Origin of the sequence: Sphingopyxis sp. H053 (assembly GCF_001468225.1) — a bacterium.
In the GTDB taxonomy this organism is placed as follows: Bacteria; Pseudomonadota; Alphaproteobacteria; order Sphingomonadales; family Sphingomonadaceae; genus Sphingopyxis.
Map to the genome: position 1 here is coordinate 625,985 of NZ_LNRU01000001.1, position 57,671 is coordinate 683,655.

The 57,671-nt window shown below is 59.8% G+C and carries 52 protein-coding genes and 3 pseudogenes (2 of these 55 running past the window's edge); 22 read left to right on the top strand and 33 right to left on the bottom strand.

What is annotated here, in order from left to right; translation table 11 throughout:
- A protein-coding gene (locus tag ATE70_RS02860) for a bifunctional cytochrome P450/NADPH--P450 reductase (RefSeq protein ID WP_058536421.1) crosses the window boundary here: on the top strand, positions 1–2,925 show its 3' portion. 261 nt of this gene lie to the left of the window's left edge; 2,925 of the gene's 3,186 nt are visible here — the last part of the coding sequence; its start codon lies off the left edge, out of view; the stop codon is at positions 2,923–2,925.
- 204 nt (positions 2,926–3,129) lie between these two features.
- Here the strand turns inward: ATE70_RS02860 and ATE70_RS02865 are convergent, their stop codons facing one another.
- Positions 3,130–3,858 carry a hypothetical protein gene (locus ATE70_RS02865; RefSeq protein ID WP_058536422.1) on the bottom strand — a complete coding sequence of 243 codons (729 nt, stop codon included), beginning with the start codon at positions 3,856–3,858 and terminating at the stop codon, positions 3,130–3,132.
- A gap of 160 nt (positions 3,859–4,018) precedes the next feature.
- Here ATE70_RS02865 and ATE70_RS02870 point away from each other — a divergent pair, with 160 nt between their 5' ends.
- Positions 4,019–4,564 (top strand): TetR/AcrR family transcriptional regulator, encoded by a 546-nt coding sequence (locus tag ATE70_RS02870; protein ID WP_058814526.1) that lies wholly within the window; start codon positions 4,019–4,021, stop codon positions 4,562–4,564.
- Between the two features lie 98 nt (positions 4,565–4,662).
- Here the strand turns inward: ATE70_RS02870 and ATE70_RS02875 are convergent, their stop codons facing one another.
- The 7 genes from ATE70_RS02875 to ATE70_RS02905 all read right to left on the bottom strand — a co-directional run bounded on the left by ATE70_RS02875 (position 4,663) and on the right by ATE70_RS02905 (position 12,672).
- Entirely contained in the window at positions 4,663–5,520 is an 858-nt protein-coding gene (locus tag ATE70_RS02875; protein WP_197411358.1) for a fatty acid desaturase, read from the bottom strand.
- Complete coding sequence (locus ATE70_RS02880; protein ID WP_058536425.1) at positions 5,514–5,708, bottom strand: hypothetical protein; 195 nt, start codon at positions 5,706–5,708, stop codon at positions 5,514–5,516. The genes ATE70_RS02875 and ATE70_RS02880 overlap by 7 nt, the downstream gene beginning before the upstream one ends.
- Positions 5,709–6,039: 331 nt before the next feature.
- Positions 6,040–7,410, bottom strand: a complete 1,371-nt coding sequence (locus ATE70_RS02885) for a TolC family protein (protein ID WP_058536426.1) — start codon at positions 7,408–7,410, stop codon at positions 6,040–6,042.
- On the bottom strand, positions 7,403–10,498 hold the full coding sequence (locus tag ATE70_RS02890) for an efflux RND transporter permease subunit (protein WP_058536427.1): 3,096 nt from the start codon (positions 10,496–10,498) through the stop codon (positions 7,403–7,405). Before ATE70_RS02890 ends, ATE70_RS02885 begins: the two co-directional genes overlap by 8 nt.
- A complete protein-coding gene (locus ATE70_RS02895; protein WP_156419611.1) occupies positions 10,495–11,583 on the bottom strand; it encodes an efflux RND transporter periplasmic adaptor subunit in 1,089 nt (362 codons plus the stop codon). The genes ATE70_RS02890 and ATE70_RS02895 overlap by 4 nt, the downstream gene beginning before the upstream one ends.
- Before the next feature lie 299 nt (positions 11,584–11,882).
- Positions 11,883–12,212, bottom strand: coding sequence for an EthD family reductase (locus tag ATE70_RS02900; RefSeq protein WP_058536429.1), 330 nt, complete (start codon positions 12,210–12,212; stop codon positions 11,883–11,885).
- A gap of 88 nt (positions 12,213–12,300) precedes the next feature.
- Positions 12,301–12,672 carry a hypothetical protein gene (locus tag ATE70_RS02905; RefSeq protein WP_156419610.1) on the bottom strand — a complete coding sequence of 124 codons (372 nt, stop codon included), beginning with the start codon at positions 12,670–12,672 and terminating at the stop codon, positions 12,301–12,303.
- 108 nt (positions 12,673–12,780) lie between these two features.
- Between ATE70_RS02905 and tnpA the strand changes: the two genes are divergently transcribed.
- From tnpA to ATE70_RS02925, 4 genes are read left to right on the top strand one after another with little or no spacing between them, the layout of a single operon-like run.
- Positions 12,781–13,224: an IS66-like element accessory protein TnpA gene (tnpA, locus tag ATE70_RS02910; protein ID WP_156419609.1), complete on the top strand. Its 444-nt coding sequence runs from the start codon at positions 12,781–12,783 to the stop codon at positions 13,222–13,224.
- Complete coding sequence (tnpB, locus tag ATE70_RS02915) at positions 13,221–13,574, top strand: IS66 family insertion sequence element accessory protein TnpB (RefSeq protein ID WP_058536432.1); 354 nt, start codon at positions 13,221–13,223, stop codon at positions 13,572–13,574. Before tnpA ends, tnpB begins: the two co-directional genes overlap by 4 nt.
- Before the next feature lie 51 nt (positions 13,575–13,625).
- Positions 13,626–15,182, top strand: a complete 1,557-nt coding sequence (gene tnpC / locus ATE70_RS02920; RefSeq protein WP_058536524.1) for an IS66 family transposase — start codon at positions 13,626–13,628, stop codon at positions 15,180–15,182.
- Entirely contained in the window at positions 15,179–15,769 is a 591-nt protein-coding gene (locus ATE70_RS02925) for a YecA/YgfB family protein (protein WP_058536433.1), read from the top strand. Before tnpC ends, ATE70_RS02925 begins: the two co-directional genes overlap by 4 nt.
- A gap of 462 nt (positions 15,770–16,231) precedes the next feature.
- Here the strand turns inward: ATE70_RS02925 and ATE70_RS25800 are convergent.
- From ATE70_RS25800 to ATE70_RS02960, 8 genes and pseudogenes are all read right to left on the bottom strand, one after another.
- Positions 16,232–16,528 (bottom strand): annotated as a pseudogene (locus ATE70_RS25800) (saccharopine dehydrogenase NADP-binding domain-containing protein); the annotation flags it as partial.
- Entirely contained in the window at positions 16,525–17,448 is a 924-nt protein-coding gene (locus ATE70_RS02930; protein ID WP_058800989.1) for an alpha/beta hydrolase, read from the bottom strand. The gene ATE70_RS02930 and the pseudogene ATE70_RS25800, both read right to left, overlap by 4 nt.
- A 5-nt stretch (positions 17,449–17,453) precedes the next feature.
- Positions 17,454–18,116, bottom strand: a complete 663-nt coding sequence (locus ATE70_RS02935) for a TetR/AcrR family transcriptional regulator (RefSeq protein ID WP_058536435.1) — start codon at positions 18,114–18,116, stop codon at positions 17,454–17,456.
- Between the two features lie 429 nt (positions 18,117–18,545).
- Positions 18,546–19,424, bottom strand: a complete 879-nt coding sequence (locus tag ATE70_RS02940; RefSeq protein ID WP_058536436.1) for a helix-turn-helix transcriptional regulator — start codon at positions 19,422–19,424, stop codon at positions 18,546–18,548.
- A 59-nt stretch (positions 19,425–19,483) separates the two neighbouring features.
- On the bottom strand, positions 19,484–20,686 hold the full coding sequence (locus tag ATE70_RS02945; protein ID WP_197411360.1) for a CaiB/BaiF CoA transferase family protein: 1,203 nt from the start codon (positions 20,684–20,686) through the stop codon (positions 19,484–19,486).
- Positions 20,683–21,837 (bottom strand): iron-containing alcohol dehydrogenase, encoded by a 1,155-nt coding sequence (locus ATE70_RS02950; RefSeq protein ID WP_058536437.1) that lies wholly within the window; start codon positions 21,835–21,837, stop codon positions 20,683–20,685. Before ATE70_RS02950 ends, ATE70_RS02945 begins: the two co-directional genes overlap by 4 nt.
- Positions 21,838–21,850: 13 nt before the next feature.
- Positions 21,851–23,008 (bottom strand): acyl-CoA dehydrogenase family protein, encoded by a 1,158-nt coding sequence (locus ATE70_RS02955; protein WP_058536438.1) that lies wholly within the window; start codon positions 23,006–23,008, stop codon positions 21,851–21,853.
- An 18-nt stretch (positions 23,009–23,026) separates the two neighbouring features.
- Positions 23,027–23,824, bottom strand: a complete 798-nt coding sequence (locus ATE70_RS02960) for an IclR family transcriptional regulator (RefSeq protein WP_197411361.1) — start codon at positions 23,822–23,824, stop codon at positions 23,027–23,029.
- 156 nt (positions 23,825–23,980) lie between these two features.
- On the opposite strand from ATE70_RS02960, the gene ATE70_RS02965 reads away from it, so the two are divergent.
- Positions 23,981–25,435 carry an NAD-dependent succinate-semialdehyde dehydrogenase gene (locus ATE70_RS02965; RefSeq protein ID WP_082639257.1) on the top strand — a complete coding sequence of 485 codons (1,455 nt, stop codon included), beginning with the start codon at positions 23,981–23,983 and terminating at the stop codon, positions 25,433–25,435.
- Positions 25,436–25,548: 113 nt separating this feature from the next.
- On the opposite strand, the pseudogene ATE70_RS24065 reads toward ATE70_RS02965, so the two are convergent.
- The 4 genes and pseudogenes from ATE70_RS24065 to ATE70_RS02990 all read right to left on the bottom strand — a co-directional run.
- Positions 25,549–26,310: pseudogene (locus ATE70_RS24065) on the bottom strand (transposase); the annotation flags it as partial.
- A gap of 72 nt (positions 26,311–26,382) precedes the next feature.
- Positions 26,383–27,186: an SDR family NAD(P)-dependent oxidoreductase gene (locus ATE70_RS02980; RefSeq protein WP_231732557.1), complete on the bottom strand. Its 804-nt coding sequence runs from the start codon at positions 27,184–27,186 to the stop codon at positions 26,383–26,385.
- 117 nt (positions 27,187–27,303) lie between these two features.
- On the bottom strand, positions 27,304–28,041 hold the full coding sequence (locus ATE70_RS02985; protein ID WP_058536441.1) for an SDR family NAD(P)-dependent oxidoreductase: 738 nt from the start codon (positions 28,039–28,041) through the stop codon (positions 27,304–27,306).
- Between the two features lie 236 nt (positions 28,042–28,277).
- Entirely contained in the window at positions 28,278–29,822 is a 1,545-nt protein-coding gene (locus tag ATE70_RS02990) for a flavin-containing monooxygenase (protein WP_082639256.1), read from the bottom strand.
- A 203-nt stretch (positions 29,823–30,025) separates the two neighbouring features.
- On the opposite strand from ATE70_RS02990, the gene ATE70_RS02995 reads away from it, so the two are divergent.
- Entirely contained in the window at positions 30,026–31,009 is a 984-nt protein-coding gene (locus ATE70_RS02995; protein ID WP_197411362.1) for an AraC family transcriptional regulator, read from the top strand.
- Between the two features lie 194 nt (positions 31,010–31,203).
- Here the strand turns inward: ATE70_RS02995 and ATE70_RS24070 are convergent.
- Positions 31,204–31,592 (bottom strand): annotated as a pseudogene (locus ATE70_RS24070) (transposase); the annotation flags it as partial.
- 274 nt (positions 31,593–31,866) lie between these two features.
- Between ATE70_RS24070 and ATE70_RS03010 the strand changes: the two are divergent.
- The 11 genes from ATE70_RS03010 (at position 31,867) to ATE70_RS24075 (ending at position 43,998) form a co-directional block, all read left to right on the top strand.
- Positions 31,867–32,769 (top strand): alpha/beta hydrolase, encoded by a 903-nt coding sequence (locus tag ATE70_RS03010; RefSeq protein WP_058536443.1) that lies wholly within the window; start codon positions 31,867–31,869, stop codon positions 32,767–32,769.
- A 61-nt stretch (positions 32,770–32,830) separates the two neighbouring features.
- Positions 32,831–34,468, top strand: a complete 1,638-nt coding sequence (locus ATE70_RS03015) for a flavin-containing monooxygenase (RefSeq protein WP_058536444.1) — start codon at positions 32,831–32,833, stop codon at positions 34,466–34,468.
- Positions 34,465–35,700 carry an iron-containing alcohol dehydrogenase gene (locus tag ATE70_RS03020; RefSeq protein ID WP_082639254.1) on the top strand — a complete coding sequence of 412 codons (1,236 nt, stop codon included), beginning with the start codon at positions 34,465–34,467 and terminating at the stop codon, positions 35,698–35,700. Before ATE70_RS03015 ends, ATE70_RS03020 begins: the two co-directional genes overlap by 4 nt.
- A gap of 60 nt (positions 35,701–35,760) precedes the next feature.
- Positions 35,761–36,201 carry an acyl-CoA thioesterase gene (locus ATE70_RS03025; protein ID WP_058536529.1) on the top strand — a complete coding sequence of 147 codons (441 nt, stop codon included), beginning with the start codon at positions 35,761–35,763 and terminating at the stop codon, positions 36,199–36,201.
- A 321-nt stretch (positions 36,202–36,522) separates the two neighbouring features.
- On the top strand, positions 36,523–39,087 hold the full coding sequence (locus ATE70_RS03030) for a TonB-dependent receptor (RefSeq protein ID WP_058536446.1): 2,565 nt from the start codon (positions 36,523–36,525) through the stop codon (positions 39,085–39,087).
- Between the two features lie 154 nt (positions 39,088–39,241).
- Positions 39,242–40,387 carry an NADH:flavin oxidoreductase gene (locus ATE70_RS03035; RefSeq protein ID WP_082639253.1) on the top strand — a complete coding sequence of 382 codons (1,146 nt, stop codon included), beginning with the start codon at positions 39,242–39,244 and terminating at the stop codon, positions 40,385–40,387.
- 66 nt (positions 40,388–40,453) lie between these two features.
- Positions 40,454–41,335 carry an NAD(P)-dependent oxidoreductase gene (locus tag ATE70_RS03040; protein ID WP_156419608.1) on the top strand — a complete coding sequence of 294 codons (882 nt, stop codon included), beginning with the start codon at positions 40,454–40,456 and terminating at the stop codon, positions 41,333–41,335.
- A 653-nt stretch (positions 41,336–41,988) separates the two neighbouring features.
- Entirely contained in the window at positions 41,989–42,459 is a 471-nt protein-coding gene (locus ATE70_RS03045; protein ID WP_058799782.1) for a helix-turn-helix domain-containing protein, read from the top strand.
- Between the two features lie 45 nt (positions 42,460–42,504).
- Positions 42,505–42,894 carry a hypothetical protein gene (locus ATE70_RS03050; RefSeq protein ID WP_156417083.1) on the top strand — a complete coding sequence of 130 codons (390 nt, stop codon included), beginning with the start codon at positions 42,505–42,507 and terminating at the stop codon, positions 42,892–42,894.
- A gap of 33 nt (positions 42,895–42,927) precedes the next feature.
- On the top strand, positions 42,928–43,440 hold the full coding sequence (locus ATE70_RS03055) for a hypothetical protein (protein ID WP_058536450.1): 513 nt from the start codon (positions 42,928–42,930) through the stop codon (positions 43,438–43,440).
- A 144-nt stretch (positions 43,441–43,584) separates the two neighbouring features.
- Positions 43,585–43,998, top strand: coding sequence for a helix-turn-helix domain-containing protein (locus ATE70_RS24075; protein ID WP_197411363.1), 414 nt, complete (start codon positions 43,585–43,587; stop codon positions 43,996–43,998).
- 208 nt (positions 43,999–44,206) lie between these two features.
- Here the strand turns inward: ATE70_RS24075 and ATE70_RS25595 are convergent, their stop codons facing one another.
- From ATE70_RS25595 to ATE70_RS03095, 8 genes are all read right to left on the bottom strand, one after another.
- A complete protein-coding gene (locus ATE70_RS25595) occupies positions 44,207–44,332 on the bottom strand; it encodes a hypothetical protein (protein ID WP_269433256.1) in 126 nt (41 codons plus the stop codon).
- Positions 44,333–44,631: 299 nt separating this feature from the next.
- A complete protein-coding gene (locus ATE70_RS03065) occupies positions 44,632–45,966 on the bottom strand; it encodes a type II toxin-antitoxin system HipA family toxin (protein ID WP_058536452.1) in 1,335 nt (444 codons plus the stop codon).
- 1 nt (position 45,967) lies between these two features.
- The gene (locus tag ATE70_RS03070) at positions 45,968–46,216 is read right to left on the bottom strand and encodes a helix-turn-helix domain-containing protein (RefSeq protein ID WP_058536453.1); all 249 of its coding nucleotides are present in this window, start codon (positions 46,214–46,216) and stop codon (positions 45,968–45,970) included.
- Between the two features lie 255 nt (positions 46,217–46,471).
- Positions 46,472–47,395, bottom strand: a complete 924-nt coding sequence (locus ATE70_RS03075) for a nucleotidyltransferase and HEPN domain-containing protein (RefSeq protein ID WP_058536454.1) — start codon at positions 47,393–47,395, stop codon at positions 46,472–46,474.
- A gap of 19 nt (positions 47,396–47,414) precedes the next feature.
- Entirely contained in the window at positions 47,415–47,867 is a 453-nt protein-coding gene (locus tag ATE70_RS03080) for a type II toxin-antitoxin system VapC family toxin (protein ID WP_058536455.1), read from the bottom strand.
- A complete protein-coding gene (locus ATE70_RS03085) occupies positions 47,864–48,157 on the bottom strand; it encodes a type II toxin-antitoxin system prevent-host-death family antitoxin (protein WP_082639250.1) in 294 nt (97 codons plus the stop codon). Before ATE70_RS03085 ends, ATE70_RS03080 begins: the two co-directional genes overlap by 4 nt.
- Positions 48,158–48,500: 343 nt before the next feature.
- Positions 48,501–49,184, bottom strand: a complete 684-nt coding sequence (locus ATE70_RS03090; protein ID WP_058536457.1) for an RES family NAD+ phosphorylase — start codon at positions 49,182–49,184, stop codon at positions 48,501–48,503.
- Positions 49,177–49,893, bottom strand: coding sequence for a hypothetical protein (locus ATE70_RS03095; protein WP_231732558.1), 717 nt, complete (start codon positions 49,891–49,893; stop codon positions 49,177–49,179). Before ATE70_RS03095 ends, ATE70_RS03090 begins: the two co-directional genes overlap by 8 nt.
- A 187-nt stretch (positions 49,894–50,080) precedes the next feature.
- On the opposite strand from ATE70_RS03095, the gene ATE70_RS03100 reads away from it, so the two are divergent.
- Positions 50,081–50,491, top strand: a complete 411-nt coding sequence (locus ATE70_RS03100; RefSeq protein ID WP_082639248.1) for a hypothetical protein — start codon at positions 50,081–50,083, stop codon at positions 50,489–50,491.
- 10 nt (positions 50,492–50,501) lie between these two features.
- Here ATE70_RS03100 and ATE70_RS03105 read toward each other — a convergent pair whose 3' ends face one another.
- Positions 50,502–54,236 carry a conjugal transfer protein TraG N-terminal domain-containing protein gene (locus tag ATE70_RS03105; protein ID WP_058536459.1) on the bottom strand — a complete coding sequence of 1,245 codons (3,735 nt, stop codon included), beginning with the start codon at positions 54,234–54,236 and terminating at the stop codon, positions 50,502–50,504.
- Between the two features lie 14 nt (positions 54,237–54,250).
- Entirely contained in the window at positions 54,251–55,672 is a 1,422-nt protein-coding gene (locus ATE70_RS03110; RefSeq protein ID WP_058536460.1) for a conjugal transfer protein TraH, read from the bottom strand.
- A gap of 167 nt (positions 55,673–55,839) precedes the next feature.
- On the opposite strand from ATE70_RS03110, the gene ATE70_RS25090 reads away from it, so the two are divergent.
- Together ATE70_RS25090 and ATE70_RS03115 are read left to right on the top strand one after the other, a co-directional pair.
- On the top strand, positions 55,840–56,142 hold the full coding sequence (locus ATE70_RS25090) for an AAA family ATPase (RefSeq protein ID WP_197411364.1): 303 nt from the start codon (positions 55,840–55,842) through the stop codon (positions 56,140–56,142).
- A 39-nt stretch (positions 56,143–56,181) separates the two neighbouring features.
- Positions 56,182–56,961 carry an ATP-binding protein gene (locus tag ATE70_RS03115; protein WP_197411365.1) on the top strand — a complete coding sequence of 260 codons (780 nt, stop codon included), beginning with the start codon at positions 56,182–56,184 and terminating at the stop codon, positions 56,959–56,961.
- A 35-nt stretch (positions 56,962–56,996) separates the two neighbouring features.
- Here the strand turns inward: ATE70_RS03115 and ATE70_RS03120 are convergent, their stop codons facing one another.
- Entirely contained in the window at positions 56,997–57,575 is a 579-nt protein-coding gene (locus ATE70_RS03120; RefSeq protein WP_231732559.1) for a hypothetical protein, read from the bottom strand.
- Positions 57,572–57,671, bottom strand: partial view of a conjugal transfer protein TraF gene (locus ATE70_RS03125; protein ID WP_058536461.1) — the 3' portion only. The gene runs 791 nt beyond the window's last position; only the last 100 of its 891 coding nucleotides appear in the window; its start codon lies off the right edge, out of view — the gene reads right to left on this strand; its stop codon occupies positions 57,572–57,574. Before ATE70_RS03125 ends, ATE70_RS03120 begins: the two co-directional genes overlap by 4 nt.

Here is a 57,671-nt window from a genome sequence, read left to right on the forward strand (position 1 = left end):
GACGGTCTCTTCACCGCATTCAGCGACGAGCCGAACTGGGGCAAGGCGCACCGCATTCTCCTCCCCGCATTCAGTCAAAGCGCGATGCGCGGATATTTCGACATGATCGTCGATGTTTGCGACGAACTGGTCGCCAAATGGGAAAAGCTGGCCGGAACCGATGTACTCGTGGCCGACGACATGACGCGATTGACGCTCGATTCCATCGCGATCGCGGGTTTTGGCCACCGCTTCGACAGCTTTGGCCGCGACGAGCTTGACGACTTTCTCGTCGCGCTGGGCCGCGCGCTCGAAGAGGCGCTAAACATGATTACCCGGCTTCCTATCCAGCAGCGCTTTGCCCAGCGTGCGAGGGCCCGGTATGAAGCGGATATCGCCCAGATGAATTCACTGGTCGACGGCATTATCGCCGACCGACGCCGGCAACCGTCCGACGGCAAGGATCTGCTCAACCTGATGCTCAATGCGGTCGATCCGGAAACGGGGGAGGCGCTCGATGACCTCAACATCCGCTACCAGGTCCTCACGTTCCTGATCGCGGGGCATGAAACGACGTCCGGTATGTTGACTTTCGCCTTCAGCTATCTGCTCCGAAATCCGTCGGTCCTAGCCCAGGCTTATGCCGAGGTTGACCGTGTGTTGCCGGGCGACGCACGGGCCGATTATTCACAGGTCGCGCAGCTTAAGGTGATCGAGCGAATTCTCAAGGAGGCACTCCGGCTGTGGCCCACGGCCCCGGCATTTCAGGTCGCGCCGTTCGACGACGAGATCATTGGCCAAGAGTGGCATTTGCGCAAAGACCGGCCGGTCAACATTTTCACTCCCGGCCTGCACCGCAATCCACTCGCTTGGGCCGAGCCTGAAGAATTCGATATCGATCGCTGGCTTCCGGACGCCGAGGCTGCACGCCATGCCCATGCCTTCAAGCCGTTCGGCAATGGCGAACGGGCCTGTATCGGACGCCAATTTGCCATGGTCGAGGCGAAGATCGCCCTTGCAATGCTGCTGCGCCGGTTCGCGATCAGCGATCCGCACTCCTACAAGCTCCGGATCAAGGAAACATTGTCGATCAAGCCCGATGATTTCCGCATGCGTATCCGGCTTCGCGGAGCGCACGAACGAAATGCACCCGCGACCTTGAATCAGGCGGCGACCGAGGGAACTCTCGCCTCCATCACCGGCACTGGTCAGCGTTTCGTCGTCCTTTATGGTTCGTCACTCGGGACGGCGCGCGATGTTGCGGAAGAAATCGCCGAGCGCGCCGCGGCAGATGGATTTGATGTCTCGGTTCGACCCATGGACGACGCGCTGCAAAGCGGTGACCTGCCCGAAGATAAGCTGATCGTGATCGTCACCGCCACCTATAATGGCCGTGCTCCCGATTCAGCCAAAGAGGTCGAGAAGTCGCTGGACGCAGAGCTTTTCGTCGCGGACGACTGGGCGGGTGCGCGTTTTGCCGTGCTTGGTGTCGGCAATTCGCAGTGGCCGAATTATCAGGCTTTTCCGAAGCGGGTCGATGCGGCGCTCGAAGCCGCAGGTGCGACGAGGCTCGTGCCCCGTGCAGAAGCCGATGGCCAGGCGGATTTCGACGGCGCGGTCGGGACTTTCGTCCGCGACCTGTGGCAAGCGCTCGGAACTGCGAGCGCACCCACCGCTTCCGAGGCACAGCTGGCGCTTCGGCTGGTTGAACCCGGCGATCTTAGAGCGGCAGCGCTGCCCGAGCATGCGCAGCGTCTGGTCGTGGTGTCGAACACTGAACTCGTCCGGCCCGTCGACGGGCTTTGGGATTTCGTGAAAGAACCGCCACGGCCCTCGACACGGTTGATACGACTTCGCCTGCCCGAAGGGCAGACTTATCGCGCAGGAGACCATATCGCGGTCTATGCCCGAAACCGCCCGGATCTTGTCGAACGCGCCCTGACCCGGATGGCGCTCGATCCGGCCTTGCAGGTAGCAGTGGACGGGCAGGGTGGCCGCTTTCGTCATTTGCCGCTCGGCCGCACACTGACCGTTAGGCAGCTGCTTACCGACTTCGTCGAGCTGTCAGACCCGGCGCCAAAACGCGCGCTCGATGTTTTGGGAGGCGCGACACGTTGCCCGAAAACGCGTGCCGAGCTTGCTGTGCTCGCCAATGACTATGATGCCTCGGTGGCGGGAAAACGGCTGACCCTGCTTGATCTCTACGAGAGCCATCCGGCAATCGAGGCCGACCTGGCGCACCTCATCGAGTTGTCGGCCGCGATTGCGCCCCGCTTCTATTCGATTGCTTCAAGCCCCCTGGTTGCGCCTGATGTTGTGGACCTGATCGTCGGCACCACCGCGGCACCTGCTTGGTCGGGGCTGGGGGAGCACCGTGGCTTTGCGTCCGCATATATGGCGAGCGCGGAAGCTGGGGCCGAGGTGTTTGCTTACGTCCGTCAGCCGAACCCGCCGTTCGCGCCGCCGAGTGACCTTGCGGTTCCCATGATCCTCATCGGGCCCGGAACGGGCTTCGCGCCTTTGCGCGGCTTTCTGCAGGAGCGAGAGGCGCAGCGCATGGCGGGCGCGGCTATCGAATCAGTTCATCTATTCTTCGGCTGCCGCCACCCGGATCATGATTGGCTTTGCCGCGGCGAGATGGAGCGCTGGGAGACGACGGGACTCGCCTTCCTGCATCTCGCTTTCTCCGCAGTCGAAAGCCATCCCTGGCGTTTTGTTCAGGATGCCCTCTGGGCTAAGCAGGAGGTCGTCTGGGCGGCCCTCGAAGCTGGAGGGTATATATATTTGTGTGGAGACGGGCAGTTCATGGCACCCGCTGTCCGCGATACACTGATCCGCATCTGGATGCAGCAGGTCTGCGGTGAGCATGCGCAAGGCTCGGCATGGCTTGAGACCCTGATTGCACAAGGGCGTTTCCAGCAGGATGTCTTCGGCTTTGGCAAATAGAGTGGGAGTCTGGCAGGTCCGAAATCGCATCCGCGCCCTTTAGAGGTCGACTATAAATCTGAGCAGATCTCCGGCCGTCTTCGAAGCCCGCAGGCCAGCGCGCCGGGCGTCTCGATGCAGGTCTAAGCCATTGAGGAAACGCGCTGCGTGCGCTGTCTGCAACGTCAACACGCGCGACCCGCGAACGCAATCGCCCGCATGGTCTTAGCGAAGTTCGGCAACAGCAGTTCTGATCCAGTTCGAGAATTCACACGCGAGATGCCATCTATGTCCACTCACGACCGACGGCAGGATGAGGGTAGGAAATTCAACCGTCAGCTTTGCGCGGAAGCCGCTCCCTTCGTCGCGGAACTGGTGACGAACGCCCCCAATCGTCGTGCCATTCGGTGTTCGCGCCACACCCGCGACCTCTGACGGATAATCGGGGTCGGGTGTCGAGCGCAGAGTCGAAAGATCGGCGTAATCGATGAAGAAACGGGCAGCCATTGGCGACCCGCCATTCGTCTCGATCACTTCCTGCCGGCCTGCGGCATCGGTGGCAATAAGGTAATGCTCGGGCGCCGCCGCAACCATGACATCTTCACGGTTCCGATGCGCGAGTTCCTCAAACCAATTAGCGAACGCCGCCGCGGACCCTTCAGGCGACACAATCTCAATCACGCTATATCTGCGACCGCCGCGCGACAGCCACGCGACAAGCCGTGCATATTTATCCGAGACTGCAAGCTCGCGCCGAAGCAGCTTGCGGATGCCGGAATGCCCTAGCTTCAGCTTGCGGGCGCGCAGCTCTGCACGAAGCTCTGCAAGATCCATATGATTGGCCCGGAGGCCCAGTCTGCGGAGCGCCCTGCGAGCGCTATTTTGCTCCCACCTCGAGACTGCATCCTGTGATACGGCCTCGCCGTTGATGAAGACTTCAAGATCGATCGTCATTGGCTTGCCAGTCCCTCTGTCAATGCTATAAAAGCAACTATAGTTGCATTAGGTCCGAGAGGCAACCAATATGATAGCGTCGAGTGAGGCAAAGACAGGAGGGCCGCGTAGCCGACCGGGGGGCCGCTCGACAAAAGTGGTAACGGCGGTCCGCCAGGCTTTGTTCGATTTGCTGGCAGAGCGTGGACTGGACGGCGTCGAGATTCCGGAGATCGCGTTGCGCGCGGGCGTCAACCGGACGACGATATACCGCCGATGGCCTACGAAGGCCGCGCTTCTCCTGGCGCTCATGCTCGAAGAGATGCGGGTGAGGGTGCCAACGCCCAATACAGGTTGTTTCCAAACCGACTTGGAACAGATGTTAAAGGGTATCGCCAGCATATTGGCCGATCCCGCTATCCGCAGCATTTTCTTCTTTTTGTCCTCAAGGGTCGATCCAGAGGCCGCGCGCGTCAAATCCGCATTCTGGGAGCAGCGTTTTGCGGACAGTGGTGAAATCGTCACGCGTGCAGTTATGCGGGGTGAACTTCCCAAGGATGTTTCGCCGCGCGTGATTCTCGAGCTGGCAGCCGCGCCACTTCTGTACCGTATCCTCATTCTCGGGACGTCTGTTGACGATCGAACCATCCGACAAATGGCAGCTTGGGTCGCACGCCAGGATGTGAAGGGCTTCCCGCCGTTGCAAGCGGCCGACCTTCGCGGTTAGGTTGAGCCCCGCGGGGTGCGAAGAACGTGCGCAATGCCGACGAGCAGGTGCGGTCGGTTACAGTGCGACAAGGCGACGGGTCAAGCAAGCGAAGGATGTTACAATCCGCCTAGATCGCAGCCGCGCTCCTCCAATATCGGGCGAAGCGCGCGAAAGGCGGCCGGATGCCGATTGAGCGGAATCGTCGGATAGAGGTGGTGAATGATGTGATACTGCATGCCCGATGAGCCGATATTGCCAAAGAAGCTGCGGAAGGCACGCGTGTCCTTGTAGCGCCCGCGACCATCCATCGGCCGATGCGGCGCCCAGCTGAGGTAGAAGTTGATATAGACCAAGCCGATTTTCAGCGGCAGCCACCAAAGCAGCAGCGCCTCAAGCGCATGTCCGCTCCATGCCAACGCGGCGAGGATTGAATATTGTCCGACCTTCGCTACCATCGCGTGAAGCGTGGCGGTCTTGGCGGCGGACGTCCCGAGCCTCTGCAATGCCATGCCGTAGCGGTCGTGGCGTGGCTGCCCTTTTACAAGCGCTCTGCCGATTGCGGCCCAGCCGCTGTTTGCAGCCATCGGAATGTCAGGATCGAGCAGCGGGTCGTTCGTGTGCCGATGATGTTCGAAATGGGTCACCCTGAGAACAGTAAGGGGGGCGAACATGGGAATCAGCGCGTACCAGCCGATAAACTCGTTGAACCAGTGCCAGCGCGATCCTTCCGGCACGATGATGTGATGCTGGGCTTCGTGCGATGGCAGATAGGCTGCGGTCATGTTGATCGTTGCGATCAGAAATCCCGCCCATAGGGGCAGGGCGCCCGTCATGACCAGCGGCCACAACGCGAGCCACAGGCTTGTGTTGACTAGGGGCCAGATCACCATGATCCAGGGAAAACCGCCGATGAATTGTTCGGCGATCGCCTTTTCGCGAGCCCTCAGGCCCGGTGTATTTGTTTCCGTCACCATAGCCATGTCCTCCGCTGACGCGCGATCACACCCAATATGATGCCGATAAGAAGCCCAAACTGGATGGAGCTGAGGCCGGCCGGTGCATCGAGACCGCCCGCCGTGATAGCAGCAGCGATGACGGGCGCCAGAAACCCGATCCCAAACAGGATCGGTCCAAGGCTGAAGAGAAAGCCGACGATCCGCATTCGTTACTCCTTCATCGCGCTAACGCTGCTATTCGGCGCGTCTGAATATCTCATCATGTCGCGCGCGCAATCAGCGGCTGATCCAATAGGTCATTCGCTCGATTGAGGCCACTCCGGCGAACACCTTCTTCCAGCGCTTGGACACCGAAAGCCTGCACCGGCCCCAAGGCACCTGTTCCGGTAATCCCCCCTGCGGCTTGGATCGAAGCCCACGCTAGAAAGTTCGCGGTGAAGCTGAAACCATCGACTCCCGTGAGGGTAGTTGTTTGCAAAAGTTCATCGCTATCGGACCAGCCCCGTGCAATGACGCTGGTTGAGCCGGGTGAAAGGTCTACTGGCTTGATGCAGGCCCCACAAAGTCGGCCTCAACCAATTGCAGCGTCGCCGGTGTGATAGTACCGACTGCGGTCGCCAGCGCTAGGCGCGCATATTCATATTCGATCAGCGCATCGTTGAGGTTGCGCTCGATCTCCAGGGTTTGCGCTTGTGCGGCCAAAACATCGCTTTGCGTACGGACCCCGACTTCTCGTCCGGTAATTGCGGCTTTTTCCTGAAGCCTGGCAGATGAAAGCGCCGTGCGCAGTGCTGCGATCTGCTGGAGGGCGCTGGATTGCGCCAACCAGGCTTCCTGCACCTGAAGGCGCACATCGCGCCGAGCAGCATCGACCTGATAGCCAACACCCCGCGCTTCCGCCTGGGACTGCCGCCGCTGCGCCTCCAACCCGCCGCCGGTGTAGAGCGGAGCTTTCAATTGCAGCCCAACCATGAACCCACCAACGCGATCGGGCGTCGAAATCACGCCCAACAGCGGCGGCTGATTCCCACCGCGCCAAAATTCACCTGCTGCGCCGATCGCGGAGACCCTGACCTGATTGCGCCACCGATATTGGTCGGCCCCGGCCCCGGCGGCGTCCAGTCGATACTGTCCGGCTAGAATTGCGGGCGATTGCGCTTCGGCTTCTTGTTGAAGGTCGCCGAGCGCTCGGTCTGGCGGCACAGGCTGCAAATCGGACCGAACGCGCCACAAATCGTCTGCTGAAACTCCAGTAAGCTCTGCGAACCGCGCGCCGACGATCTCCCGTTGCGCACGCGCCCCGACGATCTGCGCGGCTAAGCTGTCGGCTCGCGTCTGGGCTTCACGGACATCGGTGATCTTGGCACGTCCAGCATCGAACCGGGCCTGCGCGGCTCGCTGTTCATATCGCGCGGATTGCTCCTGCGCTATCAGACTCGTCAATGCGTTGTCGGCTTTCAGCACGTCGAAATAAGCGCGACTAACGCGGAGCGCGAGCTGCTGGCGACTCGCTTCATATTGCACCTGCCCAGCCCTCGTGCCGGCGCGCAACTGCCGTCGTTGCGCCCCAGCCTTGCCGTCGATCAGCGGTTGTTCCGCCTGTAGTAATACACTGCCGCTGACGCCATCGACGGAGCTAGGAATGTTCACGCCGGTCACTGCGGCGTTGGAAGAGATCCGGCTGTACCCGCCGTTGGCTTGCGCTTCTACTTTCGGCCGGAACAGGGATTTGGCCAACGCATCATTCTCGTCGGATGCTTCGCGGCTGGCCTTCGCCGCTGCAAGATCTGGGTCGTGGTCCAGCGCCGCCTGAAAGGCGCCAGAAAGGCTCTGGGCTGCCGCCGAGCCAGGCAAGACAACGAAGCCCATCAGCGCAAATGCGGGCCAGGCGCTCCACCGATCACGCATGGGCGTTCTCCGTTTCGATCTTTGGCCCTTTGGCCCCGTAAGCGGCGGCATAGACAGCGGGCAGGAAAATGAGGGTGAGCAGGGTCGCGACCATCAACCCGCCCATGATCGACCAGGCCATCGGTCCCCAGAAAATGGAACGGGTCAGCGGGATCATCGCGAGGATGGCGGCAAGTGCCGTCAGCATGATCGGGCGAACGCGATGTGCGGCGGCCTCGACAATGGCATCGCGCAGGTCGGCCCCGGCGGCCTCAAGCGCGTCGATTTGCGAAACGAGAATGACCGAGTTTCGAATAACCATGCCGAACAACGCGAGACCGCCGAGCATCGCGACGAAGCCAAACGGAATCCGAAAAATGCTCAGGATCAGAGCAACGCCGATCAGCGCGAGCGGCCCGGTTATCAGGACCAGCCACATCTTCTTGATGCTTTGCAGCTGCAGAACGAGCAGAAAGAGGATCAATATCATCGCCACGGGTAGTTGGGACAGAACCGAGCTTTGCGATGAGGCACTCTCCTCGATCGTTCCTCCCAATGTCAGGCTCGCATTGCCTGGCAAACTGGCCCGAATTTTGTCGAGATCGCCTGCCATTTTCTGCGCGACGTCCGCAGGTTGAGCGCCCGCGACATCGGCCTGCAACGTAATTGTCGGCATGCTCGAACGACGATTGAGTTCGGCTTGCTCAAAGGACGGTAGCAGCCGCGCAACCTGGGTTAGCGGCACAGTGCGGCCGGACGCCGTCGGTATGTTGATCTGCGACAGTCGGTCGAGCCGTTTGCGCGTCGCTTCTTCGGAGCGGGCGATCACGTCCAGCGCCTTGTCGCCGTCACGGTAGCGCGTCATCGGAGCGCCTTCGAGCGCTCCTTCAAGCGCATTGTTGATAACCAGCGACGTAATGCCCAGCGCGCGCGCTTTGTCTTGATCGACCTCCACCCGGACCGTTTTCAGGAAATCGCCGTAATCCTTGTTGATGTCCCGCAATTGGGGCTCCGCGCGCATCAGCGTTTCCAGCCGATCCGCTGCGGGAGCGATGTCCGCAAAGTCTGTACCTGTCAGGCGAATCTTGAAAGGCTGGCCGACCGGTGGCCCTAGTTCGAGCGGACTCACTCTTCCTCTTACTTCAGGAAAGCGATTGGCGAGGAGATCCTCAACGACGCCTTGCACGCGCTCGCGCTCTTCCTCACCCTTGGTCTGAATGACCAGTTGGGCGAGTGCGAGACTTGGTGTCTGGATGTCGAATGAGAGGTAGAAGCGCGGGGTGCCGCCACCGACATAGGTTGTAATCGAGTTGATGTCCTTGTTTGCAGCAAGGAGCCGCTCCATCCTCTGGCTCACCTCCATCGTTTGCGCGAACGACGTATTTTGCGAGGGACGCAGGTCGACGATGAGTTCGGATCGGTCGGACGTCGGGAAGAATTGCTTCGGCACCGCGAGCGCGAATAGGCCGAGAGCGAGCACAAACATCGCAACGGTCACAAGAAGAACCAGGACGCGATGATCGAGCGCCCAGGACACGATGTCTCTGAATCTCTGGTAGAATGGGCTGTCGTAGGATTCGTGACCGTGCCCGTTTTGCTTATCATTGCCCGCGGTCGATAGACCTTGCTCGGGTAGGATGCGGTTGGCGATAAACGGGGTAACCAGGACGGCGACGATCCACGAAAATCCAAGTGAAATCGCAACCACCTGAAATATGGCACGGGAATACTCGCCTGCGGACGACGGTGCCATTTCGATCGGAAGAAAGCCCAACATGGTGATGATCGTCCCGATCAACATTGGCTGCGCCGTCACCACGTAGGCTGACACCACTGCCTTGGTCCGCTCCCAGCCTTCGTGGAGATGCGCGTCGATCTGTTCCACGACGATGATCGCATCATCCACCAGCAGACCCAGCGCGATGATCAGTGCGCCGAGCGACACGCGGTGCAGGGGGATTCCGATTGCCAACATCGCCGTAAAGGTCAGCGCGAGGACTACCGGGATCGAGAAGGCGACAACGAGCCCCGGTCGCCAACCAAGCGAGACCAAGCTGACCGCGAGCACGATCGCGACCGCTTCGAACAATGATTTCGTGAATTCGCCGATCGAATGTTTGACAACTTCGGGTTGGTTGGAAACCGTACCGAGATCGACGCCAAGCGGCAATTCCGACTTGAAGGCATCGATTAGCGCGTCGCTATCTTTGCCCAAGCGCGTGATGTTGCCGCCTTTGCGCAACGACACCATCACACCAACCGCATCGTGGCCGTTGAAACGCATCCGAAATGTCGGAGGATCGGCAAGCGTTCGCCGAACATTCGCTAAATCGCCTAGCCGCAGGCTTTGTCCGTTGGACGCGATCCCGATCTTGCGAATTGCATCCACGCTGTCGAAGGTCCCTGTTACGTTGATGCGAACGCGTTCGGCCCCGGCATCGACGACGCCGGCGGAACTGACCGTATTCGTGTCCCTGATCGCAGCAACGATTGTTCGCGGATCGATCCCAAGCGTGGCGATTTTGGCAACGCTATATTCGACATAAATCCGCTCTTCCGGTGCGCCCTCCAATTCGATGCGGCCGATGTCGGGCAATTGACGAAACCGGTCGCGGAGCTTTTCGGCAAAATCGTTCAGCTGCGGCAAAGTGTATCCGCTGCCGGTCAGAGCGTAGATATTGCCATAGGTGTCCCCGAAATCGTCATTGAATTGCGGCCCCTGTAGTCCCGATGGAAGCTGGTTCGCGACGTCCGACACCCGCTGCCGAACCTTGGTCCACACCGCCGGCACGTCGCTTCCCGCGACCGATTCTCGCAGCTTGACGTTGATGATCATCCGGCCGGGCTGGACGTTGGTTTTCATGTAGTCGACTTCGGGCAGCGAGAAGATCGCCCGTTCGATCGGCTCGGCGGCTTGATCGGCCATTTCTTTGGCACTCGCGCCGGGCCACGCCGCTGAAACCAGCATGTTCTTGATCGTGAAATCGGGGTCTTCCTGGCGACCGAGCGACATATAGGAATAAACGCCGACTATCGCCGCCAGCGCGATCAGGAAGCGCATCACCGAGGGATGTTCGAGCGCCCAGGAAGAAAGATTGGGACCTCTCACTGATCGGCTTTCGCGGTGCTGGGCAATATTCTGACCTTCTGCCCTGCCTTCAACAGATGCGCGCCTGCACTCGCAATGCGATCGCCGGGTCGCAAGCCAGTGGTAATCAGGACGAAATTGTCCTGGACCGAGCTAATTTCCACCCGACGCGGGCGCACAATTGCCGGTGTCCCCGATACGATCCAGACCACGCTGACACCCTGGTCGCGCGTCACGGCGGCAAGAGGCACCCGATATCTGGGCGCGCTGGCACTCTGTTCGGCGAGCACCTCGGCCGTATTCCCGATTGCAACAGCGCCCGAAGGGGCAGTAAAGGCGATCCGAGCCTCGAACGTCCTCGTCTGCGGGCTAGCTGCGGCGGCAATGGTTCGGATATATCCAGGGTACGTCACACCGGGCGAGGCCCAGCTCCGAACGCTGAGGCTGGAGGAGCGGAACCGCTCCACTTCGCCTTCTGGGATAGCGACGGATACCTCAATGGAACCCGGCTCTTCGACTGTGACAATGGGCTGTCCGGCAGCGACGACCTCTCCGACATCGCCACTGACCGCCGTCACCACGCCGGCCCGCTCGGCACGCAAAACGGTATAGGACAATTGTTGTTGAACGCTGGTCTGCGTTTCCTGTGTCGACCGGAGTTGCGCCTGCGCACCGGCGGTCGCGGCTCTTGTCTGATCGAATTCGGCGGGCGAGATAAAGCCTTCCGCGAGCAGTGCGCGCGCTCTTGCAAGATCGGCGATCTGCGCATTCGCGCGGGTGGCGGCAGCGGCGGATTGTGCTTGCGCGCTCCGCACGTTGACCTCAACATCGCGCGGATCGAGCCGCGCCAGGATTTGTCCCTGGGAAACTCTCTGCCCGATTTCGACGGAGCGCGCGGTAATCATTCCGGAAAGACGGAAACCGTAACTTCCGGAGTAGCGCGAAACCACGGGTCCAGAGTAAATTGCCGATGTATCGGCCGATCCGGGCGCGACGACCATCGTTTCCACGCCGCGTGGCACCTCGATAGATGCCTCGTTCCCACCACAGCCAGCAACCAGCAGGATCGGCAGCCATATCAGGCATCGGCCTGTGCTATTTCTCACGCTGCACCCCCTTTTCCTTCACGCCGCAGACGGCTCCGCCGACGATCCGCATGCGTTACTCCTTCACCGGCTACCGCTACTAATCAGCGCGTTGGATGAACGCCTATCACGTCGCGCTTGCAATTCGACACCGAAAGCTTGCGCCGAACCAAAGGCCCCCGTTCCGGCAATCCCCCCCGGCGGGTTGAATCGAAGCCCAGGCCAAAAAAATGCGCTTCACCCGCTCCTCGAACCAAAGCATCAGCGCTGAGTGGGCTGATGACGCAGCCACGCTTGGACTGGCTCTGTTTTATGGGGGATTACTTTCCCTGACTGATTAAAACTTCGCTCATCTGAATAATTGCTTCTACATTGGTGTAGTTAGGAATATCCCCCTGAAGTTCACTGGCATGGGGGAGAAAGGCTTCCATAAACGCTTCGCTCGTGGAAAAAAGGAAGTGGCACATGGCGATATATGTTGGTGCCGAGTCCGGCGCCACTCCGGCAACGCCACGCTCCACCGATACACCACCAAAGCCGGGATGCGCTCCCAGCAACTGAATGGCCCGCGGCATGTGGATTTCGGTGTAATACGTGAAGTCGAAGTTGGCCCCGCTTTGGTGCGGGTACAGGATGCTGATTTTGACCATGCCAATCTCTCTGTTTGACGAATTGAATAACAGCCGCCTTTCTGCAAATGCAAGAAGATGGCCCTGAGTAATTTTATGAATCAGCCAGTTAGTTAACCAGCACCAGACCGCTTTCCCGAACCCCTTCTTCCAGCGCCTCGACACCGAAAGCTTGCACCGGTCCCAAGGCACCTGTTCCGGTAATCCCCCCGGCGGCTTGGATCGAAGCCCACGCCAAAAAGTTCGCGGTGAAGCTGAAACCATCTACTCCCGTAAGGATAGTTGTGTGTAGAAGTTCGTCGCTGTCGGACCAGGCCCGTGCAATCACGCTCGTTGATCCTGCGGCACGCGCCTCGTCGCTGGGGCCGCCGGAAGATCCGTTCGCCTTGCGCTCCATTGCGCCGCGTATGGCGCCCGCCACGGCGGGGATACGCATGCCGGCGTTGAGCGTTGCCGAGACGTACGGCACCACTGCTGACATAGCCCCATAGAGACCCAGGCCGTTAGCGATGCGAGCACCCCACCTCGACGCTGTCGATCTGATCGCCAAGATGGCGGCTGGTGATTTGGCTTGGGGATTGATGTGGCTTTGGACGAAGAGATGCACGGTGCTGATAGTGCTTTGGACCATGCGGCGCATGGTGCGAGCACGGATTTATCCTGTGCGCCGCACGGTGCGAATGTGACTTCGTACGGTGAGACGGTCATTGGACCGCGCCGGACGAACCGGAAGTGGAGTCCGCAGCAGAAGGCAAGGATCACGGCGGAAAGCTTTGAACCTGGCGCGAACATCACCGCGGTTGCCCGCCGCTATGATGTGGGAGTGGGGCTTTTGCATTACTGGCGGCGGCGGGTGCGTGATCGTGGCGGGCTGGAGAAGATCTCGTTTGTTCCCCTTGCTGTAGAGGATCGCGCCCCGACACCGACGCGATCGGAACTCGAGATCGAGCTGGGCGGTGCGCGTGTTCATGTGCGCGGCCATGTCGATCAGGCCATGCTACGGACGGTGTTCGACGCCCTGCGTCCCCAGTGATCGGTTATCACAGTGACCTGAAGGTCGTGCTTGTGACCGGTCCGATCGACTTCCGCGCCGGGATCAACAGCCTGGCGTCGCTTGTCTTCAATGCCATGGGCAGAAATCCTTATGACGGCCAAGTGTTCGTGTTCAGGTCGAAGCGCGCCGACCGGCTGAAACTGCTCCATTTTGACGGATCGGGCATGATCTTGCTGACGAAATGGCTCGAGGCGGGAAAGTTTGCGTGGCCGCCTGTCCAGGACGGCGTGATCAAGCTGACGAGCGCGCAGATGACCTTGTTGCTGGGCGGCATGGACTGGCGCAGGCTGGAGGAAAACCCGGTTAAAAAACCGCTGATGGCGGGCTAGAAAATGGCGATTTTACTGGGCTTTTGAGGGCTTCTACGCTAGAGAATGGCGGTGAAAAGCCGCCCTGAAAACCTGCCCGAAACGCTCGCGGCGATGACGGTGAAGGTCGCCGAACTGGAGGCTCAACTCGCGGCTGCCAACAAGCTCGTGGCGGCTTACAAGGCCATGCTCTTTGGCTCGAGTTCGGAAAAGGCACGGGCAATCCTCGGCGACCAGGGCCGGCTTGACCTGGGGGATCTGAGCGAGGTCCCGCCCACCCCGGTTGCGGCCAATGATGATCCGGCGCCGGCGCGCTCGCGGCCGGGGCCGCAGCGCAATATCGGTGCGCTGCCCAAGCATCTGCCGCGTGTGACAGAAGTGATCGAGCCAGACAGCCTGCAGTGTCCCTGTTGCGATGCCGGCCTGCACCGGATCGGCGAGGATGTCAGCGAGGCGATCGATATCGTGCCGGCTATCCTGCGCGTCATTGCCACTGTTCGGCCCAAATATGCCTGCCGCGCGTGTGACGGAGGGATTATCCAGGCCCGCGCGCCGCGGCGCATGATCGAGGGCGGAATGGCAACCACGTCGTTCATCGCGTGGATCGTCAGCCAGCGCTTTGCCTGGTATCTGCCGATCTACCGGCAAACCCAGATGCTGGCAGGTCACGGCCTCACGCTCGACCGCTCGACGCCGGTGCGCTGGGTCCAGCGTGCAGCCTGGTGGCTCGAGGGACTTTACGACCGGCAGCTGGCGTTCATCCACCGTCAGGGCCGGATCCATGTTGACGAGACCCGGATGCCGGTGATCGATCCGGGACGCGGCAAGGTCCGCTTTGATCAGTTCTGGGCCCATGGTATCGATGATCGGGGGTGGAATGGGCCCGCACCGCCTGCTGTCTGCTATGTTCATGATCGCTCTCGCGGCCACCGCACGATATCCGAGCAACTTGGGCGCTATCAAGGCGTGCTGCAGGTCGATGGCTATAGTGCCTACAAGAAGCTCGAGGATCCTGGACGCAAGGGAGGGACAATCGTGCTTGCCTTTTGCCTTGCTCATCTGCGGCGACGTTTTGTCGATCTGCACAAGAGCACGCAGTCGCCCATTACCGCGCAGATCATTGCGCTGCTCGGTCGGGTCTACCGGATCGAGGCGGATATCCGCGGCACGAGTGCCGAACATCGTCTGGCGGTCCGGCAGGAAAAGACCAGGCCGATCATGGACGAACTCAAGCTGCTGCTCGATGATACGCTCGAGCGGATATCGACCAAGGCCGATCTGGCCGAACATATCCGCTATGCCCAGGGTCACTGGCGCGGGCTGATCCGGTTCCTTGATGATGGCCGCATCGAGGTCGACAACAACATGATCGAGCGCCAGATGCGCCCGATTGGAATCAGCAGGCGCAACTCGTTGTTCGCCGGCAACGAAGGCGGCGCAAAGAGCTGGGCGATACTGGCATCCCTGCTTCAGACAGCAAAACTAAACGGTCTTGATCCGTTCACCTGGCTCAATGACGTGCTGACGCGGATCGTGTCGGGCGCGGTGAAGAACAATGAACTTGATCAGTTGTTCGCCTGGAACTGGGCGCCGGGACAACAAGCGGCTCAGCTGGAAATCGCTGCATGAGTCTTCTCGATGAAATCGCGCTGTCGGACGACGCGCTCGAGGCGTGGCTGGCCGTGAAGGTCAATCGCCGTCCGCTGGTGCGGACGATGTCGGCGCTCGAAGGCTTTGTGACGGCGGCGGTCACTTGCCCGGTGTATATCGATCCGCAACACTGGATCTGTCCGGCCATGGGCCTGCCTCTCGATGTGCTGCACAACGGCACCGACGTCGAGCAGGCCGTGTTCGCCTCGGTCGCCCGGGTCCATAACCATGTCAACGAAATGCTGGTGCACGACTTTGCGCCGCGGTTCGCCACCAAGGCCAATGGCAATATCGATCCGCGGCCCTGGTGCCACGGGTTCTATGCCGCCATGCAGCTCAACAAGAAGGACTGGAAGCCGTTGCTCGACCTGGGCAACGTCAACCATGGGTTGCTGCTTCCTATCCTGATCTACTGCGTCGACAAGAAAGGAAACCCGGTCCTCGGAAAACCCCGTCCAGGACCGGAAACCGCGCACTTCATCGAGCATGAGGCCTATCTGGATATCGCGCTCGTCATCCCGGCGCTCAAAGAGCTGAATAACGAATCCCGCTACGGCAACTCTTAAAAACCTCCGCACGTCAACGTGGGGTGGTCGCATCGCTAACCCCAGGCCCACCTCGATATCGCGTAGGTGCGGGAACTGCTCCGGCAAGGTGAGGTGCTCGGTGCCGCCTGCGCTGAGGATCCAGCGCGGTCGACCCGAGGTATCCCTTACGCGCCGGGCGCGGGCGGCGGTCCGTTCGGTTATCAGGCGCCCTTGGCGGAAGGCGAATGACGGGGCGATGATCGCGGCGGCTGCACTCGCCTCCGCGCCGCCACTTTCCGCGCTGGTGCCATTCAGCAGGTAAGCGATTTCGACCCTTGTCGCGGCGCTGCCAGCTTGGCTGAGCGCCAGGGTGGCCGCGAGGTTGCCCGGCACCCAGTCGAAACCGTAAGCGGTCATCAGCGCTGATGAACGCAGGCGCGCCTGTGGTCCATAATGCTCGAACACCTTACGGATGAAGGCGGGCTCGCCCGTCGAATCGAGGTAGGTTGCTCCCGCGTCGATGGCTGCCTCCACCGCCGCATCCCCCCAGTGCAGAAAGGGGCCGACCGTAGAAATGAGGACGTCACCATGCCCGATGGCGGCGCGGATCGAAGCGGGGTCCGCGATATCGGCGATGTGGGTTTCGAGTCCGCCCAGAGCGTCGGCCAGCGCCGCCAGCTTGTCGCGGGACCGTCCCGCCAGAACCGGCCGTGCGCCGCGTTCGACGAGCGCGCGCGCCACCAATGTTCCTGTGTAGCCGGTTGCACCGAAAACAACGATCCGCGCTGGTCCGCTCATTGCGATTGCCCGGTCGACGTAGATGTGCCCGTGGGCACATGCCGGGCCAGGAAATCCAGCTCTCTGGCGAGCACGTCGCGGAACGGCGCTCCATCATAAATGTCGAAGTGCCCGTACGGCACGACCTGAATATCGCCGCGAGGCGCCCGCCGTACATGGCTCAGTGAAGACTTAACGGGGATCAGCCGGTCACCCTCGCACAGAATGAACAGGGCCGGGCAGCTTATGTCCGGTGTCGACAAACCAGGCCGATACCCGATGATGGAAAACATGATACGCGCCGCAACTTGGGTCTCGCTCTGAACACCCTCGGGGATCATGGCGTTGAAGTCGGCCTGATTCGCCAACACCAGAGACTTGCTGCCGCGTGGCCCGCCGATATCGACGAGAACCGGCGGCGCGCCGCGCCGGCGCGCGATCACATCGCGTATCGCCGGCCCGAGAAGTCGGAGGCCGCGAACCGTATCCGTCAGACGCGATGAGGCCACGCCATCCAGAAAAGGGCATTGGGCGATGATGGCCGCAATTCTCGTATCTTCGGAGCCCAGACGGGTTACGTGGCCGCCGCCGAAAGAGGTGCCGAACAGGACGATGCGGTCCGGATCGAATTCGGCGCGGGAGCGGGCATAAACGATAGCCGCACGCCAGTCCTCGAGCAATTGTTCGGGATCGACGACCTGCCGCGGCGAGCCATCGCTGTCGCCGAAACCCCGGTAGTCGAACACGAGGCAACCATACCCGGCCGCACAAAAGGCTCGGGCAAAATTGTCGAGACGCCACGATCGCACACCGCCGAGACCATGTCCGAGGACAATCGCGGGAACGGGCTCCCCGGCAAAATTGTCGGGAAGGTAGAGCCAGGCAGCGCATTTCACGCCGCGTACGTAAAAATTCACATCGATCCGAGCCGACGCTGTCATGTTCGTCATCCTTTGGGTTGCGGGGAAACGGTGGTGGACCCGAACAATGCGGAGAACCACATCTCGGTCAGGTCTGTGGCCAGCGCTGCGAACGCAGCCACGTCACCGCCGGATTTCGCCAGATTGTAAAGATTGCGTTCCTGTCCCCAAGCGAGCAGATGAGCCTGGCGACGTAGCGTCTCGGCGTCCCGAGAAATCTGTTCCAGGTCAAGTCGGTGGAGGAACAACTCTACACTGCCAATAACGGCGCGGCGCCACATGTCCTCCACAACGAACAGGCGAGAGCCTAGTTCGACGGCGGCGCAGAGTATCTCACGGTGGGACAGCCAAGCCGCGACAATATGTCCGACACCCTCTCTGATCCTTGCGCGCGTATCGGCACCCTCGCGGGCATTGGCCAGTTCCAGGTTCGACCGGATTTCCGCCAATACTTCTTCGATTAGCGTCGCCAGCAATGCATCCTTGGAAGCAAAGTAGAAATAGAAGCTCGGCCGGGAGACATGGGCGCTGGCCACCAGCTCTGATATGGACATCGTATCGAAGGTCCGCGCTTTGAGCGCCGCCCTTGCTGCGGCGAGGATCGCGCGCTCGCGCTCATCGCCGCTACGCGGTTGCTCAACGCGCCGTTGAGCGCGCCGGGAAGGCGCCGCTGCGCTATGACTGACCATATTATACCATCGCTGCTCTGAAATTTATAATTGACATGTGTCGACCACTAATCAACACATGTCAATTAAATTATGGGGACATCACAGAGTCTGCCGTCGATGGCCTTCAGGAGAATTTGACGCTCGGATGTAGCAGTACATGTGCAAAGACAGATCGGCGGGTCGGAGGCTGCGAATGGCGCGGTATTGGGGTGAGCTTCAAACACTCGGAGTTTTGAGGGACTGATCGACGAAGCGGCGCAACGTCGGCCGACGTTCATCAATGTAAACAGCCGCCCAGTTCCGGTCGCAGGCGGTCGAGCGCGGGCGGATTCCGGTCGTTCAGGGCGTGTATTGAGCTGGCGGACCGTCGGCATCGCGTGTACATCGCGAGCGCTAGGACGACTTGGAGTACAGCTTCCTTCGGCTCGACCAATCAAGTGGCAGCCATTAAACGCAACGGCGGTATTCGGCCGGGGTTACACCCAGCGCTTTGCGGAACGTTCTGTTGAGATGGCTTTGGTCGGAAAAGCCGCAATCGGCCGCCACCACTTTCAGCGGGATGTTTCTCAAGAGTAGCAATGACTTCGCCCGTTCAATTCGACGCTGAACCACAAAGGCATGCGGCGTGACGCCGAACTCCAATTTGAACTTGCGAGAAAAGTGAAACGGACTCAATCCCGCGGTAGACGCCAGATCCTCAAGGTGGATACCATCCGCCAATGTTTCCTCGATGTATTCGGAAACTGCCTTTCTGAGGCCTGACCCCAAGGCTCCCCCATGGGCTTCCTTGATCTCAATATCGGCGTAGTTTCTGATTATGTGAACGGCGAGCTGCGTTCGTAGCGCGTCAATCAGCAGGGTTTCTCCAACTCCAGCACCCCGATATTCCCGCTCGAGCATCGCGAGACATGAAGGTATCACAGTATCATTGCTGCGGATGCGGTCATCAATCTCTATGGCCGCGAGATTCCGATCAAAGATTTGCGCTGCGGCGTCGACGATGACGTCATGGCTAAGGTAGATATGCTGTACGGTGATAGCGTCGTCCCACTGCCATGTCGATTGCGCGCCTCGCGTAAGGAGCGAGACGGCCCCGGGACCAAGTCTCTCGGCTTGCCAGGGGCCGCCGCAACGTCGGCGCATGAAAGTGTCCGCTTCTTGATAGACCACGATCATGTAGTCCCGCATGGGCGGGATTTCGACTTCAAGGCCACTATATCGATACCCCATCAAGGTAATGCCGCGCCAGCCCATCGCGGAGCTGTCGACCGTCTTGCGCCCCGGAATCCATTCCTTGATGTGTTCAGGTGGAATTAGGTCAGTCATCGCTCACTCCCCCAACTCGGCGCTCTCGTTGATTTGTGGCGCGCAAGCTGGCCTTTGTTCTAGTCGCCGTCAGCTCCCTCGGTACAAAACACTATCGCCTGATTTTCCAGTTCCGCAATCTGGGCCTCACTGTATCCCGATTCAAGCAATATGTGCCGGCTGTGCTGCCCGAAGCCGGGCGGTGCAGAGTGGACCGATCCTGGCGTCCTGCCGAACTTTGCAGCTATTCCCGTGCCCCGATAGCCTTCCGCATCGATCACCATGTTGCGGTGGATCGTATGGGGATGCGCCAGTGCGTCGCTGACGTTTCGCACGACGCCTGCCGGCACCCCGGCGATCAGGAGGGTTCGTTCGAGGTCTTCCGCCTCGAATTGAGTAAGGCATTGTGCCAGAATTTCGCCAAGTTGCTCTCGATGCGCAATCCTGTCCGCATTGTCGACGAAGCGCACGTCCCGGGCAATGTCTGGGCGTTCGAGCACTGCGCAAAGCTTTGCGAACTGACTATTGTTGCCAACCGCGAGATAGATCTTTCCGGTTCTCGTCTCAAACATGTCATAGGGTACGATGTTCGGATGACCGTTGCCAGTCGCCACGGGTGTGTTGCCCGACATCAAGCTATTCGCCGCCTGCGGATGGAGCATGCTGATAGCACAATCGTAAAGAGGAACTTCGATCTGTTGACCAAGCCCCGACCGGCCTCGTTCGATTATGGCGGCAAGGATGGCGTTGCAGGCGATGAGGCCTGTTCCGATATCAACGATAGGCGTTCCCATCCGGACTGGTCCATGTTGGGGGTCGCCATTGATGCTCATCAAGCCAGTCATTGCCTGAACTACTGCATCATATCCTGGGAATCCGCCTAACGGGCCGTCGGCACCGAAGCCTGTAACATGGCACATAACAAGGCGCGGGAAGCGCCCTTCAAGCACTTCGGTGTAGCCCAATCCCCACTTCTCCAGAGCACCGCTCTTGAAGTTGTGGACGAGCACGTCTGCTTCTTCCAACAGCTTCAATACGATGTCCCGTCCTTCCGGTTTGCCCACATCGATTGAGATCGAGCGCTTGTTGCGATTGGCGCCAGAAAAATATGCGCTGACGCCGTTCTTGAAGGGAGGCCCCCACGCTCGTGTTTCGTCACCTTGCGGCGGCTCGATCTTTATGACTTCGGCGCCGTAGTCGGCGAGAACCTGCGTGCAGTATGGCCCGCCAAGGACGCGGCTGAGGTCAACGACACGAATGCCTGTAAGCGGGCCGCCAATCATAGGACTTCCTCGTATAGCGAGACCACATCGGCAAACGACATGTCGCGCGGATTGTTTGCTTGCAGGCGGGTAAGTCCGGTCGTCACCTCGCTCGCCATCATCTGGACGGCTTCGGCAGAAATGCCCAGCTGCGAAAGTCGCGTTTCCAAGCCGCTTGAAACAAACATCGACTCGATCGCCAGGACCAGACCGTTGGCCGCCTCAAAATCGTCGGAGAAGGTCTTCCCGGGCAAAAGCACACGGGCAAGTCGCGCGTATTCAGCCTTGGCCGAAGGGAGGTTGAACCGCAATACCGGTGCTGCAACCAAGGCGTTGCCATGGCCGTGCGGTACCTGGAAATGGCTGCTCAACGGGTAGGAAAGGGCGTGGATCGAGCCAACGCTGGCGTTGATGAACGCCATGCCCGCCAAAGTAGCCCCCAGCAACACAGCTTCGCGCGCGGCCAGATCCGAAGGAGCGTCAAGTACGCGCGGCAGATTTTGTCCGAGAAGCGCGAGCGCCTTGTCCGCCAGCCCGTCCGATACCGGGTTCTTGCGGGTCCGACTGGTCGCAGCCTCGATAGCGTGCACCATCGCGTCAAGGGCAGTTGCTGCAGTAATCTTGCGGGGCATCCCTACGGTAAGCTCTGCATCAAGCAATGCAACATCCGGGAGCAATTGCGGTGCATAAACCGCCATCTTCTCGTGATTTTCGCTGGTCAGGACCGAAACCCATGTGACTTCCGAGCCAGTGCCCGCCGTTGTGGGGACCTGAATCAATGGCAGCCGCTGGCCGACTGCCTTATCGGTTCCGATCATGTCATCGACCGACTGGCCAGTCGCCGCTGCCAGGGCAACGACTTTCGCAGTATCGAGGGAGCTTCCACCGCCCAAGCCCACAATGGCATCGGCGTGAAACGACCGGGCGCATTCCACGGCATCGTTGACTACGGTTATTGGCGGATCCGCTGCTACGCGATCGAACGTCGATGTAACGATTCCGACGTCGGCAAGGGCGGAAACGGCTTGTTCGGCAAATCCGCAAGCAACAATTCCAGGGTCGGTGACAAGCAAAACGCGACTGCCGCCAAGGCCACGCATAAGTGCTCCAATTTGAGAGAGCGATCCCGCTTCGCAGATAACGCGGGGACAGGAACGGAAGTCGAGGCTCATTTCAGGTCTCCGGTCAGGCGGCGTCACGGATCATGTTCCGTGCGATGATGAGTTGCTGAATTTGTGTCGTGCCTTCGTAAATTCGAAACAGGCGCACATCCCGGTAGAACCGCTCCACCGAATATTCGGACATATAGCCTGCGCCGCCATGAATCTGGACTGCGCGATCGGCGACCCGGCCAACCATCTCGCTGGCGTACATCTTGCAACATGCTGCTTCGGTAGACACGTCTTGACCGCAGTCACGTCGACGTGCGGTCTCTTCAATCATGCAACGGGCGGCGAATGCTTCGGCCTTGCTGTCGGCTAACATCGCTTGAATAAGCTGCTTTTCCGCAAGCGCCTCACCGAATTGCCTGCGCTCCATGGCATAACTCAGGCTGTCCCGGATTAGCCGCTCGGCGGCGCCGACGCATACGGCAGAAATATGCAGACGACCGCGGTCGAGTACTTTCATCGCCGTCCTGAATCCCTGATTTTCGCGCTCAGGACCCCCAATGATTGAGGATTCGTGCACTCTTACATCCTGGAAAATCACATCGCAGGTGTGCGTCCCTCTCTGGCCCATCTTGCGGTCACGAGCGCCGAATGTGATGCCGGCTGTATCGCCATCCACGAGGAAGGCTGTAACCCCCGAAGAGTTTGTCGATCCCGGCTTGGTGCGTGCGAAAACTGTGAACAGTCCTGCGTGCGGCGCGTTTGTTATGAAACGTTTTGTCCCATTTATGATGTAATGATCGCCATCGCGCTTGGCCGAAGTCGAAAGCGAACCGGCGTCAGAGCCCGCATCGGGTTCGGTTAAGGCAAATGAAGAAATCAGTTCTCCCGTAGCCAGCCGAGGCAAGTAGCGCTCCCGTTGCTCGGGCGTGCCGTCGATGATGATTCCTTGCGAGCCAATACCATTGTTCGTCCCGATGAGTGACCGGAACGCCGGCGAGGCCTGGCCAAGTACAAATGCAGCTTTTACCTCTTCGGCCATGGTCAGGCCGAGGCCGCCATATTCCTGAGGTATCGACATGCCGAATAGGCCCATGATCCTGATTTCCTCGGCGAGGGCCGGTGGAATTGCATCGTTTTCGGCCACCTCGGCTTCGCACGGGATGAGACGCTCGCGGACAAAGCGATCCAGCGTGTCGAGGAACTGTGAGAGTGTATCGTCGTCCAAAGGCATCAAAAGGTTTCCAAAAGCTCAGGGCGAAATTGCGCTGATGTTGCGGACAAGATCTTTCAGCCGAGCGCCAATGTCGGTTTCGATCCAATCGCGTGAAAGGTGAGACGCTGCGCCCCCGCAGTTGAAGGCTAGAACGGGGGAACCGTCCGAGGGGATGAAGGGCACCGCGACGGAGTTCACATCCGTCTTCCATTCGCCAATCGAAAGACAATATCCGTGTTTGGCGTAGGATTCGAAAGCATCATATATCCCCCGCTCGATCGCGGGCCAGCTCTGGCCTTCGTGTTCTTGAATTTCTTGAAGGATTTCAGATCTGCGATCTTCGGAGATACCCGCCAGGTAAGCACGACCAATTGCTGTTGTCGCCAGCTTGATATGCGCCCCCACTTCGATCGCGAGTGTAACCGGATTTGGACCGCGGCAGCGTTCCAGGTAAACCATTGTCAGGCGATCTCTGCCCGCAAGCGCAACGGGCATTCCCGAATAGTTCGCCAACTCCTGCATATATGGCTTGGCCAACTGCAAGGTCGGCATTCCAGCCAGGCACGAATATCCCAGAGAAAGAACCGGCGGAGCGAGGCTGTATCGGGCCGTTTCTGGATTGAAGCTCAGGTAGCCAAGACGATGGAGCGTGTACGTCAGCCTGGAGATGGTCGACTTGCTCAAGCCGGTCCGGGCGGCAAAGTCACCGTTGCCTAAGGCCTCACCCTCCTTTCGGAAAGCGCGCAAAACTTCGAGTCCACGTCCCAACGCGACCACGAAATCGCGATCTGTATCACCGACTTTTGAAGGCTCCTTGCGCGGTCGCACCGCCATACTCCTCTCGCTCCGGTCGCTGCCGGCTTGAAATGCTTCTAAGCAGGGAGTAATGCTCCTGTCAAGTTTGCGGAATATATTTCCGCATAGCGGAATAAGTTGTTTGAGATGCTGGTGCCGTAAGGACGCTGGCACTCGGGACCGGAGAGGATCGTTATGACGCAACATGAATATGCAGACATCGGATTGTTCATTGCAGGCGCCTGGATCAGTCCAGGAGAGCGCGAAGCACAGCCAGTCATCAATCCGGCCACCGCCGAGCAGATTGGCCTGATGGCAATGGCGACATTGGATGATCTTGAGGCGTCGGTTCGATGCGCCCAGGCGGCTTTTGATGATTGGAAGCAACGGTCGCCGCTCGATCGGAGCGCCATCTTGCGGCGGTTCGCGAACCTGCTTCGTCAGAACGAAGAGTCAATTGCTACGGCCATTACCCTCGATGAAGGGAAGCCGTTGGCCGAAGCGCGCGTTGAAGTACGGGCCTCGGCCGATCATGTCGATTGGCATGCGGAGGAAGGGCGCCGCATCTATGGCCGTGTGATTCCTTCGCGCTCACCCGCTGTACAACAGCTGGTCCTGCGCGAACCAGTGGGGGTATGCTTGGCGATTACGCCCTGGAATTTTCCACTGAGTCAGGCGGTGCGTAAGGTCGCGGCGGCGTTAGCTTGCGGTTGCACGATGATTCTGAAAGGTCCTGCAGAAGCTCCGTCCGCATGTTTGGCCATAGCCCGTTACCTCCAAGAAGCTGGACTGCCCGATGGGTGCCTCAATCTTGTGTGGGGCAATGCGGCGATGATTTCAGAAACGTTGGTGGCCCATCCTGACGTCCGCAAAATTACTTTCACCGGATCGGTTGAAGTCGGCAAGAATCTTGCTGAACTCGCGGGTCGCCACATGAAGCGCACAACAATGGAACTTGGCGGTCATGCGCCGGTCCTGGTTTTCGACGATGCCGACGCAGAGGGCGCTGCCCTGGCACTGGCCGGCAACAAGCTGCGAAACGCTGGACAGGTCTGTATTTCACCGACCAGGTTCTTCGTGCAAGCAGGCGTCCACCAACGCTTTGTCGACGCGTTGGTTGACGCCTTCGCGAATGTCAAGGTAGGCGATGGGCTCGAGGCGGATGTTCAAATGGGACCGCTGTGCCACGCAAGGCGGATTACGGAAATGGAGCGGCTTGTCGAGGACGCGCGCGCTGGCGGAGCCGCAGTCCTGACTGGCGGCGCACGACAAGGAAATGCGGGATATTTCTTCGCACCGACCATCGTTGATACTATGGATGATCGCATCGCGCTGATGCGGGATGAACCATTCGGGCCGATTGCCGTTGTTTCGCGCTTTGGCGATATCAGCGACGCGATCGATCGGGCAAACGCATTGCCATTCGGCCTGGCTTCCTATGTTTTCACTGGTTCGCTGGAACGGGCCGACCGCGCCGCCGCCGCCCTCCAGGCCGGCATGGTCAGCATCAATCACTTTGGACTGGCATTACCTGAAACCCCGTTCGGAGGGGTCCGTGACAGCGGCTACGGCACGGAAGGCGGTAGCGAGACCTTTGATGGCTACGTCAACACGAAATTTGTTTCGCGGTTTGCGGGAGTTTACGCATGAGCGATGTGTGTTTGCGTCGGCGGGGCAAGCGTCTTGCCCCCTTGAGGATCGTGTCCCACGGGGTGGTGTAGCCGGGGTCGGTCCCGGCATTTTCCTGCGTCAGTCTGAGTCGATCATATGCCTGGCACCGCCAACAGCATCATGATGGGATTGTCGCTGAGTGGGGCCATCGTTCCAAGTGTCATGTATCGGGCGCGCTGGATGGCCCATTCGTCGGATTGTTCCATGAGGATGGCGCCGACAAGGCAGTTGATCGCGGCTTCGTTCGGGAAGATGCCGACGACGCCGGTCCTGCGCTTGATTTCGCCGTTGAGCCTCTCGATGGGATTCGTGCCGTGCAGCTTGGCGCGGTGCTCCCGTGGGTAGGTCATGTAGGTAAGCACGTCAGGTTCGGCGTCGTCCGTCAAGGCCCCAACTTGGCCGCCGTCGCGTTGATGCCTTCTTGGGCATCGGAGATGACCAGCTTCACGCCGCGCTGGCCTAGGCAGGCCAGCTTGCGCAGTAAGGCCATCCAGAAAGGTTCGGCTTCGGATGCGCCGATGTCCATGCCCAGCATCTCGCGGAGGCCGTCGCTATTGACGCCGACCGCGACGATCACGGCGACCGAGACGATCACGGCGACCGCGACGATCACGGCGACCGAGACGATCCCTCCGTTCTGGCGGACCTTCACGTAGGTGGCGTAGATTCACAGGTATGTCCAGTCACCCTCGATTGGGCGATCAAGGAAAGTGGTGACCCGCTCATCGATTTCCTCGCACGGGCGGCTCACTTGGGCCCTTGGAGATGCCATCCGTGCCAAGCGCCTTGACTAGGTCATCGACCGAGCGTGTCGAGATGCCCTGGATATAGGCCTCCTGGATCACCGTCGTCAGCTGGAACTTGCCAAAAGCGGACGGCACTGTGCAAGTTCGAGCACTCATCTAGAATCGAGCAGCGTCGATTTGTCAGATTGCTAGAAAGCCACCATCTACGGGCAGCGAAATACCCGTGATGAAGGACGCTGCGTCACTAGCGAGAAAAGCTGCGGCGTGGGCGATGTCTTCGGCTTCGCCAAGTCTCGAAAAGGGCGTCCAAGCGCGAAAGCGTGCGTATACTTCTTCGTCGTCTAGGGCTCCCCTCGTCATGGCAGTTCGGATTGCACCCGGCATGATGGCGTTGACGTTGATCGAATGCGGTGCGAAATCGATGGCAAGCTGGCGCGTGAGCGCGGTTACCGCACCTTTTGATGCGCAATAGGCCGGTTCCAGATTCGCGCCCGCCATCGCCGCCACGGACGCGATGTTGATGATCCGTCCTCGACACCCGTCCGCCCGGGGCTCTTGCTTCACCATCTGTGTCAATGCAAATTTGCATCCGAACCAAACCCCACGCGCGTTCACGTTCATGGTGAGGTCGTAATCGGCTTGGGTCTGACCGATAATCGTCTCCAGCTTGGTGAATATGCCCGCATTGTTCACGAGGATGTCCAGCCGGCCGAATGCCGACACGGCATGGGCCACCGCTGCTTCTACGTCCTCACCGCGACCGACATCGCAGGCGATGAAGTCTGCCCGACCGCCGCGGCTTGCGATGAGATCGTCCGTATCGATTTCCAGATCGGCCTCGAACCCGTCGGGGTTCGCCGACTTGCGGACGTCGGTACAGACAACGCTTGCCCCCCGCGCTGCTAGTTGCAGCGCCGTCGCCCGCCCCATGCCTGAGCCCGCGCCGGTGACCAGCGCGACCCGGCCCTCCAAATCCGTCATCATCGTTCTCCTGATTCAAAAAAGTGACACGCCGCATCGCATCGATTCAGAACAGTGACGATCGCGGAAAACCGTGCGCCGTATCGAACAATGTGTCGGCCAAGCGGAGACGCGCGCTCCTCACAGGCGTCCGCCGCCATCTATGGCGACTTCTGCGCCCATTACGAAGGATGCGGCGTCGGAGGCCAGAAACACAATTAGTTCAGCCACCTCTTCTGCGGTACCAAACCTTCCCGCAGGAGTCATCTCCGCGTACAGCGCCTTCAGTTCGGGCGGAGTGTCGGCGAGCATTGCGGTATCGATCACGCCAGGGCACACGGTATTGATTCTGATGCCATCGCGCGCGAGTTCGCTGGCTAGGCACCCTCCCATACCGCGAAGCGCCCATTTGCTGGTGGCATAAGCGACCTGCTGCGGCAGATTGCGGAGCCCCGCGACCGATGCCGTGTTGACGATGGCGCCGCGGCCGACACCGCGCATGATGGGCGTAACGGCTTTGATCCCCAGGAAGGGGCCAAGCACGTTCACCCGGAAATGGCGCTCCATGAGCGCGGCGTCTGTAGTATCGAGCGGTTGGGAATTATAGTAGCCGGCATTGTTGACGAGGACATCGACGGTGCCGAACCGCGTGACCGCCTGTTGCACGGCGTCCGCCCATTGCTTTTCGTCCGAAACGTCCAGCTGGGCGAAATCCGCTTGAGCGCCAAGCGACGCGGCGACCTCTTGAAGCGGCTCGGCTTGCACGTCGGTCAAGAGCACACTCGCACCCTCCCGCACGAAGGCCCTGGCGGCTGCGGTGCCCTGACCGCGCGCTGCGCCGGTAATAATGGCGACCCGGTTGCTCAGTCGTGCGGTCATACTCTTTCTCTCCTCATTTTTTCTCTCCTCATTTTGAACAACGGCGTCATCGGACCTGTCTCGCCCCCCAGACGCTCATCGACCCGCAAATCGCCGTCATCTTCTGCGATACGTCCAGACCGACATAATGGATCATGATATCCTCCGATGGTCGAACCACCGGGCCAAACGCCCGGACCGCGGCACTACCAGCGACTCAGTCACTCGCCGCGATTACCGGATGTCCGCAGATGACCCTAGGTAGCGCTTGCCAGCTCAAGGGCTGCGGCCTGTTGCGCGGCTTCAAAAACCAGCGGCTCTTTCGAGAAATCCAGCGCTTCGAAATCCGCGCGATCGGCCCAATAATCCTGCGAATGGCGCCAGGGATCATGGTCACCGCTTCGCGGCAGGATATCAGCTGCGCGGATGGTATATCCCGGCGCAAATTCCTCTGTCGCCATATAGGGCAGAAGGTTCATGCCCTTGTCTTCTTCCCTCAATTTCGGGACAACGGTCGCATAGTGGCGATCATGCATCAGGTTCAGCAATTTGCCCATCAGATCAGCCACCAGTTCGGCCCGCAAAGTATAGGCGGCGGAACGGAAGTATCCCGCCACCCATACAAAATTGGGTGTTTCGGTAAACATCAGGCCGCGATAGGTAACAGTATCGGACATCGGCAACGGCTCCCCGTCCTTGACGATTTCCATATCGCCAAAGACATTGAGGTTGAACCCGGTAGCCGTAACGATCAAATCGGCTTCGATCTCTTCACCCGATTTTAGGCGCACCCCATTTTCGGTGAATTGTTCGATCTCGCCGGTCGTGATGCTTGCCTTTCCGCTGGTGAAAGCGCCGAAATAATCATTGTCGGGGATCATGCAGACGCGCTGGCGCCACGGCTTATATTTTGGAATGAAATCGTCCGGGATTGTTCCACCCAGTGCCTCACGAACGCTGCCCAGCATTTCCTCGGTCGCCACGTCCGGATTGTCGAGGCTGTGGCGTACCCAGTCATTATGCTCTTTCAGTAATTGCTGGCGGACGATTTCATGAATCCATTCCCTCGGAATATCGAGCTGCCGTAACTGTGTCGCCAGTGGATATTCATTTGGCGAGGGAAAATAGTAAGAGGGCGAGCGTTGGATCTGCACGATTCGCTCGGCTTTTTCGGCCAATGCGGGAATGATCGTCGCGGCGGTCGCGCCAGAACCAATGACGATGACCCGCTTTCCGGAATAATCATAATTCTGGGGCCAGCGTTGCGGGTGCAATATGTCACCTTTGAAATGGTCGATACCCGGCCATTGGGGAGAATGCCCCTCGCGATGGCGATAGTAGCCCTGACACATCCACAGGAAGTTTGCAGTATAAATGGCGGTCGTTTCGCCACCGATTTCTACCGTTACAATCCAGTGTGCGTCAGCACTGGACCATTCGGCCCGTAGGACTTTGTGACCGTAGCGGATGCGATCCTGCAGATCATGTTCGCTGATCGTCTCGCGCATATATTCGAGGATCGGCTCACCGCGGGCAATTGGCGCGCCTTCCCACGGTTTGAAACTATAGCCATAAGTGAACAGGTCGCTGTCCGATCTTACGCCTGGGAATTTGTTGGATAGCCATGTTCCACCATGCGACTCCATCGCTTCGAGTACGGCAAAGCTGGCCCACGGGCATTCCTGCTGGAGACGAACCGCCGAGCATAAGCCGGATATGCCCGCGCCGATTATGAGGACATCGAAGTTCGCCGCAACTGGTTGCGCCCCGGTAAATATGTTCGCATTGGCAGTCTCGTTCATTTGTCTCTCTCCTGTCGCCGTCAGAGGGTAGCATCTGACGATCCCGTGGTCGGGCTTCTCTTTTTTAAGATGCTGGCACGCGAGGGTTTGCCCAGTTGGTCAGCAAACAAAGCGTAACGGTGTGAAGCTGATTTTGGCCAGTTGCTGACCGGCCAAAAAAGTGGCATTTTGAGCCAATGCAAGATTCATTGTTCCAACTCCCGATGACAATGGGCTATTTACGGCTTCTTCACCGGGTTTATGGCACGGGGGATCACGATATTCTGGCAGGTGCGGACCTGGTACCTGAGGATCTGGCCGATCCGGTCCGCGAAATCAGCTTGTTTCAGCAAGCGCGCGTGATCGACAATCTAACGGCCATGTATGGCCCCGGCATCGTGTTCTCAAAGCCAGAAATCTGGAATGTTTCTATCCACGGCGCGGTTGCGATAGCCGTGATATCGGCGGCAACCGTTGGCGAAGGCATAAAATTGCTTCCGCGTTACGGCCCAGCACGTACGCCGTTTCAGCGCGGCGTCATCCGGGAGGGGCGAGACCATTATACGCTGGACTGGGAGGTGACGGTCCCCCTTACACAGACGCAATGGCTGCCGATGATGGAAGTCAATTTTCTGGCCATTCGTTCGATGATGCAATCGGCTCTAGGAGGCGATATCGACGGGCTAGAGTTTTCGTTTTCGGTCCCTATTCCGACTTATGCCGAACGCGCCCGTGCCGCGCTCGGGCCCGGCGTGGAATATGAAGCGGGGGTTAATCGCGTCCGATTTCCCCGTTCTTGGTGGAGCATGCGGCCCGTCACAGCCGATCCGATATTGCACCGCGGCGCAATCAACGAACTGGAGCTGACGCTACGCAGGCGGCGGGAAAATTCTGCGCTTCTAAAAGGCAGGGTCGAGCATCTCTTGCAATCAATGCCCGACGGGCGCTTGGGCGCAGATGCGGTTGCACGCAGCCTAGGAATTTCGCGCCGTACGATGGCGCGGCGGCTTTCAGAGGCCGGGACAAATTTCCGCAGCCTGCTTGACGATGAGTTGAAAGAACGCGCCGTTCATTTTCGTTCGGCACGGTTGAGGCGGGACGAAATTGCAGTTCGGCTTGGCTACGAAGACGCCGCCAGCTTCAATCGCGCCTGGCGCCGATGGTTCCCCAAGGACCGCGAAACGCAGCGACCGGCGATAAGGGTTTAACGCCGCGGAAACGTAGGCTCAGCAGGTATGAGTGTCATTCTTTCCGGCGTCTTTCAATTCAGGGACTCCATTTTGCATGTAATGCCGGTAATGCCTTGGTGCCTGCCCCATCGTGTGATGAAAGGCAGTGCTGAACGCTGCCTCTGAAGAATATCCCGACGCATAGCCGATGCTGCTCACATTATCCGAAGTCCGACAAGGGCGGTGACCCGCTCGTCGATTTCCTCGCACAGGTGGCTCAGTTGGCTCTTGGCGATGCCATCCATGCCAAGCGCCTTGACTAGGTCATCGACCGAGCGCGTCGAGATGCTCTGGATATAGGTCTCCTGGATCACCGCCGTCAGTGCCCGCTCGGCCATCCGGCGCGATTCCGGAAAGCGCGGAAAGTAGCTGGCTTTGCGCAAGCGGGGATGCGCAGATCGACAGTCCCGGCGCGGTTCTGCTAGCCCCGCTCACGGCCGGTCAGGCTGCCGACCTCCATCGCCATCAACCGCTCGGCGGCAAACGAAATCATGTCGCGCAGAATGTCAGCGTCAGGCGCCTTCTCGGCCAGCGAGCGCAGGTGCATCATCGAATCGGTCATCGTGGTTCCTTCCGTCAGGCTCCAGCGTTGCATCCCAAACCTATCCGGAAATCACGGTGACCACCTCAATCCCCAGCTGCATCACCTCGTGGGACAGATCCCCTTGAGCGAATTTGGGCGGTAGCAATAAACGACAACGGAACGCGCAGGGAAATTCAAGACGTCCCCATAAGCACAACCTACGTCTCCTCCTGATCACGCCTCACATCTGTCTGCCTCACGCGACGGGCAGCGGTGGAGTACGGCGTTCGCAAGAATCTGGATGGAGAGGAAAATGGCGGAAAATCGGGAGGCAGATTTCCTGCGCGAGCTGTACGAGGATTGGAGCAACCGAATGGTCGCTGATCCTGAAATGTCCATCGCAGGGCTCCGCAGTATGTTCGACGAGTGGGGCAAGCCGGCACGCGAGCCGGAAGGGGTAAGCTACAAGTCAGATGAAATTGGCGGTGTTCCAGGCATCTGGGCATTCCCGCGAGATGCAGATCTCTCTCGAGTCATACTCTACACCCACGGCGGAGGTTTCGCGGTCGGTTCAGCGGATAGCCATCGCAAGCTTGTGGGGCATCTTGCGAAAGCTCTGGGCGTATCAGCTTTCATCCTGGACTATCGACGATCGCCTGAATTTCCATTTCCGTCCCAGATCGAGGATGCGGTTGCGTCATATTTGGGCTTGATCGAAAGAGGCATAGAGCCCCGGCACATAACAAGTGCGGGTGACAGCGCCGGCGGCAATCTTGCCATTGCCATGGTTCTTCAACTTCGAGAACTTGGCGAGCAGCTTCCTGGAAGCCTCATCGCGTTTTCGCCCTGGCTGGACATGGCGTTGCGTGGCGCCACGCTGGAGACAAACGCCGCAACGGATGCTCTCGTTGGCAGGCCGATACTGGAAGGTATGATCGCCATGTTTCTTGGCGACGCGACCAGTCCGCTAAATCCGCTGGCGAACCCGCTCGAGAACAGCTTTCAGCAATTCCCTCCACTGTACGTCAATGCGGGCGGCGCCGAGACATTGCTAAGCGACGCCGAAGCCTTGTGCGAAAAGGCGCGGAGCGAAGGCGTTTCAGTCGCCTTCTCGGTCGTCCCTGGCATGCAGCATGTCTTTCCAGCCCTCGCAGGTCGAGCCGCTGAAGCTGACGAGGAACTGCTCAAGATCGCCGCTTGGTATCACTCACTTTGACACGCGCGAAAATCCATTTCGCAGCAACGGTTTGTGCGGGAACCCCGCTCTGGAGAAAATAATGATCAGCAATGTAACCGCGACAAAAACCCATGGTGCCGATTTCGACGCGATTGTCATCGGCGGAGGCTTTGGAGGACTCTATGCGGTCCATAAGCTTCGCAATGAGCAGGGTCTTCACGTGAAGGCCTATGACAATGCGAGCGACGTCGGGGGAACCTGGCACTGGAATCGTTACCCCGGAGCCCTTTCCGATACGGAGAGCTTTTGTTACCGCTTTTCGTTTGACAAGGAACTTCTTGATCAAGGCAGCTGGCAGTCTCGATACCTTACGCAGCCCGAGATTCTCGAATATCTGAACGGCGTCGCTGACCGCTTTGATCTGCGCAGCAGCTATCAATTCAATACGAAAATCGTGTCAACCCGCTTCGACGAGGCCACCGGCTTGTGGCACGTTTTGACAGATAAGGGGGAGTCGGCATCGGCGAAGTATCTGATCACCGGCCTGGGGCTGCTTTCGGCAATAAACAAGCCACGATTCGCCGGCATCGATGAATATCGCGGCGAAGTTTACCATACTGGCGCTTGGCCAGAAGGCGCCGATCTGAGCGGAAAGCGTGTCGGCATTATAGGAACCGGCTCTACAGGCGTTCAGGTCATCATCGCGCTTGCGCCCATTGTGCAGCATCTGGCCGTGTTTCAACGATCGGCCCAATATGTGGTTCCTATTGGAAACTGGCCCGAAGACACCGAGACGATCGACAATTATAAGGCCAACTATGACGAAATCTGGAAACAGATTAAGCGTTCACAGGTTGCCTTTGGCTTCGCCGAGAGCACAACGTCAGGACTAGATGTCTCCGAAGCCGAACGAGACCGGGTATTCGAAGAAGCCTGGCAGCGAGGTGGCGGCTTCCGCTTCATGTTCGAGACATTCACCGATGTCGCAACCAGTCATGACGTAAACACGTCCGCTGCCAACTTCATCAAGCGGAAAATTGCCAGAATTGTGAAGGATCCGGACATTGCCCGGAAACTGATGCCTAGCGATCTTTATGCCAAACGCCCCCTGTGCGCAACGGACTACTACGGAGTCTACAATCGGAAGAACGTGTCGCTGGTAGACGTCAAGGAAGATCCGATCACCGAGTTCACGGCAAATGGCGTTCGCCTAGCCAGTGGTATCGAGCACGAACTGGACGTCGTGATTTTCGCCACGGGATTCGATGCGGTCGACGGGAACTATACGAAGATCGATATTCACGGGCGCGGCGGTGTAACCATTCGCGAAAAATGGGCCGATGGTCCCTTGGGGTATCTCGGAATGATGGAAGCCGACTTCCCGAACATGTTCATGATCCTCGGCCCGAATGGCCCATTCACAAACCTTCCGCCGAGTCTCGAAAGCCAGGTTGACTGGATTGCCGACGCCATTGCCACCATGGAAGCCGACGGCCGCTCCACGATCGAGCCGACACAGGCCGCCGAAGACGAGTGGGTAGAGACGTGCCGGACAATTGCAAATATGACACTCTTCCCGAAAGCTGAATCGTGGATTTTCGGAGCCAATATTCCGGGCAAGAAAAACGCCGTAATGTTCTATCTCGGCGGCCTTGGAAATTACCGCGATGCACTTCAGGCGGTGCGCGAGTCAGGATATGACTCAATGATTTTCGATCGCGAAGCAATTTTGACGTGAGTTCTGCGACGCGACCGCTCGATGGATCGCTCGCCGCGCCAGCTCGCGGCGCGGCAGAAACGAGATTTGGGAGTCGCGAGACGCCGCTTGTTTTTCGTTCAGTGCCGACCCTCCATGTCGAATGGGGCGTCCATCGCCGCTTGGGACAATTCTTCGCTGAGTGTTTTGCCGAGCGCCGCATCCTGATCGTTACGGACCATCATCTGCGCGCCGCTGGTATCCTGGATCCTGCTTTGGAATCGCTCGAAGGAGCCGGCTTCGCAATAACGGTTTTTGACGGCGTTGTTGCCGACCCACCCGAATCCGTGCTCGCCAACGCTGTCCAGCTGGCGCGTGAGGCGGGCACGGATATCGTTCTTGGCCTGGGTGGCGGTTCATCGATGGATATTGCCAAGCTGGTTGCGGTCCTTGCTGTCTCAGAGCAAAATTTGTCCGAACTCTACGGCATAGATCGCGTAAGGGGCAAACGAGTGCCTCTGGTGCAAATGCCGACTACCGCCGGCACAGGGTCCGAGGCAACGAACATATCAATCCTGACCACGGGGGAATCTTCGAAATCGGGAATTATAGCGCAGCAGCTATACGCCGATCGGGTCATACTTGATGCGGAACTTGCCTGCGGTATGCCGCCGCTCCTCACTGCGGCAACAGGCATCGACGCGATCGTGCATGCCATCGAGGCATATACGAGCCAGAACCGCAAGAACCCCATGTCCGATATGTTTGCTCGCGAAGCCCTCCGGCTCATGACGGGCAACTTGATCACCGCTTGTCGCGTTGGTCATGACAGGAACGCGCGAGAAGCCATGATGCTTGGTGCAAATCTTGCGGGGCAGGCGTTTGCGAACGCGCCGGTCGCGGCGGTCCACGCGCTTGCTTATCCGCTCGGAGGACATTTTCACATCGCACATGGGCTGTCCAACGCACTCATGCTGATGCCGGTACTTCGATTCAATATGGTAACAGCGTCGCCGCTGTACGCCGAACTTGGCGACGCGGTCCTGGGCCCCACGGTAGCACCGACTGTCGAGAGAGCTGAGGCGTTTGTGTCCTTCATTGGCCAGCTGCTGGTCGATTCCGGTTGCCCATTGAGGCTTCGGGACGTGGAAGTTCCTGAAGAGAGCCTGCCTTCGCTCGCCAGAGATGCGATGCTGCAGACCCGGCTTCTCGTCAACAATCCGAGAGCCATGACGGAACAAGACGCCCTGTCGCTATATCGAGAAGCCTACTGAGGCTACCGAGTTTTCTCCCGAATGGTATTCCCGTTGAAGCGTCTTGCCCAAGGAGGCAGATTGGAAAAATCGGAGCTCTTGCCCCGCGATGTTTACCCGCAGTGGGTGAAGATTCAGACACAATGGGCGGACAATGACATCTATGGCCATGTAAACAACGCCGTGCACTACAGATGGTTTGACACTGCGATCAACAGCTGGCTGATCCGTAGTGGCCTGCTTCGCCTAAGTGGAGGCAAGCTGATCGGCCTGGTTGTCGAAACGGGATGCAGATACGCAGAAGCAGTCTGCTATCCGGAAGCCGTCGATCTCGGGTTTGGCGTAAGCCATTTGGGGCGAACAAGCGTGACGTATCGCGTTGGCATTTTCCGCGAGCTGAGCGTCCTTGCTGCCGCGGAAGGGCATTTCACCCATGTCATGGTAGATCGTAAGAGCCGCCGACCAGTCGTCTTGCCCGCGCGATGGCGAAAAGTCCTTGCGGCGCAGATGATCGAAACTTGATATCGCATGATGCTCGATCGTCGCTGATCGTGAGCTGACCGAGCGCCTCGGCCGTGGCTCTGCAAAGCGCCACGCTTTCCTAAAATCATCAGTGCGGCCCGGCAGGAATTTATAGCTGCTCTTGCGGCCGGAATGGCCGCGAATTCCTAGGCAATCCCGGTTGCCACCTCGCAGGATTGTTCAACCCATGCGAGCAAGGATTTTCAAGACTGCCGCCCCTCGATGGGCTCTACGCCTTGACGACAAACTAAGTCGGCATTCGCCTTTCCGCAAGCAGCGGGAGACGCGTGAAGAGCCGAACTTTGCAATCGAGGGAGAGAGATGATGAACCTGAAGGCAATTTCGCAGCTTCTATGTGGTTGCGCTTGGGGCATTGCGCTGTTGCCCGGGCAAGTGAACGCCCAGGCGGTGGCGAGCAGCGCCGGCGACGTGATCGATCAAGCTTCAGAAGAAGGCCATGGCGACGAGATCATCGTTACCGCACGGCAGAAGAACGAATCCCTGAAGGATGTTCCTGCGTCGGTCTATGTGCTCTCGACCGACACAATCGAAAATACCAAAGCTCGCGTAGCAGTCGATTTCGTGAGCTTGACTTCGGGTGTCACCATTCAAACCGCCACAACCGATCCATCGGACGTGTCCATCAACATCAGAGGTCTGAACAGTCCGCGCGACGCGGAAAACAACATTGCGCTGGTGGTCGATGGCGTTCTCAAGACGAGCATTGCTTCAACTAATGAGCCTCAGGGTGCGCTGGCACAGGTCGAAATTCTCAAGGGGCCACAGGGCGCTATCTACGGTCGGAACGCGTCGGCCGGCGCTATCGTCATTACGACAAAGAAGCCGACGCCGGATCTGTCTGGTCAGATCAAGGGCCGTGTCGCCAACGACAACACATATCTCGTCTCCGGGCTGCTAAGTGGCCCTGTCACAGATGGTGTCGGATTCGTGCTGAACGGCGAATGGACCAAGTCGGACGGATATTATCGCAACACCTTCGTAGGGTCGGATCTGCATCAGAGTGTGTACGGCTATCGCGGCAATCCGGCTTCAGTGGACAGCTATAACAAATTGAACATCTTTGGGCGCATCCTGCTTGAGCCCTCGGATGACACCGAAATCGATCTCAAGGCCAATTACGGAAGAAGCCACGGCGGCGCACTGAGTTTCAACGCAGTCTTCCAGATCCCAACGCTCGCGCAAGCGTTCAATGACCCGATTTTCAACGCGCCGGTGAGCAAGCACAAGTTCATATTCACGGACGACACCGAGGCTAAGCACTGGCAAAAAACATATGGGGCGTCGATGAGAATTCGGCAGGACCTGGATTTCGGCACATTGATCGGAGTCGTGGCCTACAACAACAACAGGAATGAATATATTGCTGGAGGAACGAGCGGGGCGTTCGGTTTTTTCAACAACGAGCCCACCTGCATCCGCACCAGGCCAGCCACGGCAGGAGTAGTCAACCAGGCGCCATTTACACAGTATAATGCTGCGTTCGGTTTCGCCATGCCCTACTCACCTTCCACCTGCGACGGTATCCAGGGCAATCGTCGTACGCAGAAAGATGTGGTTTCGGAAATCCGGCTCACTGGCGGCGAAGGCACCTCGTTGAACTGGCAACTGGGAGGTAGCTACATCTACATCGATCGACGGGTTTGCGTAAACCTTACTCTCGACACGGGCCAGGGCGGGACGCGTCAGTGCTTCACGACGGACCCGCGATTCCCGACGGAGAATCTCACCGATGACAATTACCGGACCAATGTCTATGCCGTGTTTGCCGCAGCCGACTGGGACGCGACTGACAAACTTCGGCTGGGCGTCGCACTGCGCTACGATATCGAAGCGCGCGACCGCATCAATAATGTTCCGGTAAATGCCCGCACGCGCTGGGTTGGCAATCCGCGTACGGGATATCCGATTGGTACGGCGACCACGCCGTCGAACTATTTCCTCAATCCAGGGCTCGACCCGGCCTATAACCCGTCGGGCGTGATTGCCCCGATTTCGGAAACGTTCAAGCAACTTCAACCGAAGATCACGATCACCTACAAGCCCAACAATGACCTCACGATTTTCGGAAACTGGGGCATGGGATTCAAGGCCGGTGGCTTCAATCCGGCCGGCACCGAGGCAATCATCAATGGCTACTTCAATCCGCCGCCGCCGACAGGCATCAGTGCCGGAATCTCGGTTCCCGATCTCATCAAAAAGGAAACCAACAGCGCATTCGAACTTGGCGTTAAGGGGCGTGTTTTCGATGCGGTGAACTTCGAAGTGGCCGGTTTTCTCACCAACGTGAAAAACATGCAATTCTTTGAATTCTTCGTCGGCGACTTCGGTTTGCTGCGGAGCACCTCCAATATCGACAAGGTGCAGATCTACGGTATCGACGCTTCAATCGACTATAAGATATCGCCCGTCTTCAAGGTTTTCGTGAACGGAAACTACACCGAGAGCGAAATCAAAGCCAATAGCGGCCGTCCTTATACCGTCGGCAACAAATCTCCTGCGACGCCCGATTTCACGATCAACGGCGGCGTGCAGATGAATGCCCCGGTTTCCGACCGGGTCAATCTGGTTAGCCGAATCGATTTCAGAGTTGTCGGTCCAACCCCGTTCCATACCGTTCAACGGAATACGACACCGACCATCTTCGGGTTGCCGGCAACCTATGACAACTCGACGCGGGATACATTTGCGACCGTGAATGCAAGACTCGGTGTGGATGTTGGCAACTTCTCGATTTCTGCGTTCGCTACCAACCTGTTTAACAAGCACTATGTCGAGGACGTGGTGATCGCTCCGGAGTTCGGAGGCGACTTCATTGCAGGTGGCGCGCTCCGCCGGTTCGGCGTCGACGTCTCCTATAAGTTCTAGCTCGTTGGCCCGGTCCGGGATTCCCAAGCATCATTGCTGAGGATCCCGGGTCGCTAAATGCTCGGGAAGACCTGCAGACAGCCAGCGTCTTGCCCCTCCGGCACCGGTACCAACCGCGATTGGTAAGGCAATATGTCGTTGAAGGAATGGATCGATGGTGTCGCTATTTGAACCGTTGACGCTGCCGCGTGGCCCCGCGATGAAAAACCGTTTTCTTCTCGCCCCGATGACCAATCAGCAGGCACGTGACGATGGCACTCTGACGGACGACGAGTTGAACTGGTTGCTCATGCGCGCAACGGGTGACTTCAGCCTGGTCATGACCTGTTGCTCGCATGTGCATCTGAAAGGGCAGGGCTTTCCCGGCGAACTTGGCGTCTACTCTGATGCCTTGATTCCCGGCTTGGAGCGGCTCGCAGGTGCCCTCCGCGGAGCGGGGGCCATATCAAGCATGCAGCTCTATCATGGCGGAATTCGCACGATTACTCCGGATCGCGCGGGACCATCCGCCGCCCCGGAAGATCATGCACGCGCGATGACGGTCGCAGAAGTGCGCGCGACAATTGAGGATTTCATAGTCGCGGCCGAGCGCGCAAAACGCGCCGGCTTCGATGGCGTGGAACTTCACGGAGCCCATGGTTACCTGATCAGTGCGTTCCTGAGCAGCGTCTATAACAGGCGTGAGGATCATTACGGCGGCAGCCCTGAGAAACGACGTCGGTTCCTGCTTGAGATTGTCGATGGAATTCGCGCGAGCTGCGGCGAGGATTTCCAGATCGGCGTTCGAGTTTCGCCGGAGCGTTTCGGCCAGGATGTCGGTGAAACCTCCGAACTGGCCCAGCAGTTGATCGACGAAGGAAAAATCGACTATCTTGATATATCGCTTTGGGACGTGTTCAAAGATCCGGTCGATCCCAAATATCAAGGACGCTCATTGATGTCCTATTTCACGGAGCTGGATCTGAAGGGTGTCAGGCTTGGTTTCGCGGGTAAGATAAATTCGCATGCCGACGCGACACGCTGCCTTGAGCAAGGGGCGGATTTCGTCGTCATTGGACGCGCGGCGATCGCTCATCATAACCTGCCCAAGCTGTTCAGGGCGAATCCACACTTCATCCCCCAGAAGTTCCCCGTAACTGCCGACTACCTGCGCACTCAAGGCCTCGGAGAAAGCTTCATCGCATATCTTGCAACTTGGCCAGATATGGTGATCAACTACTTTGTACCGCCCGAGATTCCGCGGTTCGACGTCGAAGAATTCTTCAAGACCGGAAGGAGCGTCAAGCTCGCGGCCGGCTAATCGGCGTCGTTGTAAACGCTGGCGCCGCCACCATTGGCAGTTCAGATAGCCGGATGGAGACAAGAATTGGAGCGGATAGGGTGGATCGGCGCCGGAAAGATGGGCTCACCGATGAGCTTTCGCCTGGCGAGACAAGGCTATGCGGTAACGGTGTTCGACCCATCGCCTGCCGAAATTGAGCCTCTGATCGCCGAAGGCGGGCGGAGGGCGTCGAGCTTGGCGGAATTGGCTGAAGCGAGCGACCTGATATTTCTCACCATTCCCAACGACCAGGCGCTCGAGCAGATCATCTTCGGCGAAAACGGGATTCTCCCCGCGTTGGATGAATCGAAGCTGCTCATCGAAATGAGCACATTGTCGCCCGCCGTGTCAGCGAAGGTGGCGTCCGCGCTCGCCGCCGCTGGCGCGCGCTATCTGCGCGCGCCCGTTTCCGGCAGCACCGTCATGGCAAAGGATGGGAAGCTCACTGTGCTCGCGTCGGGCAATAGGGACGACTACGCCGCCGTGCTGCCGCTTCTGTCTTGCCTTTCGGCGCGCCAGTTTCTTGTCGGAACAGCGGAGGAAGCCCGCTACCTGAAACTTGTCCTCAACCTGATGTTGGCAGGCACCGCAGCATTGGTCGGCGAAGCGCTGACTTTTGGCGAAAAGGGCGGTCTCTCTGTCGAGGCTATGCTCGATGTCATCTGCGAAAGCGTGGTGGCATCGCCGGTTCTCGACTACAAGCGCGACATGCTTATTCGGCGTGATTTTACTCCCGCGTTTACGGTGTCACAGATGATCAACGACGTTGATCTCGCGCTGGATTCGGCCAAGGTCGACCACGTCCCGATGGCGCTCAGTGCGCTCGTCCGTCAGCAATATGAAGTGGCCCGCGCACAAGGGCATGGCGCGAGAGACTTTTTCATGCTGCTCGAACAATGCGAGCGTGATGCTGGCTTGGCCAGGTAAACGACCACGAACTCCTCCGTCTGATCGACTTCCTCGTCGAAACTCGGTCGCCGATGCCGCGCCTGCTGCCATCCGGCCGGCGATCTCATGCCTGGCTTTCGGGACTATGCCGGCGAAGTTAAATCGCTGCTCGCCAGAGCCGTGGGGATAGGGGAAAGCGGCGAGGCGGAGGCCCATTTACGCGACCTCCTGCCACGCCGCGCTGCGGCGCGATTTGCGCGAGGAACAGAGCCTTAGAACGCTAGGGACTCCCGATGACATGCTTGCGCTTGCATGCCGACCCTACCGATCCGGAAGTGGTCAATATGGCATCGTCTGGGTTGAGGCACGGGGAATGCCGGTGGCCTCGAGCTTCCTTATTTTTCTTGGCACTTTTGCCGGCTCCCCCGATGCAGGGCGGAGCCAGGCCGGGCAATTGATGGCCAAACTCCAGTCGGCGTCGGCTGAATATGGCACGACCTGCATCTCGCCGCGAGACGGACGTCGTGGATGGCTAGGCTAGGGCGTCACCGAGGCTAGCCGTTCACCCCGAAATTTTGACATCGGAAAGAGAGTGCTAGTTGGAATCGGCAGGAAAACCTACAATGCTTACAGTCCAGTGGATTGATTTGATCTTGTATTGAGTCATTCGTTTGTGCGTCCGGAGTCATTCCATGACCATCGATCAACTCACGCCCCGTGAGAAGGAATGCCTGAGGCTTCTTCTAAAACCCATGCGTGCCAAGGAAGTGGCCCGGGTTACTGGCTTATCGGTCAACACTGTCAACGAGCATCTGAAATCCGCGCGGCGCAAGCTGGGGACGACCGACAGCTGGAGCGCAGCCCAGTTGCTTCGCGCCCTCGAGGACCCCACCACTAATTCGGATACCAAAGAATGGGGATCGTCCCCCATGGCGGTTCCTGTCCAGAACAGCGCCACCGACACGTCGGCGTTTGAGCCGGTGATGGTGGAGCGATCGAGCCTGTTTCCTTTCGCAACGAAAGGAAGACCATGGAACGATCTGAGTTTTGGATGGCGTCTTGCATGGCCGCTTCTCCTTTTTGGCGTTATCGCCATCGGAGCGGGAGCAATCATGGCCGTGGCATCGGAACTCTCGCAGCTGACCATCGCCCTCACACGCTGACATCGGATTGACGCATGGCGACGGCCTGGGGCCGCGAGGAGTTATATGTCGATGTCATTTATGGAAAAACGTCAGGTTCAAATGCAGCGCCACGAAGTCGCGGGAGAAATTGTGTCGCGACTGAAGACCTTCGAAATGGATCTTGGCCGCGCCCTTTCAAGCGGTTCCGCGCTTGTCGGCTTGCTGCCGGAGGCGCGGTCGCGAGCCAACGTCTCCGATATCGTTGGCGTGGAGGTGATCAGCGATTTTGTCGCGTCCATCTCGCTCGTCAATCAGGCTATGGGCAAGGCAACAAGCGGACACTTGAACCTCGACGAAATACGCCGCGATCTGCGGATTCCTGAAACGCTTGGCGGCGACAAGATTCCGCTCCCGTCGTGGAGCGCCGTGCAGTCGGCAGCAAGTCCTGAAGAGCCGGATGCGATTGCCGGTTGACCGGGAGCCCCGTAATGCTGACCGTACGCCCTGATGATCAGGATATTGATTTTCAACGCCCTTTACATTGTCTCCAGCCTCTTCGCGCTAATCCGCGGAGGAGCGCCGGAGAGGATAGGGGCCGTCATCCTGATCGTCGACTTTCAACTCAGTGCCTGGGTCGTGGAGCCGATGCAAAGCCGCTTCGCCGGTGTGGAATGGCCTATGTTCGCCATCGACTCCGCTGCCTTCGTTGCGCTCTATCTCTTGTCGCTGGTAACAACCCGGTACTGGCCCGCGTGGATGGCAGGAACGCAGGCCTGCGTGGCATTGTCGCACCTGGCGGGATTGCGCTTGGAGATCATTCCCTGGGCCTATGGTACCGTCGTCGCGGTTTGGGCCTATGCCATGCTGATCATGCTTGTGGTTGCGACCTGCCGCCACCGGCAGCGCTTGCGCCGCTATGGCGCCGACCCCGCCTGGGTTTGGCAACTTTCCGCTTCCTATCGGTCCGGTGCGCCGCATGAGGGGCCGGTCGAGGTCGCGTTGGGCTGCGCCGCAAACTGAAGAAACGCCGCGGCGACCACCGACCGTTCGCCGCGAACGCCGTTGCCTGGAATCTCCTGCCGGATCGGCGGCGCTAAGGCCCCTCTAATGTCAGCATTCGACAGGTCCCCCATTTTGCGATCGTCACCGACCGGCCCGTTGTCGTTGAACGCCGCGCACGAAGAGTTTGTAGTTTCCCATTTCGGCGCTCGGCAGCGACCGTCTAAAGGCGCAAAGACCGCGCGCCTTGCTGTGTGGCAAGTGCGCAAAGCCATGAAGCTGATGGCGGACCATATGGCTGACCCGATCGATCTCGGCGAGGTTGCAAGAAGTTGCCGCGTTTCTCGCGGCTATTTCATTGACGCATTCAATGCATCCACCGGACTGACACCGCATCAATGGCTCATCCGCTCACGCCTTCATCGCGCTCAGGAACTGCTCGGGTCGACGGATCTTCCGCTCGCCCAGATTGCACTTGCTTGCGGCTTTTGCGACCAGAGCCATTTCAACCGCACGTTCGCGCGCCGGACGGGAGAAACGCCGGGTCGTTGGCGACGGATTGCGAGGCGGGCGATATAGGGCTGTGCAAACCATATGCACGAGCTGGCCGAGTATCCCGATCCGGCCGGACAGCCACGTCAATTCTTACTCGCTGATCCTGTAATGTATCGAGTAGCTCGTATTTGCCGATGCCATCGCCCTGATGCAGGGCAGGCCGAAGGACCGATCAGGCCTTTAGTGCAATCAATAATTCAAGCCCGGAGCATGCTGACAGAATGGCGCCCGGCTATTCGCGTGCTGCAGGAAGCTCCGCGGTCGCTTCGCCCTTGAGTCCGCGTTCGACAAGGCCAGCAAGAAACTCGGCGAAGGGTGCGATAATCTGCTTGCTGCTCGCCGCCTCGAGGGACGCCATATATTCCTTGCGCCGTTCGACGGGAATGACGGTCCAGGGATACCGGTCAGACTGGGAGCCGGGACAACCCATGGACTGTCAAAGGCGTCATAACCTGATAAGCCGATCGGGACCCGGTTCGCGGACTCCATCAGGGCCAGCAGTCCCTACCGACTGCATCAACAGGTCGGACAGACGACTGCAACCGACCAGAACGCCGAACATCAATTTATGCTTGCAACGCGGGAGCCATCCACAGACGACAGACCACATTCGGCCGTGCCCGGTCGTTGCCGGCAGTGAAATGCGGCCGTTGCCAACTACTGATGCACATATTCAAGGCGCGACAGGCGCGCCCCGATCGCGCCAGCGACACTTTCATGGATATGGGTTGCAAAATCCTTGGGCATGCGGGCGAGGGCCCGTTCGGCGGCGCTTGGCGCCTTCGCAAGAATATCGTCGATCATTGCCCTTATCTGGGTTTTGCCGAACCCCGCTTCGCGCGCGGTTTCGACAAAATGCCGGCCCCAGATGTCGAGAATCTTGTATTTGCGGTTGGTGCCGACCGACATCGCGAGCTTGTAGCGGTTGTTCGGAATCTGCTTCTTGTCGAACGCCGGTTGCGCCGACAGCACGTCGTAAAAAGGGGTGAGGGCAAAGCCGCCGCCAGGGCGTAGATAGATGCTGAAATTCTTGCCGTGCCCGTCGGTCGCGCCGATCAGCCAGAATATGATCTGGCTTTTGAAGAAATCGGCGCGGTCCTTCGCTGGCTCGTCGCTCGCGGCAAGCAGTTTCAAAATGTCGACCGCACTCGGCCCGTTCTGATGGCCGATGACGGTCGACTGATATTTGCGGGTCGGCGGGATACCGAGCGCCTGACAGCAATCTTCCTGCGGAATGCGCAGCAGGTCCTTGTCGCCGCGCCATTGGCGATCGAAACGTTCGACGACGAGCACGCGGCGCTTGCCGAAGGTTGTGATGCGCGTCTGGGCAACGGAGAGGCCGAACTGTTCGAGAAGCGTCAGGCAATAATGCTCGTTGTCGACGCTTGCGGCCATGTCGATGACGCCGGTCGAGGTCGGTATCTCGCCGATCTGAGGCTTAAGGATATGCGTGGTCGGGGTGATGCCGATCGGCTTCATCCATCTTCTCTCGAAATGAAGCAGCGCGGTCTTTTCCTGCGCACCAGCTACCGAAATCCGGAACTCGTGCTCGGGATCGATACCGAGCGGCACGCCGCTAAGATTTGCGAGCATTTTCTCGATCGATTTGTCGCTGATCGGCTTGCCGTGGATGGTGCGATCTCCGTCGCCTTCGTGGTGCGGCAGGAATTGCATCGCGCCAACGCAGTCGCGGCCGATCTGTTCAAGCAGGCTGTAGGCGTCGGTTCCTGCGGCGCTGGTGCGCTCGGCAACTCGCCTCCGGATATTGGGATTATCGGGAAGGAGATTGTCGAACACGGCGACCACGGGCGCGCCGCGGTAGATGGCGCGGCGCAACGGAAGCGAGAGCGAAATCGCGAAGCGATGCTCCCATGCAAGCCAGCTTTCATCGTAACGGAAGCTGATCGCGCCGCTCGTTTCTTTTTCCAGCTGACCCGCAAGACGCCCGTTTATCAGGATGTCGAGCGGGATGTGCGTCTTCTCGCGCGCCATGTCAGAAGATGTCGCCGATATTCTGGTTTCCCTTGGTGCGGGCGCTGATTGCTATGTTGAGATCGAGTGCGGCGAGCACGAGGAGAAGCGTGTCGAGCTTCGTGCCGTCGCTGCCCTGCTCGATACTCGATATGGTTTTCTGATGCTTGCCGATCATCTCGGCAAGCTGCTGCTGCGAGATGCCCTTGCGGGCGCGGGCGTCCTGAATATAGGCGCCTAGCTGCGTAGCGGTTCGTACCATCTGATTCATGCCGTGCCTCCGGGCGTCGATATACCCTTTAAGGTATAAAAACGCAATATACCCTGCAGGGTATAATCCTTCATTACACCCTGCAGGGTATATTGTGCAGCCGGAAGCGGAAATTGGAGCTAGAACGGAAGGGCCACTGCAGAGTATACCAGGGTCAGCGTCGTTCCAATGATAGCGAGAATGGACGGTGGTGCTCGGATCGAGTCGCGCAAAGGGAACCGCTTTGAGCGGCTCAGGTAGGAGGGGGGCGAGCGACTATTCCGATGAAGTGGAGGCGCGAAGCTCCTCGATACGCGCCGTGCAAACCATATGAACGAGTTGCCCGAGGGCCTCGATCTGCTTGGAGAGCCAGGTCAATTCCTCCTCGCTGATCTTGTAGTGTTTTGAGTAGCGCGCTTTCACATAGGCATCCTTCAGCTTCTCGAACCGTGCGCGTTCCTTTTGCGTATCGCGCGGCCAGGCGTCGAACAGGCGCGGGGAGGCGCGCTCGGCTTGCGTGCGGAGAAAGTTGAGATTGTGGACGTGAGGTGTGTAGAAGGTGAGGACGAGGAGGACGCAATGGTACAACTGCTCGGTGGCTTGATGTAGCGAAAACGCAGCGTGCCGATGCTCATTCTGCGAAATGTAGAAAAGAGCTCCTTTTTGAGAGGCTACAGCCAGCGAGAACCATTCTTCAAAATACTCTTCTGCCAATGCAAGCGCCTGACCAGACGCTTTCGGTTTCGGTTTGTGAAGTTCGCTCTCGTCAGCCTGATAGAGGGCGATGCCATCGCGCGCGACGTCCATGAAGAAATACCGGCCATGCGCGAGGCCATCGTTCACTTCTTGGAGGCTGTGGACGATAAAATTGACGGGCGTCTTCAGGGTCTGCGTGATCGCGCGCTCACGGTTGAGCCGTTCCTCCGCGCGTTCCCAATAGGCGACCCGGTCGGTGAGCTCCTTCTGGTTGACGATCACGAGAAGGTCGAAATCCGATTGATAGCCCTTCGCCGTATGCGGCTCGTCGACCCAACCGCCGCGCGCATAGGAGCCGTAGAGAATGACTTTGAGAATGCGGCCGAGCCGGCGGTTGCCAGTCGCCTGGCCATTGGCATCGCCGAATTCCTCGAACAGAATCTGGACGACACGCTCAAGCTCGCGCTGTTTTGCGGGAGGGAGATTATCGAGGTCGGTTTTCACGTCATAAATCTCGTCAGCATCATGTCAGCGGGAAGAGGGAAGGGTCGTCTTCCCAAGGGTTGAAGATGACCGCGCCACTGTGCCGGATATCCTTCGCGTTCCGCGTCACCAAGATCAGGTGATGCTCTACAGCGGTCGCGGCAAGCATCGTATCGATCACAGACGGGGCATGCCCGGTCTGCCGCTTCACTTCGCCCGATATCGCGCCCCAGCGGTATATCACCGCGTCATCGACCGAAAGGATGCGATCGGCGAACCGCGTCGCCAAGGCGTCCCGGGCGACGGCATAGCGTGACCGATCGGGATGGTCCGGTTCGAGCTTGTGGATGCCCTTATCGATCTCCGCGAGCGTCAGGACACTGACGAACATGCGTTGCTCGTGCTGCGTCGACGCCCAGGACTTGACCGATGGCGCGCCACTGGGGCTTGCGAGCGCTGAAACAATATGAGTGTCGAGCAGCCACCCGATCACAACGCAAAATCTCGTCCACGGTCAATCTCGCGCTCCAGATTGAGTCCATCGAGATGAAGCCCTTCTAGGAAGGGCACCAAGGAGAGCTGTTCGGGATTATCAGGCAGGAGCCGGTTGAGCTCAGCCACGCTCATTACTACGACCGCTTCGCGCCCGCGCACCGTAACGCGTTGGGGACCTTCGCTCTCGGCGAGCCGAACAACCTCGCTGAATCGTGCCTTGGCATCCTCCAGCTTCCAGCTCCGCATTCGAACGCCGGGTGCGCCACGAGCAATCTTGCGGGCAACCATACTCACACCTCTTCTGACTAGCTAGTCAGATATAGCGACACCTCGATCGAACGGCAATAGCGGATACAGTATTCGAAGGAGGAGTTGAGGAGGGCAGCACGGCTCGGCTCCATCAGGCGATGCCCGATCGTTTGGATAGCTGCGTATTCAATGGCGTTCCATAAGAGATGCCGCAGATCTTGCGGCAATTTTCATGGGTTGTGAGAGAGGAGGGGGAGGTCTTGTTTGGGGTCGATCCGCCGTCATGATACGAGCCAACCGAGGATGTTCGCTATGGAACAGGAAACACAAGTGCAGGCCGCTCTGGAGGAATCTCCACCCGAATGGCATCACATGATCCTGGTCATCGCCCCGTCAATTTCACGCCAATTCTGTCGGCGAGCAGAACAATCCCGGCAAAAATGGCGGGTTCGTTGACGATGTCGAGTGAAGGGCCATGCGGTGACAACAGCCCGGGATCAATCCGGTCGCCAAACAGAACGATGGCAACCGCCCGGTCATCCTGTCGCGATACCCAGCACAATCCCTTAACATCTGCACATTGCGCATGGATCGCCTCCGCCCAGCTCCGGGTATAGGGATAGCGATCCTTCTCGGTATCGATGAGCTGGGTGCGCGCGACCCCGAGCTTCCGCAGCGCGGTTACCCGCAGGTCCGCCAGCGTCAGGTCGGAGGAACTGGCGAACTGCGAATAGAGATGGCCGCGGAGCTTGCGCTTGGCGACGCTTTTGAGTCCGGGCACAAAAGGGACGTCGTGATAGACGGTTTCCATGGCGGCACAATCGAAGGTCTCACCGCCGTAAATGGTCGGAACCGATTTGCCCTTGGCGTCAAGGATGGGACTGAAACGCGCATTGCCCTTCGGACCGGGATTGAAGACGTCAGCGCCATATGCCTCCGGATGGACCCGGTGTATGATTTTGGTCGTTGGCCAGGTCACCCGGTGTACGAGGGCATCCAGATTTGCCGGAGGTGAAGGAGGGGGAGTGGGCGGCGGCGTGGAGGAAGCGGCCTTCTTCCTAGCCATGCAGCACGCCGGCCACTTCGTCTTGAGCTGCCGCAAGAACGCGATCTGGAGCGCTCAACAGCAAATCCTTTGGTATCTTGCCGTCAAGGAAGCTGTTCACCGAGGCAAACCAGATCGCGACGTCCCATGCGTCAAGTTCGCCGTCGAATAGCGCCAGGATCGGCGCGAGCCCCTTGGCTGGCCGATATCCGCTGTCGGGGTCGAGCGCATAGCCAGGGTAATAGTCACTCCCGTTGCGACGGATCGCGAATATACGGCCCTCGCGTTTCCACTTGTTTGGCTGGGCGCTGGCATTCTGCCCACTGAACCCTGCGATTTCCGAAAGCTGCGCGGCCGTGAGCCAATCCGCAGTTTCCAACACATGCTTGCGTGCCTCGGCGTTCATCCGGGCCTCTGCAAGCAGATGCTGCGGCGGCGGAACCTGCGGTACCAGCGCATCGACAATCGTCTCCAGCGCCTGCTGCTCACGGCGAGCAACGGCAGCGAGCACGAGAGGTGCGATCGCCTGAATCGCCTCTTCGACCGCCTTCGCGAGCTTTTTGTTGCCATGTTCCATGGTGAACGCCACGACTTGATCGTCGCCCGCGGCGTCAAGTTTCCGCCGCACCTCGGAAGCCGTGCCTGCGAGTGTTTCGAAGCCGATTGTCGTCAATTCGGTGGGAAAGGTCGCAGCCATGCGCATGTCCATTGGGATATATTGAATATCCATATACATTGATCTTCAAAATATTCAAGAGAAAGGTTGGATCGACATCGCGAGCGGGAAAGGCGCAATCGAAGTTTGCCGGAATTCCGCAAGATTTGCGGCGATTGTCCCTCGGGGTTGGAGGAAAGATGGAGGAAATTGGTTGGGCTAGGTCAGCCCGCATGATAGGATCTATCCGGGATCAATCGAGATGACACGCGAAATTCAAACGACGGATAGCGAGGAAGAAAATCCTCCGGAAAGGGTGCAACGGGCGCCCTTGTCCGCTTATCTTTGGCGCCCATGGTACGCTCGGCTCTGGTGGGTGGCGATCCCCGCCTATTGGGCGGGAATGGCGCTTTCGTCGCAAGTGCCGCTGATCGCGGATTTCTATGATCTCGCACTTGCCGGCTATCTCAACGTCTTCTTCTTTCCGCCGACCGCACTCATGGTGCTCGGGCTGGGCTTTGCGCAAGAGCGGATAGGCCCTTTCGATTGGTCCGGCGACTATGATCCCCACGAACGGTTCGGTCCGGAACGTGGACCAAGCGGCTTGCCCTGTTACGTGGATCCGCTCGACCCGCGCTCGGGTCCTCTCTGGATTGGCCACAAGCGGCACTGAAGGTGGCGCCTTACTTGCGTTCCTTGAATTCGGAGTTACCATCGGTCCAGCCGTTGTCGAGGTCGGTCGAGAAGCTTCCGCTGTTCAAGACTGATCGCTGCTCGATCGATGTCAGGGGTCCAGTAATGTCATCCGTCCCGCGGCTCGCATCGGCCTGCCGGAGATAACGGTTTCGCAGGCCATCACTGCCGAGGACCTCGCGCGACAGAGCAGAGCTGAAGGCCTTCTCGGGGACGGACGACCTAGCCGCCGCACGCTCGGCCTTGGCGATCGCATCGCGAACATCATAGTTCACGATATCAAGATTGGCATTGGCATCTTCGGTGGAATTGCCCATGTCGCTGCTCGAACCGCCGAGGCCGGCTCCGGATCGGCCATAATGATCTTTGCTGGGCGATTGACGGTTGCCCGCACGCGGCGCTGCGGCCGCGCCTCGGCTTCCGGCTCCGCCCGAGATCTCGGCGTCGATCGTCGAACCCATGGTAATGCTGTCGCTGGCGCTCCGCGTGATCGACCGCTGCCATCCTGTCTGGACCATGATCGCCTGCACGTCGCGCTGAAGCGTGTCGGCGACCTGCGGCTTGAGGCGCCAATCGCCGTTGCGGTCCATCTCGAATCCGCCCTTGAGCCACCCTTCCATCGCGCGCTGCCCTTCCGCGCCGCCGCCGAGGAAATGCTCGATCGTGTCGGGTCCGGCCTGTTTGCCCGCCTCGAACCGCGTACTCGTGTCGCTCCGCGCAGATTGCTGATAGCTCGCGCTGCTTGATACAAGCAGATCGTTATTCGCGAAGCTGAAACGCGCATGGCCGCCATTGGCGAGCGCGCCATATTGGCTGTCGTTGATGAGCCCGGCCTGGTGGAATTGTGCGGCCTGCGCCGCTGTGAGGTTGAGACCGAGATCGCCATTCTGCGCGAGCGCAAGGTCGCGCTTGGACATGGTGATGCCCTGCGCGCGGAGCAGCCCCTGCATACGGGTAAGCCGCTCCTTGTCGACGATGCTCGTGGTCCGCTCGTTGCGCGCGCGATCGGCGATCCCGGCAGCGCCGCCAGCGGCCATATCGACCTGATTGCCCGCCGTGCGGCTGAGCGCCTGGATGAAGCTGTCGAGCTGCGCGGCTTCGCGGGTCGAAACGCCGGCGGCGGCAGCGCCCTGCGCGAACCCGAAATTGTCCGACTGCCGCCGCTGTTCGCCGACCCGCGCCGCCGCGCGGGTGCCGCTGGTCCCGACCTCGCGCTGCGCATCGAGCTTGCCCGACCGCTCGGCGAAGTCATAGCCGGCTGCCTCACGAGTGCGTCCATAGACGCTTGTGCCCTCGCGCCCGGCCTCGGCCGTCGCCCCGTCGGCGGTTCCAACCGAGACCGAGGCATTATATTGCTCGAGCGCGCGCATGACCTGCGCTTCATTGCGACCCGTCGACCGCGCGAGCTGCGTAATCGCGCTGCTGCGCGCCTCGCCCGACAAGGCGTTGATGAAGGAGACGCGCCGGGCGGTTTCGTCAAGCGGAAGGCCGAGCATGCCCGCCGCACCACGCTGACCCTGATTGCTGCCGGTCCGCCACGCCTGTTCGGTCGCGACATTCGCGCGCTCGACGCCAGCAACATCTTCCCCTGCGAAGTCCCTGCGTCCAGCCATCGCGCCAGCCTGGACCTGTGCGGCGGTGAGGTCGTTCGCGATCATCCGCTCCTGGTCATAGGCATTGGCTATGAGCTTCGCGAAGGTCGGGTCGGCCTGCGCTTCGCCGATGACACCCGACGCCTTCAGCGCCGCATCCTCCTTCGAATAGCCGTTGCGCTCGAAATGACGCGTGGCGGCCTGCTGCATCATCCCATAGGCGCGCTGATCGCCGAACGCACGCCATTGTACCAGGTTCTGGGCAAAGGAGGCAAAGGCACGTTCACCTGCTTCGCCCTTGCCGAAATAGGTCGTGCCGAGCGAACGAAGCGCATCCTGCTGCGCGAACTGGTGGATAGCGCTGGTCGCCGCGCTCGCCTGGACCGCGCGTGCCACATCCGGATCGGCGAGATCGCGCCCGGCAAGCGCGGGGGCAAGGCCGCCGAGCGCGCGCGATCCCTCGATCCCGCCCAGCGCCATGGCCGTACCGCCGGGGGTGCCGGGCCGTTCACCGAGGATGCGGCCCGCCTCGCCGAAGGAGCGGTGGGCGCTGAATGTCGTGCGCTCGCCGAAATCGCCGAAGCTCGACGCCGCCGAGGCGCGGGCGCGTGTCCCGAGCGCGGAGGCTTGTGCCTCCAGTGCCGACGCCTGCCCTTCAGGGGTGGCCATCGGTGCGGCCGCGGCCGCCGCGCCGCCGGCAATCCCTTGTGCGCCGTGGGTGAAGGACGAGAAGACGTTTCCGCTGAACCGGAAGATCGTGAACACGAAGGCCCCGGCGATCCCGGCCGCCGCCGTCCGGAAGGTCCCGAACACCGCGAGCGCCTTCATGGCCGAGGACGGCGCGAGCAACCAGGCGTTCGCCGCGAGTCCGTTCGCGCGCACCTCTTCGAGCGCCGCCATGGCCCGCCCCAGCGTGAGCTGATGAATGCCGGCATCGATCACGCCCCAGAGCGCGACAAAGACGAACAGCCCGAGCGCGAAGCTTGCGACCCGGAGATTGATCGGGGTCAGGATGAAGAGAAGCGCGACCGGGATCATGAACAGCATGATCCCGAACACCGTCGCGCGGATTGTCGGCATCCATTCATTGGCGACCGACAAAGTCGCGAGCCCGTTCGACATGACCGCGCGATTGGCCATCACGCGCGCCGCGCTCGCGGGCGAGTCCTCGAACAGGACATCGCCTACCGTATTGCCGAGCAGCACGTGGGTCATGAGCGCTTGGGTGGTAAGCGGGTGGCCGAGCATCATCTGGCCGAGATCGCCAAGCTGTTGCCGACAGCGCGCCAGCTGCTGCGCGCTGCCGACGTCATAGCCGGTTCGCGAGCAAATCTGCTTTGTGTAGCCATCGAACAGCGTCGGGTCGGACAGGCGATCCGAAATATGGGTCCAGGCGTCCGAACAGCTCATCGTCGACCCACCCTTGTCGGCGGCGGTAAAGACCGTCGAGAAGGTCGCCGGCCCCGCCATCGCCGCGAACGCTTCAGGAAGGTCGGTTGCTGTGTGAAACAATTTATCGTCGTCGACGCCATAGGCCGCAGATACCCTGGCGACCGGATAGCATTGCCGGACATAATCCTTGATCGTGGCATCGAGGAAGGTGTCGGTCATCGGCCCGCGCGGGCTCACCGCGTTGAGCAGCAGATCGAAGCCGTGGCCGCCGGCGCCGAACTCGATCTTGGCACCCGGATCGAGCGTATTGTCGTCGATCGTCTCGACGATCGCGCGCTCGATCATGTTCGTGGCGCCCGCCACCAGCACCAGCAAATTGGGGACGTCGCCAACCGGCTGGTAGGCGTTGCGCACCCGGTCATAGACATGGACCGTGCCCGTGGTCGCGATAAGGCCCACGAACAGGCCAATGCCGAACAACATCTGGAAACCGAACCCGACGAGGCCGATTCCCGAGCCGCGAACGCTCGCGATGACCGCGCCGAGCGCGATCCCGGCGGTCGCGATGATCAGGACCAACGTCTCATAGCGTGGATCGGCGAAGATCATCGAGACGAGCCGGAACGCATCGACCGTCTCGGCGAAGCCATTATAAGTGTGGAAGCTCGTATCGATCGCCCAGGCGGGACCGGCGGCGAGAAGGGCGGGAAGTCCGGCGCTCAGGCGAAGAAGGCGGCGCATTGCGGTCGCCCTCGTCACGGATTGCGCGAAGCGGCGGTGCCGGCGGCGTCGCGAGCATCGCGGTCGCGCTCTCGCACCAGTCCCGCATAGCTCGCCGAAAGGTTCGCCGCCGACATCGCAGCCAGATAGCTCTGCCGCATCTGTGCACGCTGGCGCAGCACCTCGTCGCGCAGGTCGCGGAGTTGTTCGAGGCCCTTGGACAGGATTCTGGTCTGGCAAACATTCGCGTTGTTGGCGTCGGCCGCGCCCGCCGCGGCCGATCCGCGTTCGGCGTTGGTGAGGGCATAATCGATCGTGCGGGTAAGATCGTTGAGCATCTGGTAGGCGAGCGTAAGCGCCACCAGTTCGTCGGTGTCGGCGATGACGGAATCGACAACGCCCTGACGGACGCCCCATTCGAGCATGCGATAGACAGGAAGAGTGCGAACATTCGCGACGAACTGGCGCTCCTCGGGGCTGAGCGCCGCGCGGGTCCGGATCTTGGTGGCGATCGACTGCATCCGCTCGCGCGCCAGGAGGAGCGCCCCTCGGCCCGCTCCATCCTGTGAGCAGTCGGCGCCGGTCGGCGGCACGCTGAGCGAGCGCCGCTGGACCTTGCCGGTCAGGAAATCCTGCGCGCTCTCGCTGTCCTGCGCCGGGCATTGCGGAATGGCCGTGAACAACGGAACCTTGTCCGACGGGTCCCAGCGCATATAGACGTCGCCGACCCGGGCGCGCATCACGCCCGTCCATTCGCCGGCACCGACCCGCTGCGCGGCATGGGCGAGGAGTGAGCCCGTGCGGAAGATGTCGGTGACCTCACGCGGACAATTGGCGAGCGCGTCTTTCAGATCCTCGGTCGGGTTGTTGTTGTTCGCCTGGATTTTCTCTCGGCTCTGCTGATAGCTTTTCGCATAGCCCTGCTTGATCGAGCGATAGCCGGTCATCTCCTCGATGATCCCCGACATATTGTCGTCGCCCTTGGCGATCTGGACCATGCGGTTGGCAAGGCGGCAGTCGTTGACCTGGATCGAGTTCAGGAAATTGGTCGCCGCCTCCATCTTCGAGATGATGTTGCCCATCTTCTCGTCGAGGGTTTCCAGAAGATATTGGAATGCGACCGCCGGTGCCGCCTGGAGGATGCTCTCGAGTTTCTGGACGAGATATTCGGGGTCGAGGAAGGACATGCCGCCCAGGAACATGTCAATGCCGCCGCAGCCCGCACGCACCTTGGGCAGGCTGATCGACATGAGATAATCATTATGGACGTCGACCCGCCCCGACATGCCGCCGGCGGTCACATAGCCGCGCGTCTGGTCCTCGAACGAGCCCGGCGAGGTATAAGTGACATTGTCGAACCAGCTCTCGGCCCAGCTTTGGGCGTGTGCAGGCGCCGAGCCAAAGCCGGCGAACAAGGCGAGGGCTGCCAGGATCGTGCGGGGAGGGGAGGTGGACATGGCGGGTTTCCTTTGGAAGGCAAAGATCCCGCTCCCGGCCCGCCAAGCCCGGTTCGCAGGGTGATGAGGCATCCGATATCATCCTTGCATTTTCGGAATATAACTCCGAATATACAAGGATAATTGAACGCAGAATCAAGCAGGAGCTCGCGGAGCGCCTCGGCGAGGTGCCCGCTGTCGCGTTGCTTGGGCCGCGGCAGTTTGGCAAGACGACGCTTGCCCACGAAATAGCGGAGGGGCGCCCTTCGATTTATCTCGATCTCGAATCGGACGCCGACCGGGCGAAGCTTGCTGATCCGGAGTTCTATCTCGCGGCCCATGAGGAACAGCTCGTCATTCTCGACGAGGTTCATCGCATGCCCGGCATCTTCCAGATCCTGCGCGGGCTCGTTGATCGCGGACGCCGAAAGGGTCTTCGCGCCGGTCGCTTCCTTCTCTTGGGCGCGGCTTCGATAGACCTGCTCGCTTAATCCGGGGAAAGCCTTGCGGGCCATATCAGCTATCTCGAAATGCGTCCGCTCGATGCTCTCGAAGTCCCGCCGAAGGATCTCGACCGGCTTTGGGTGCGCGGCGGCTTCCCCGACAGTTTTCTGGCAATCAGCGACCGAGTGAGCCAGCGCTTGCGGCAGGATTTTGTTCGCACCTATCTCGAACGCGACATTCCGATGCTGGGACCACGCATCGCGGCGGAAACGCTGCGGCGTTTCTGGACGATGCTTGCGCATCACCAGTCGGGATTGCTCAACGCATCGGACTTCGCGCGCAGCCTCGGCGTGGATTCCAAGACCGTCGCGGGATATCTTGACCTGCTCGTAGATCTGCTGCTCGTCCGGCGGCTTGAGCCTTGGCACAGCAATGGTTCCAAGCGCCTGGTCAAGTCGCCGCGCGTTTATGTTCGCGACAGCGGCCTGGTGCACAATCTGCTCGGCCTGACGACTCTTGACGACATATTGGGACATCCCGTCGCTGGGGCCAGCTGGGAAGGCTTCGTCATCGAAACCATGATCGCGGCCGCGCCTGAAGGGAGCACCGCGAACTTCTATCGGACGGTCGCCGGTGCAGAAATCGATCTTCTGCTGACCCTTCCGGGCGGTGCGCTCTGGGCGATCGAAATCAAGCGCAGCCTCGCTCCGAAAATGGAGCGCGGATTCTACAGCGCGTGCGAAGACCTTAAGCCCCAACGCAAGATTGCGATCTATCCCGGCGCTGAGGCCTTCCCGTTGAAGGAGGGGGTAGAGGCGATGCCCCTCCCATTCGCAGCGCAGGAATTGCTGTCGCTCGGCGGCTGACCACCCGTTCCGGGAGCGGCGGACGTTGTTCGTGGTCACCGGGAGCTGGCCCGCGCGGGCACGCCGACTATGCCGGTGAATTTGGACATGGCGCGGACCCCGACATCGGGGCGCACGCCCGTCGCCATCTTCGCCGCGAGATAGAGATTGCGCGCGAGGTTGGGACGATGATCGGTCCCGACCGCGACCGGGATCGTGCGATTGACGTCCGCGAGCGGGCGAACCCAGGCCACGGGGTGTCCGACCCAGGGAAGCCCGAGACGCCCGGAGCGCAGCATAGCTTCTTGCGAACCGATCGTCCGGACCTGCCAGCCATAGTGCCGGCCGAGTGCAACGAGCTTGGTCCAGAGGTCCGCGCAGGGAAGGCAGCCCGGCGCGGTGCTCATCTCGATTGTGAAAGCTTGGCCGTGGCCGCTAAGCGTACTCGTGAAATCGTCCGGGAAGTCGCGGGTGACGGGAACGCGTGACAGCCAGGTCTGCATCGCACCGTTATCGCGAACCGGATGGATAGCCGCGCGCATCGCGTCTTCGCGTGACACGGTCTGAGCGGTTGCGGCCGATCCGATCGCGAACACGAGACCGGGAATGCCGAGCAGGATATGGAAGAGGGTCACGGTTCGACGCCCACGTGGGTCTCGACGAGATCGCCGCCGATTACGCGCGGGTCCGTGGCCGAAACCGGGCCATTGCCCAGCGCATCGAAGAAGCCG

Coding starts and splice junctions, on each gene's coding strand:
- ATE70_RS02950 (WP_058536437.1), bottom strand. CDS start 21,837: ATGAGCCTCGACTTCCGTTCCTGTCCCCGCGTTATCTGCGAAGCGGGA.
- ATE70_RS02880 (WP_058536425.1), bottom strand. CDS start 5,708: ATGCGGATCGTCGGCTTTCTCTTCAGCCTTGGACCGATCCTGTTTGGG.
- ATE70_RS03055 (WP_058536450.1), top strand. CDS start 42,928: ATGATCAGGATATTGATTTTCAACGCCCTTTACATTGTCTCCAGCCTC.
- ATE70_RS02940 (WP_058536436.1), bottom strand. CDS start 19,424: ATGACTGACCTAATTCCACCTGAACACATCAAGGAATGGATTCCGGGG.
- ATE70_RS03050 (WP_156417083.1), top strand. CDS start 42,505: ATGTCGATGTCATTTATGGAAAAACGTCAGGTTCAAATGCAGCGCCAC.
- ATE70_RS03035 (WP_082639253.1), top strand. CDS start 39,242: ATGGTGTCGCTATTTGAACCGTTGACGCTGCCGCGTGGCCCCGCGATG.
- ATE70_RS02985 (WP_058536441.1), bottom strand. CDS start 28,041: ATGACCGCACGACTGAGCAACCGGGTCGCCATTATTACCGGCGCAGCG.
- ATE70_RS02935 (WP_058536435.1), bottom strand. CDS start 18,116: ATGGTCAGTCATAGCGCAGCGGCGCCTTCCCGGCGCGCTCAACGGCGC.
- ATE70_RS02885 (WP_058536426.1), bottom strand. CDS start 7,410: ATGCGTGATCGGTGGAGCGCCTGGCCCGCATTTGCGCTGATGGGCTTC.
- ATE70_RS03045 (WP_058799782.1), top strand. CDS start 41,989: ATGACCATCGATCAACTCACGCCCCGTGAGAAGGAATGCCTGAGGCTT.
- ATE70_RS02945 (WP_197411360.1), bottom strand. CDS start 20,686: ATGATTGGCGGCCCGCTTACAGGCATTCGTGTCGTTGACCTCAGCCGC.
- ATE70_RS02960 (WP_197411361.1), bottom strand. CDS start 23,824: ATGGCGGTGCGACCGCGCAAGGAGCCTTCAAAAGTCGGTGATACAGAT.
- ATE70_RS02955 (WP_058536438.1), bottom strand. CDS start 23,008: ATGCCTTTGGACGACGATACACTCTCACAGTTCCTCGACACGCTGGAT.
- ATE70_RS03090 (WP_058536457.1), bottom strand. CDS start 49,184: ATGGCTAGGAAGAAGGCCGCTTCCTCCACGCCGCCGCCCACTCCCCCT.
- ATE70_RS03100 (WP_082639248.1), top strand. CDS start 50,081: ATGACACGCGAAATTCAAACGACGGATAGCGAGGAAGAAAATCCTCCG.
- ATE70_RS03065 (WP_058536452.1), bottom strand. CDS start 45,966: ATGGCGCGCGAGAAGACGCACATCCCGCTCGACATCCTGATAAACGGG.
- ATE70_RS02875 (WP_197411358.1), bottom strand. CDS start 5,520: ATGGTGACGGAAACAAATACACCGGGCCTGAGGGCTCGCGAAAAGGCG.
- ATE70_RS25595 (WP_269433256.1), bottom strand. CDS start 44,332: ATGGCGTCCCTCGAGGCGGCGAGCAGCAAGCAGATTATCGCACCCTTC.
- ATE70_RS03095 (WP_231732558.1), bottom strand. CDS start 49,893: ATGGATATTCAATATATCCCAATGGACATGCGCATGGCTGCGACCTTT.
- ATE70_RS03070 (WP_058536453.1), bottom strand. CDS start 46,216: ATGAATCAGATGGTACGAACCGCTACGCAGCTAGGCGCCTATATTCAG.
- ATE70_RS02980 (WP_231732557.1), bottom strand. CDS start 27,186: ATGATGACGGATTTGGAGGGCCGGGTCGCGCTGGTCACCGGCGCGGGC.
- ATE70_RS03030 (WP_058536446.1), top strand. CDS start 36,523: ATGATGAACCTGAAGGCAATTTCGCAGCTTCTATGTGGTTGCGCTTGG.
- ATE70_RS03010 (WP_058536443.1), top strand. CDS start 31,867: ATGGCGGAAAATCGGGAGGCAGATTTCCTGCGCGAGCTGTACGAGGAT.
- ATE70_RS02905 (WP_156419610.1), bottom strand. CDS start 12,672: ATGTCAGCAGTGGTGCCGTACGTCTCGGCAACGCTCAACGCCGGCATG.
- ATE70_RS02925 (WP_058536433.1), top strand. CDS start 15,179: ATGAGTCTTCTCGATGAAATCGCGCTGTCGGACGACGCGCTCGAGGCG.
- ATE70_RS03110 (WP_058536460.1), bottom strand. CDS start 55,672: ATGTCCACCTCCCCTCCCCGCACGATCCTGGCAGCCCTCGCCTTGTTC.
- ATE70_RS03115 (WP_197411365.1), top strand. CDS start 56,182: ATGCGTCCGCTCGATGCTCTCGAAGTCCCGCCGAAGGATCTCGACCGG.
- ATE70_RS02965 (WP_082639257.1), top strand. CDS start 23,981: ATGACGCAACATGAATATGCAGACATCGGATTGTTCATTGCAGGCGCC.
- ATE70_RS03015 (WP_058536444.1), top strand. CDS start 32,831: ATGATCAGCAATGTAACCGCGACAAAAACCCATGGTGCCGATTTCGAC.
- ATE70_RS02865 (WP_058536422.1), bottom strand. CDS start 3,858: ATGACGATCGATCTTGAAGTCTTCATCAACGGCGAGGCCGTATCACAG.
- ATE70_RS02930 (WP_058800989.1), bottom strand. CDS start 17,448: ATGACAGCGTCGGCTCGGATCGATGTGAATTTTTACGTACGCGGCGTG.
- ATE70_RS02990 (WP_082639256.1), bottom strand. CDS start 29,822: ATGAACGAGACTGCCAATGCGAACATATTTACCGGGGCGCAACCAGTT.
- ATE70_RS03105 (WP_058536459.1), bottom strand. CDS start 54,236: ATGCGCCGCCTTCTTCGCCTGAGCGCCGGACTTCCCGCCCTTCTCGCC.
- ATE70_RS02995 (WP_197411362.1), top strand. CDS start 30,026: ATGACAATGGGCTATTTACGGCTTCTTCACCGGGTTTATGGCACGGGG.
- ATE70_RS02900 (WP_058536429.1), bottom strand. CDS start 12,212: ATGGTCAAAATCAGCATCCTGTACCCGCACCAAAGCGGGGCCAACTTC.
- ATE70_RS03085 (WP_082639250.1), bottom strand. CDS start 48,157: ATGGTTGCCCGCAAGATTGCTCGTGGCGCACCCGGCGTTCGAATGCGG.